46 protein-coding genes (2 of these 46 cut by a window edge) are annotated in these 57,671 nt (G+C 69.3%); 18 read left to right on the forward strand and 28 right to left on the reverse strand.

Annotation, left to right across the window (positions count from 1 at the left end; genetic code table 11):
- The 7 genes from D7X30_RS18365 to D7X30_RS18395 all read left to right on the forward strand — a co-directional run.
- Positions 1–866 carry the 3' end of a C45 family autoproteolytic acyltransferase/hydolase gene (locus D7X30_RS18365; RefSeq protein ID WP_120564246.1) on the forward strand. It extends 2,407 nt beyond the left edge of the window, so only the last 866 of its 3,273 coding nucleotides appear in the window; its start codon lies beyond the left edge, outside the window; its stop codon occupies positions 864–866.
- Positions 867–1,013: 147 nt separating this feature from the next.
- Complete coding sequence (locus D7X30_RS18370) at positions 1,014–1,634, forward strand: TetR/AcrR family transcriptional regulator (RefSeq protein ID WP_120564247.1); 621 nt, start codon at positions 1,014–1,016, stop codon at positions 1,632–1,634.
- Position 1,635: 1 nt separating this feature from the next.
- Positions 1,636–3,267 carry a DHA2 family efflux MFS transporter permease subunit gene (locus D7X30_RS18375; RefSeq protein WP_120564248.1) on the forward strand — a complete coding sequence of 544 codons (1,632 nt, stop codon included), beginning with the start codon at positions 1,636–1,638 and terminating at the stop codon, positions 3,265–3,267.
- Positions 3,268–3,270: 3 nt separating this feature from the next.
- A complete protein-coding gene (locus tag D7X30_RS18380; protein WP_120564249.1) occupies positions 3,271–4,503 on the forward strand; it encodes an HlyD family secretion protein in 1,233 nt (410 codons plus the stop codon).
- Between the two features lie 239 nt (positions 4,504–4,742).
- Positions 4,743–6,752 (forward strand): LodA/GoxA family CTQ-dependent oxidase, encoded by a 2,010-nt coding sequence (locus tag D7X30_RS18385; protein ID WP_120564250.1) that lies wholly within the window; start codon positions 4,743–4,745, stop codon positions 6,750–6,752.
- Complete coding sequence (locus tag D7X30_RS18390; RefSeq protein WP_120564251.1) at positions 6,749–7,921, forward strand: tryptophan 7-halogenase; 1,173 nt, start codon at positions 6,749–6,751, stop codon at positions 7,919–7,921. Before D7X30_RS18385 ends, D7X30_RS18390 begins: the two co-directional genes overlap by 4 nt.
- Positions 7,918–10,992, forward strand: coding sequence for a hypothetical protein (locus tag D7X30_RS18395; RefSeq protein WP_147443236.1), 3,075 nt, complete (start codon positions 7,918–7,920; stop codon positions 10,990–10,992). The genes D7X30_RS18390 and D7X30_RS18395 overlap by 4 nt, the downstream gene beginning before the upstream one ends.
- 80 nt (positions 10,993–11,072) lie before the next feature.
- Here D7X30_RS18395 and D7X30_RS18400 read toward each other — a convergent pair whose 3' ends face one another.
- From D7X30_RS18400 to D7X30_RS18410, 3 genes are all read right to left on the reverse strand, one after another.
- On the reverse strand, positions 11,073–12,110 hold the full coding sequence (locus D7X30_RS18400; RefSeq protein WP_120564253.1) for a hypothetical protein: 1,038 nt from the start codon (positions 12,108–12,110) through the stop codon (positions 11,073–11,075).
- Positions 12,111–12,306: 196 nt separating this feature from the next.
- Positions 12,307–12,789 (reverse strand): GNAT family N-acetyltransferase, encoded by a 483-nt coding sequence (locus tag D7X30_RS18405; protein ID WP_120564254.1) that lies wholly within the window; start codon positions 12,787–12,789, stop codon positions 12,307–12,309.
- A gap of 5 nt (positions 12,790–12,794) precedes the next feature.
- Positions 12,795–14,081, reverse strand: coding sequence for an MFS transporter (locus tag D7X30_RS18410; RefSeq protein WP_120564489.1), 1,287 nt, complete (start codon positions 14,079–14,081; stop codon positions 12,795–12,797).
- A gap of 192 nt (positions 14,082–14,273) precedes the next feature.
- On the opposite strand from D7X30_RS18410, the gene D7X30_RS18415 reads away from it, so the two are divergent.
- The gene (locus tag D7X30_RS18415; protein WP_120564255.1) at positions 14,274–15,839 is read left to right on the forward strand and encodes a glucan 1,4-alpha-maltotetraohydrolase domain-containing protein; all 1,566 of its coding nucleotides are present in this window, start codon (positions 14,274–14,276) and stop codon (positions 15,837–15,839) included.
- Between the two features lie 160 nt (positions 15,840–15,999).
- Here the strand turns inward: D7X30_RS18415 and D7X30_RS18420 are convergent, their stop codons facing one another.
- Both D7X30_RS18420 and D7X30_RS18425 read right to left on the reverse strand, forming a co-directional pair.
- Positions 16,000–17,844 (reverse strand): hypothetical protein, encoded by a 1,845-nt coding sequence (locus D7X30_RS18420; protein WP_233591641.1) that lies wholly within the window; start codon positions 17,842–17,844, stop codon positions 16,000–16,002.
- The gene (locus D7X30_RS18425; protein ID WP_120564256.1) at positions 17,841–18,050 is read right to left on the reverse strand and encodes a hypothetical protein; all 210 of its coding nucleotides are present in this window, start codon (positions 18,048–18,050) and stop codon (positions 17,841–17,843) included. Before D7X30_RS18425 ends, D7X30_RS18420 begins: the two co-directional genes overlap by 4 nt.
- Before the next feature lie 150 nt (positions 18,051–18,200).
- Here D7X30_RS18425 and D7X30_RS18430 point away from each other — a divergent pair, with 150 nt between their 5' ends.
- Positions 18,201–19,184, forward strand: coding sequence for a hypothetical protein (locus tag D7X30_RS18430; protein WP_120564257.1), 984 nt, complete (start codon positions 18,201–18,203; stop codon positions 19,182–19,184).
- A 98-nt stretch (positions 19,185–19,282) separates the two neighbouring features.
- Here D7X30_RS18430 and D7X30_RS18435 read toward each other — a convergent pair whose 3' ends face one another.
- The 3 genes from D7X30_RS18435 to D7X30_RS18445 are packed head-to-tail and all read right to left on the reverse strand — an operon-like array spanning position 19,283 to position 25,072.
- A complete protein-coding gene (locus D7X30_RS18435; protein WP_120564258.1) occupies positions 19,283–22,441 on the reverse strand; it encodes an efflux RND transporter permease subunit in 3,159 nt (1,052 codons plus the stop codon).
- Positions 22,442–22,469: 28 nt separating this feature from the next.
- Positions 22,470–23,612 (reverse strand): efflux RND transporter periplasmic adaptor subunit, encoded by a 1,143-nt coding sequence (locus D7X30_RS18440; RefSeq protein WP_199724405.1) that lies wholly within the window; start codon positions 23,610–23,612, stop codon positions 22,470–22,472.
- 26 nt (positions 23,613–23,638) lie between these two features.
- Complete coding sequence (locus D7X30_RS18445; protein ID WP_233591643.1) at positions 23,639–25,072, reverse strand: TolC family protein; 1,434 nt, start codon at positions 25,070–25,072, stop codon at positions 23,639–23,641.
- A 207-nt stretch (positions 25,073–25,279) separates the two neighbouring features.
- On the opposite strand from D7X30_RS18445, the gene D7X30_RS18450 reads away from it, so the two are divergent.
- Positions 25,280–25,678, forward strand: a complete 399-nt coding sequence (locus tag D7X30_RS18450; protein ID WP_233591644.1) for a MarR family winged helix-turn-helix transcriptional regulator — start codon at positions 25,280–25,282, stop codon at positions 25,676–25,678.
- A 97-nt stretch (positions 25,679–25,775) separates the two neighbouring features.
- On the opposite strand, the gene D7X30_RS18455 is transcribed toward D7X30_RS18450, so the two are convergent.
- The gene (locus D7X30_RS18455) at positions 25,776–26,069 is read right to left on the reverse strand and encodes a FruA-associating protein, FapA (protein WP_014395578.1); all 294 of its coding nucleotides are present in this window, start codon (positions 26,067–26,069) and stop codon (positions 25,776–25,778) included.
- A 251-nt stretch (positions 26,070–26,320) separates the two neighbouring features.
- Here D7X30_RS18455 and D7X30_RS18460 point away from each other — a divergent pair, with 251 nt between their 5' ends.
- Positions 26,321–27,379, forward strand: a complete 1,059-nt coding sequence (locus tag D7X30_RS18460; RefSeq protein ID WP_233591645.1) for a type IV pilus twitching motility protein PilT — start codon at positions 26,321–26,323, stop codon at positions 27,377–27,379.
- A 30-nt stretch (positions 27,380–27,409) separates the two neighbouring features.
- On the opposite strand, the gene D7X30_RS18465 is transcribed toward D7X30_RS18460, so the two are convergent.
- The 7 genes from D7X30_RS18465 to D7X30_RS18495 form a co-directional block, all read right to left on the reverse strand.
- Positions 27,410–29,041, reverse strand: a complete 1,632-nt coding sequence (locus tag D7X30_RS18465) for a fumarate hydratase (protein ID WP_120564261.1) — start codon at positions 29,039–29,041, stop codon at positions 27,410–27,412.
- Between the two features lie 42 nt (positions 29,042–29,083).
- Positions 29,084–29,653 (reverse strand): class I SAM-dependent methyltransferase, encoded by a 570-nt coding sequence (locus D7X30_RS18470; protein WP_120564262.1) that lies wholly within the window; start codon positions 29,651–29,653, stop codon positions 29,084–29,086.
- A 42-nt stretch (positions 29,654–29,695) separates the two neighbouring features.
- Positions 29,696–29,875, reverse strand: a complete 180-nt coding sequence (locus D7X30_RS18475; protein ID WP_120564263.1) for a hypothetical protein — start codon at positions 29,873–29,875, stop codon at positions 29,696–29,698.
- A gap of 184 nt (positions 29,876–30,059) precedes the next feature.
- Positions 30,060–31,346, reverse strand: coding sequence for an MFS transporter (locus D7X30_RS18480; protein WP_120564264.1), 1,287 nt, complete (start codon positions 31,344–31,346; stop codon positions 30,060–30,062).
- A gap of 72 nt (positions 31,347–31,418) precedes the next feature.
- Positions 31,419–32,525, reverse strand: a complete 1,107-nt coding sequence (locus D7X30_RS18485) for an isopenicillin N synthase family oxygenase (protein ID WP_120564265.1) — start codon at positions 32,523–32,525, stop codon at positions 31,419–31,421.
- Between the two features lie 114 nt (positions 32,526–32,639).
- Positions 32,640–33,266 carry a protease gene (locus tag D7X30_RS18490; RefSeq protein WP_120564266.1) on the reverse strand — a complete coding sequence of 209 codons (627 nt, stop codon included), beginning with the start codon at positions 33,264–33,266 and terminating at the stop codon, positions 32,640–32,642.
- 90 nt (positions 33,267–33,356) lie between these two features.
- Positions 33,357–34,442 carry a M35 family metallo-endopeptidase gene (locus tag D7X30_RS18495; protein WP_120564267.1) on the reverse strand — a complete coding sequence of 362 codons (1,086 nt, stop codon included), beginning with the start codon at positions 34,440–34,442 and terminating at the stop codon, positions 33,357–33,359.
- 235 nt (positions 34,443–34,677) lie between these two features.
- Between D7X30_RS18495 and D7X30_RS18500 the strand changes: the two genes are divergently transcribed.
- Both D7X30_RS18500 and D7X30_RS18505 read left to right on the forward strand, forming a co-directional pair.
- The gene (locus D7X30_RS18500) at positions 34,678–35,373 is read left to right on the forward strand and encodes a glutamine amidotransferase (RefSeq protein WP_120564268.1); all 696 of its coding nucleotides are present in this window, start codon (positions 34,678–34,680) and stop codon (positions 35,371–35,373) included.
- A 33-nt stretch (positions 35,374–35,406) separates the two neighbouring features.
- Positions 35,407–36,693: an AAA family ATPase gene (locus tag D7X30_RS18505; protein WP_120564269.1), complete on the forward strand. Its 1,287-nt coding sequence runs from the start codon at positions 35,407–35,409 to the stop codon at positions 36,691–36,693.
- A 3-nt stretch (positions 36,694–36,696) separates the two neighbouring features.
- Here D7X30_RS18505 and D7X30_RS18510 read toward each other — a convergent pair whose 3' ends face one another.
- From D7X30_RS18510 to D7X30_RS18520, 3 genes are all read right to left on the reverse strand, one after another.
- The gene (locus D7X30_RS18510) at positions 36,697–38,037 is read right to left on the reverse strand and encodes a hypothetical protein (protein ID WP_147443237.1); all 1,341 of its coding nucleotides are present in this window, start codon (positions 38,035–38,037) and stop codon (positions 36,697–36,699) included.
- A gap of 115 nt (positions 38,038–38,152) precedes the next feature.
- Positions 38,153–39,160: a hypothetical protein gene (locus D7X30_RS18515; protein ID WP_120564271.1), complete on the reverse strand. Its 1,008-nt coding sequence runs from the start codon at positions 39,158–39,160 to the stop codon at positions 38,153–38,155.
- 163 nt (positions 39,161–39,323) lie between these two features.
- A complete protein-coding gene (locus D7X30_RS18520) occupies positions 39,324–40,607 on the reverse strand; it encodes an OprO/OprP family phosphate-selective porin (protein WP_120564272.1) in 1,284 nt (427 codons plus the stop codon).
- A 176-nt stretch (positions 40,608–40,783) separates the two neighbouring features.
- Here D7X30_RS18520 and coaA point away from each other — a divergent pair, with 176 nt between their 5' ends.
- Both coaA and D7X30_RS18530 read left to right on the forward strand, forming a co-directional pair.
- Entirely contained in the window at positions 40,784–41,737 is a 954-nt protein-coding gene (gene coaA / locus D7X30_RS18525) for a type I pantothenate kinase (RefSeq protein ID WP_120564273.1), read from the forward strand.
- Positions 41,738–41,754: 17 nt separating this feature from the next.
- On the forward strand, positions 41,755–42,747 hold the full coding sequence (locus tag D7X30_RS18530) for a cysteine synthase A (protein ID WP_120564274.1): 993 nt from the start codon (positions 41,755–41,757) through the stop codon (positions 42,745–42,747).
- A gap of 14 nt (positions 42,748–42,761) precedes the next feature.
- Here the strand turns inward: D7X30_RS18530 and D7X30_RS18535 are convergent, their stop codons facing one another.
- Positions 42,762–44,030 carry a type I restriction enzyme HsdR N-terminal domain-containing protein gene (locus tag D7X30_RS18535; protein WP_120564275.1) on the reverse strand — a complete coding sequence of 423 codons (1,269 nt, stop codon included), beginning with the start codon at positions 44,028–44,030 and terminating at the stop codon, positions 42,762–42,764.
- 103 nt (positions 44,031–44,133) lie between these two features.
- Positions 44,134–45,153, reverse strand: a complete 1,020-nt coding sequence (locus D7X30_RS18540) for a FadR/GntR family transcriptional regulator (protein WP_120564276.1) — start codon at positions 45,151–45,153, stop codon at positions 44,134–44,136.
- A gap of 621 nt (positions 45,154–45,774) precedes the next feature.
- Between D7X30_RS18540 and D7X30_RS18545 the strand changes: the two genes are divergently transcribed.
- The gene (locus D7X30_RS18545; RefSeq protein ID WP_120564277.1) at positions 45,775–46,401 is read left to right on the forward strand and encodes an SgcJ/EcaC family oxidoreductase; all 627 of its coding nucleotides are present in this window, start codon (positions 45,775–45,777) and stop codon (positions 46,399–46,401) included.
- On the opposite strand, the gene D7X30_RS18550 is transcribed toward D7X30_RS18545, so the two are convergent.
- The 4 genes from D7X30_RS18550 to D7X30_RS18565 all read right to left on the reverse strand — a co-directional run bounded on the left by D7X30_RS18550 (position 46,364) and on the right by D7X30_RS18565 (position 51,184).
- Positions 46,364–47,674: a DUF418 domain-containing protein gene (locus D7X30_RS18550; RefSeq protein WP_120564278.1), complete on the reverse strand. Its 1,311-nt coding sequence runs from the start codon at positions 47,672–47,674 to the stop codon at positions 46,364–46,366. The genes D7X30_RS18545 and D7X30_RS18550 overlap by 38 nt on opposite strands.
- Before the next feature lie 102 nt (positions 47,675–47,776).
- Positions 47,777–49,303: a phosphatase PAP2 family protein gene (locus tag D7X30_RS18555; protein ID WP_233591646.1), complete on the reverse strand. Its 1,527-nt coding sequence runs from the start codon at positions 49,301–49,303 to the stop codon at positions 47,777–47,779.
- Positions 49,300–50,211 (reverse strand): fatty acid desaturase, encoded by a 912-nt coding sequence (locus D7X30_RS18560; RefSeq protein ID WP_120564279.1) that lies wholly within the window; start codon positions 50,209–50,211, stop codon positions 49,300–49,302. Before D7X30_RS18560 ends, D7X30_RS18555 begins: the two co-directional genes overlap by 4 nt.
- Complete coding sequence (locus D7X30_RS18565; RefSeq protein WP_120564280.1) at positions 50,198–51,184, reverse strand: Rieske 2Fe-2S domain-containing protein; 987 nt, start codon at positions 51,182–51,184, stop codon at positions 50,198–50,200. Before D7X30_RS18565 ends, D7X30_RS18560 begins: the two co-directional genes overlap by 14 nt.
- A gap of 146 nt (positions 51,185–51,330) precedes the next feature.
- Between D7X30_RS18565 and D7X30_RS18570 the strand changes: the two genes are divergently transcribed.
- The gene (locus tag D7X30_RS18570; RefSeq protein WP_120564281.1) at positions 51,331–52,518 is read left to right on the forward strand and encodes a cyclic nucleotide-binding domain-containing protein; all 1,188 of its coding nucleotides are present in this window, start codon (positions 51,331–51,333) and stop codon (positions 52,516–52,518) included.
- 197 nt (positions 52,519–52,715) lie between these two features.
- Positions 52,716–53,033 (forward strand): hypothetical protein, encoded by a 318-nt coding sequence (locus D7X30_RS18575; protein WP_120564282.1) that lies wholly within the window; start codon positions 52,716–52,718, stop codon positions 53,031–53,033.
- A 3-nt stretch (positions 53,034–53,036) separates the two neighbouring features.
- Here D7X30_RS18575 and D7X30_RS18580 read toward each other — a convergent pair whose 3' ends face one another.
- The 3 genes in view from D7X30_RS18580 to D7X30_RS18590 are tightly spaced (at most 55 nt apart) and all read right to left on the reverse strand, a layout consistent with a single transcriptional unit that may run on beyond the window.
- Positions 53,037–54,407 carry a hypothetical protein gene (locus D7X30_RS18580; RefSeq protein WP_120564283.1) on the reverse strand — a complete coding sequence of 457 codons (1,371 nt, stop codon included), beginning with the start codon at positions 54,405–54,407 and terminating at the stop codon, positions 53,037–53,039.
- Between the two features lie 55 nt (positions 54,408–54,462).
- Positions 54,463–56,667 carry an ATP-binding protein gene (locus tag D7X30_RS18585; protein WP_120564284.1) on the reverse strand — a complete coding sequence of 735 codons (2,205 nt, stop codon included), beginning with the start codon at positions 56,665–56,667 and terminating at the stop codon, positions 54,463–54,465.
- A 15-nt stretch (positions 56,668–56,682) separates the two neighbouring features.
- Positions 56,683–57,671, reverse strand: the 3' portion of a protein-coding gene (locus D7X30_RS18590; protein ID WP_120564285.1) for a hypothetical protein. The gene runs 208 nt beyond the window's last position; the window shows 989 of its 1,197 coding nt (coding positions 209–1,197); its start codon lies beyond the right edge, outside the window; its stop codon occupies positions 56,683–56,685.

Below are 57,671 nucleotides of genomic sequence, written 5' to 3' on the forward strand. Positions count from 1 at the left end.
CCGAGGCCGCGGGCCAGGACGTGGGGCCGTGGGTGAAGCAGTGGGTGGAGCGCGGGGGCCTGCCCGCGCCGCGCCTCACCTCCCGCGCCCAGAAGGCGAAGGAGGGCTACGAGGTGACGCTGAAGGTGGACCAGTCCGGCACGCCCTGGCGCTTCGCCACGCTGGTGGAGGTGCAGACGGAGAAGGGCGCCGTGCTGGAGCGCGTGGAGGTGAAGGGCTCGAGCGACACCTTCACCGTGAAGGTCGCGGATCGGCCGGTGCGCGTGGTGTTCAACGTGGGCAACGACATCCCCGTGGCCCGCGAGCGCTACCAGACCCTGGCCAACACGCTGGATGACTGGGACAAGCTCCTCTTCGTCTACGGCTCCGCGCGCCAGGTGGAGTCCATGCGCACGCTGGCGACGAACTACCGCGAGCAGCTGGCGGACGCGTCTCCGGAGCGACTGGCCCCGCTCAAGCCGGACGCCGAGGTGACGGACGCGGAGCTGGCGGACCGCGACCTCGTCGTCTTCGGTGGCCTGGAGGACAACGGGCTCATGGCGCGCCTGGCGGCGGAGAAGAAGCTGCCGGTGGAGCTGGGCCGGCGCTACTTCCGCTGGCAGGGCAAGACGTACGGCCGCGCGGATGACGGCCTGGCCCTGGCGCTGCCCAACCCCTGGAACCCGAAGCGCACGCTGTACCTCTTCGTCGCCAACAGCGGCCTGGAGCTGTGGCACATGACGCGCTCCTTCCAGCGCGGCCTCCAGAGCTGGGCCCTGTTCCGCGCGGGCGAGGTCAGCGGCAAGGGCTTCCACTCCACCGAAGGCTTCACCCAGGAGCTGTCCGTGGACCTGCCTGCGCCCAAGCTGGGCATGCTCACCCCCTGAGCCACCGTCCCTGAAAATCCAGCAGCGCCCAGGAAGGGCCGGCGGAGCGCACTCCCGCCGGCCCTTCTTGCGTTCGCCTGCTGTCTCCCTCTGGAAACCCGGTCGATTTGACTCCGGCGCGGAGAGAGTTAAATCTCCCTTCAGAAAATGAATCGAGATTCAAAGTCTGAGGCGCCCGTCAAAAAGCTGCGCTCTCGTCTGAAGGAGGCCACCGCTGACGCCATCCTGGCGGCGGCCGCGGCGGTGTTCGCTCGCGACGGCCTGCACGCGGCGAAGATGGAGTCCATCGCCGAGCAGGCAGGCGTGTCGGTGGGGACGCTCTACAACCACTTCACCGACCGCGCGGCCCTGCTGGACGCGCTGCGCGCGAAGCGCCGGCAGTTGATGCTGGACCGGCTGGACGCGGCCCTGGCTCCCGTGGCCGAGCGGCCCGCGCGCGAACAGCTGCGCGCCTTCGTGATGGCGCTGTTCGCCCACGCGGCGGAGCGCGACGCGTTCGTGCGGGTGCTGGTGCAGCTGCCGGAGGACCCGGCGCGCAAGAGCCGCATCCTGGCGGAGCTCAGCAAGCGCGTGGGGGGCATCATCGACCGGGGCATCCAGGCCGGTGAGGTCCGCGCGGAGGGCCGCGCGTTCTACCCGACCCTCCTGATGGGAATGGTGCGCGGCACATTGGACCGCCTGCGCGAGGACGACGCCGCGAACCCTCCGGCAGCCGCCTGGGCGGAGGAGATCCTCCGCGTCTTCTTGAAGGGCATCGAGGTCGACTGACATGGCGACAGCCGTCGCAACACCGGAGGTCCTGGCGCAAGTCGCGCCCAAGGCCCCCGTCAACAAGTGGCTCGTCACGCTGTCGGTGACGTTCGGCACGCTGATGGGCGCCATCGACTCGTCCATCGTGAACGTGGCGCTGCCGCAGATCCGCGGCGCTGTCGGCGCCACGGTGCAAGAGATCACCTGGGCCACCACCGGCTTCGTCATCGCCACGGTGATGGTGATGCCGCTCACGGGCTTCCTGGGCCGCATGTTCGGCCAGAAGCGCGTGTACCTGGCGTGCCTGGTGCTCTTCGTGGCGGGCTCGTTCTTGTGCGGGCTCGCGTGGAACCTGCCCACGCTGGTGCTCTTCCGCTTCCTGCAAGGGTTGGGTGCCGGCGCGTTGCAACCCACCGAACAGGCCATCCTCCGCCAGACGTTCCCGCCCAAGGAGCAGGGCACCGCGATGGCCATCTTCGGCATGGCCGTGATGGTGGGCCCGGCCATTGGCCCCACGCTGGGCGGCTACATCGTGGACAACTGGCACTGGTCCTGGATCTTCTTCATCAACGTGCCGGTGGGCATCCTGGGCTTCTTCATGGTGGCCCGCTTCGTCCAGGAGGACGAACAGCTTCGCGCCACCGCGCGCCAGGAGGCCGAGAAGCAGCGCAAGCACATGGACTGGTCTGGCATCACGCTGCTCTGCATGGGCCTGGCCTCGCTCCAGTACTTCCTGGAGGAGGGACAGGCGGATGACTGGTTCGAGTCCCCCGTCATCGTCATCTGCGCGCTGCTCTCCGCCACGTGCCTCATCGCCTTCGTCATCCGCGAGCTGACCGCGGAGGCGCCCGCGGTGAACCTGCGCCTCTTCAAGGACCCGGTGTTCGCGTCCGGCACGCTCCTGGGCGCGCTGGTGTTCGCGGTGCTCATGGCCAGCATGTTCCTCTTGCCGGTGTTCATGCAGGAGCTGTTGGGCTTCACCGCGACGCAGTCCGGCTTCTCGCTGATGCCGCGCACGCTGGTGATGATGTTGATGATGCCCATCGTCGGGCGGCTGTACGGCAAGGTGCCGGCGCGGGTGCTGGTGGGCGTGGGCATCGTGTTCGCGGGCTTTGGCGCGTACGAGATGAGCCACTTCTCGCTCGCGACGGGCTCCAACAACATCATCGCGGCCATCGCGTTGCAGGGCGTGGGCTTCAGCCTGATGTTCGTGCCGCTCAGCGCCACGGCGCTCGGCAGCATCCCGCGTGAGCGGATGGCGGACGCGACGGGCCTCAACTCCCTCTTGCGCCAGATTGGCGGGTCCGTGGGCCTGGCCATCTTCACCACGCTGCTGTCGCGCTACACCGTGCTGTCCAAGGCCTCCATCGCGGCGCACCTGAACCCGGAGCGGTGGGAGGTGGCCAGCCGCATGGCCGCCACCCAGAAGGGGCTCATGCAGCACGGCCTGGACGCCGCGGGCGCCAGCATGGCCAGCCTCCAGCTGATGGTGGGCAACGTGTCGCGGCAGGCCATGGTGCTCGCGTTCGACAAGCTCTTCGTATTGGCGGCGCTGATGTTCGTGGTGGTGCTGCCGCTCATCTACTTCCTCAAGGACCCCCCGAGCCTCGGCGGGTCCCACGAGAAACCCCACATCGACGTGGAGATTTAAGACATGGCAACGACAACGACAGCTCCCCAACTCGTCCCCGAAGCGGCGCCCGCGCCCGCCTCCGCGGCGCAGGCGAAGCGCGGCAAGCGGGGCTTCCTCATCCTCGGTGGTGTCGTGGGGGCCATCGTGCTGGCCATTGGCGGCTTCAAGATCGTCACGGCCGGACAGGAGACCACCGACGACGCGCAGGTGGAGGCGGACGTGGTGCCCCTGGCCGCGCGCGTGTCCGGCCCCGTGGTGAAGGTGGCCGTGCTGGACAACGCCACCGTGCACCAGGGCGACGTGCTCCTTCAAATCGACCCGCGTCCCTACGAGGCGCGCGTGAAGCAGGCGGAAGCCGAGCTGGAGTCCGCGCGCGCCCAGGCCGCCGCTGCGGACGCGCAGGCCACGGTGGCGGAGGCTGGCGCGAAGGGTGGCCTCTCCAGCGCGAAGGCGCTCGTGTCCACGAGCACGTCCGCGGTGAGCGGCGCCCAGGCGCAGGTGGCGGCGGCCCGCGCGGCGCTGACTCGCGCGGAGGCCCAGGCCCGCAAGGCCACGCTGGACCTGGAGCGCACCCAGAGCCTGCGTCAGCAGAACGTGGTGGCGCAGAGCGCGCTGGATGACGCGCAGACGGCCAACGAGACGGCGCAGGCCGCGCTCGAAGGTGCTCGCGCGCAGCTCTCCCTGGCGGAGGAGGGCCGGCGCACCGCGGAGAGCAAGGTTGCGGAGGCCAGGGGCCAGCTCGACGTGAGCGCTCCCATCGACGAGAAGATCGCCGCCGCCCATGCCAACGCGTCGCTGGCGCACGCGCGGGTGAAGGGCGCGGAGGCCGCGCTCGACCAGGCGAAGCTCCAACTGGAGGACACGCGCATCGTCGCCCCGGCGGACGGCCAGGTGTCCAAGCTGTCCGTGCACGCAGGCCAGTTGCTCACCCCCGGCCAGGCCGTGGCGGAGCTGGTGCCCACGACGACCTACGTGGTGGCGAACTTCAAGGAGACGCAGGTGGGCCACATGCAGCCCGGTCAGCGCGTGGAGGTGGAGCTGGACGCCTTCTCCGGTGAGAAGCTGGAGGGCAGGGTGGAGAGCCTGTCCGGTGGCACCGGCTCCCGCTTCTCCCTGCTGCCGCCCGACAACGCGTCCGGCAACTTCGTGAAGGTGGTGCAGCGCGTGCCCGTGCGCATCTCCTGGGTGCACCCGCCGCAAGGCCTGGCCCTGCGCGCCGGCCTCTCCGCCGACGTGACGGTGCACACGAAGTAGCCCCCCATCCCGAAGCCCCACACCCCGGCGCCGCGCCCCGCACAGGGACGCGGCGCTTCTTTTTTGACCCGAAGGGGGGCTGACACGTCAGGGGCAATGATTGACGCGTCACGGGCCACGTCCGGCACGGCGGAAGATGGCCTCTGTCTGTAAAAGCTCGTGGTCCCTGGAATTCCGGAGGTTGCCCGGCTGGGAGTGTGTCTTGCATCAGCTCCTCCTCCACCGCGAGGAGCAAAGGCATGAGCACGACCTACAAGATTCACCCGGCCATCGGCGTGGCCCGCGTCGGAGACAGCGAGGACTATTACCTGGGCCCCGAGGAGGCAGGAGGACTGCCGCTGGAGGTGGGGGGCGGCAGCGTGACCCGGTTTCGCGACGCCAGCATGGCGGTGCGCAGACAGGCGGCGCGCTTTCAAATCCACGCCTATGACTCGCCCGGCTCGAACGGGCGCAGGGTCCAGCCGGGTGAAGGCGGAATCAAAGACATCCGCTGGACGGTCCACCTGGCCAACAAGAAGTCCGCCTGGTACGAGTTCCGGCAGCAACAGGGCGCGGACGGCACCTACGCCGTCGACCACCCGCTGCGCAATCCGCGCACCGTGGGGGCTGATCGCAACGCGCTCATCCTCGATGCGGGGCCGCGCACCGTCGCCTGCCGGGGCAACGCGGGCTGCCCCACCACCGTGGAGTGTGAGCTGCTCGCGGCGTCGGCCCGCCCTTCGCGGCTCCTCCCCGAAGGCAGCGACATCACCACCCTGGGGAAGCTCGTCACGGATGCCCGGGGCTACCTCCACGCGGTGGGCGGCTACGGCAGGTCCGGCGTGTCGGTCCGCTACGACATCACGAGTGGACTGCTGGAGAGCTGGGCGCGGCACCACACGCTGGAAGGCGTCAAATGCCTGCACGATAAGGCGCAGGACATCCTCGTCGCGCTGAAGGCCATCGCGGACATCGGCTACGACACCCAGGAGGCGTTCGACGCCGCCGTGGACTCCGTCCTCATGGACCCCAACCTGGGGCTCTCGACCGAGCAGAAGGCCGCCGCGAAGGGGTTCATCGACATGAACGCCTACCCCCAGCCCCGGCTGGACACGTACGCCAACAACACCTTCTGGTGGGATGACATCTCCGACGGGCCCGTCACCGCGACGCTGATCATGGATGACGACTCGGAGCACGCGGTGGAGTTCCCCGCGTGGGTGGTGGTGGGGCCCCCCGGGTACGCGCCGCAGATCCTCAACGTCATCACGCTCTACGACACGCTCTTCGACACCTTCGTCACCCAGCGGGGGCTCGTCCCCGGGCTCTACCAGAACGGGCAGTTCCAGCAGGACTACGCGCCCAACTTCCAGGCGGACCTCCTTCCCATCCTGAGCCGCCCCGCCGCCTATCAGTGGGTCGCTGACGTGGGCCCGCAGGGCAATGGCAGACACGACGCCATCCAGGGCGGCAACCTGGGCCCCCGCTTCCTTCAGCGAATCCGGAACCCCGAGGACGTCAACGCGCCGACGCCGGACCTCATGCCGAAGATGGCGGGCGACAACCCCATCTCCGACGTCATCCCCCGGAAGTTCCTGAGCCTCACGCGGACCCAGTACTTCCTCCTCCAGCAATACAGCGCGGGCAAGGTCGACCACTCGCCCCCCGCGTCCCCCTCGTCGGAGGGAGCGCGGTTGGACCGCGCCGTGCTGGAGAACTGCGTGGGCGGCGCGTTCTGCCCGGGCATCGAGATGACGTGGATTGCCCGGGACGCGAACTTCTTCCAGGAGGACCCGGCCGCGGGCTTCCGCTTCAAGCACCGCGACAGGCCCAACGGCCAGCCGCTCCAGTGGAGCATCAATCCGCACGACGGGCTGGGCCTGGAGCCGGGGGATGCCAGCAAGTACATGGCGCTGCCCTGGCAGGCCGACTTCAACGAGTGCTCCAACCAGACCGTCCAGGGAACGTCGCTCTGGTGGTGGCCCGCTCAGCGGCCCTACTTCGTGAGCTACCTGGGAGACGACCAGCAATGGCACCAGGACTACTGGACGCGCCCGACGGACATCAACTTCGACACGGACGAGGACATGGTCTTCCACTGGAAGGAGCTGGGCTTCGTCCTCAAGCGGTCGGATGCCCCCGCCTCCTTGCAGGGCCCTGAGGCCGCGCCAGGAAATCCGCCCGCGCCCACGTTCATCGAGGTGGAGCGGACGTACGCGCCCGCCACGGGCCAAGAGGAACCGGCCCTCGCCAAGGTGGCCAACTCGTGAGCGAGGACTCCTGCGACGTGGCCGTCATCGGCGGCGGCCCCGCGGGCGCGGCCATGGCCGTGGCCTTGAGAAGGAAGGCGCCGTCGCTCTCCGTCACCCTGGTCGAACGAACCACCTACGACGCCCCCCGGCTGGGAGAGACCCTGCCACCGGACGTCCGCCTGGCGCTGTCACGGTTGGGGGTCTGGGATGGCTTCCTGCGCGACGGACACCTCGCCTCCCGAGGCACGTCGTCATGCTGGGGCCGGGCGGAGCCGGGCTTCCATGACACGATGATGTCCCCCTGGGGCTCCGCCTGGCATCTGGACCGGGCGCGCTTCGACGAACGGCTGAGCCTCGAAGCCTTCCGGCAAGGCGCCCGGGTGCAGCGAGCGACGACCCTGGTGGATTCGGAGTCCCTGGGGCGCAACGGCTACCGGCTCCGCCTGGCCCATGAGGCAGCAGACCCCAGCACGCTGCGGGCACGCTTCGTCGTGGACGCCACGGGCGGCAAGGCCACCTTCGCCTCGGCACGCGGCGCGCGGCGGCTCGTGAGCGACCGCTGCTTCGCCGTGTATGGCGCCTTCCAGCTTCCGGGCGACGCGGCCTTCCCCACCCACGCGCTGGTGGAGGCCTGCCCGGAGGGCTGGTGGTACTCGGCGCTGCTGCCGAGGGGGCGGGTCGTCGTCGCGCTCGTCGGCGATGGCGACTCCTTGCGCGGCTTGCGCTGGGCCACGCCCGCTTCCTGGATGAACCTGCTGAGGCAGGCGCCGGCGACCCGGGCGCGGCTGGACGTCTGTGATTTCGCCGGCGAGGCGCTCGTCGCGGTGCCCGTGCTCGTCGGACAGTTGGACCGGCCGCGGGGAGAACAGTGGCTCGCCGTGGGCGACGCGGCCTGCACCTATGATCCGCTGTCCTCCCAGGGCATCACCAAGGCGTTGGACTCCGCGCTCCTGGCCGCCGACGCGCTGGAGCGCTGCCTGCGCGGCGACGCGGACGCGCTCCAGGACTACGAGTCCACGCTGAACACGCGGTTCCAGGACCATCAACGCACCCGCGCGGCCTACTACCGCCAGGAACAGCGGTGGCCCCAGGCCCCCTTCTGGAAGAACCGGTGGGAGGCCTTGCCCGCTCCCGCCGCGCCCCCAGCGCAGCTTCTCCGCCCCCATTCCACCGAGGTGAACCCATGAAGACGAGGTATCAGCGTCATGTGATTGTCGCGGCGGGCGCCGTGCTCGCCATCGCGGCCGCGGTGGTCGTGCGGAGCTGGGAGCCGAAGCCCGCGGTCCTGGCCACGAGCGGCAGCGGAGGGGATGGTCTCGTCCCGCCTCCCTATCCCGTGTTCCCGCGAGGCAACGCCCTGCTCACGCCCCTCGCCGAGTCCAGCGACGAGGCCCAGGCCTTCCTGAAGTTCTACTCGACGCAGCTGGGCGTTCAGCTGCCCAGGATCCAGCGCGGCGACCTGGTCAAGCTGCCGCCCCGGAACCTGGACATCGCGCACAACGGGCTGAACCTCGGCAGCCAGGAGTTCAACTCCTCCCTGGTGTGCCAGTCCTGCCATGACTCGGATTGGAAGGCCCAGAAGAGCGACCTGCCGGAGATGGCGTTCTGGCAGCAGCCCACGGTCAACAGCCTCTGGCCGAGCGGCGGGGACCCCATGAACCTGACCGCCAACTGGTCCCCGTTCGGAGACTGGAGCGCCTCCATCAAGGCGCTGGCGGGCAGGGACCCTGTCTTCCTCGCCCAGGTGGAGACGACCCGTTCGCTGTCTCCGCACCAGCCCTATCAGGTGGACCAGCTCTGTCTGCGATGCCATTCCCCCCTGGCGGAGCGCCAGGCCCTGGCCAACAACGCCCCGTTCGACCACTTCACCCTCTACGCGACGCCAGAGGGAGCGCCCTACAAGAACCCGTTCCCCTCGACCCCCGAGGCGGGTTCGCAATACGCGACCTACGGCGCGCTGGCCCGGGACGGACTCTCCTGCGCCGTCTGTCATTCCATGGCACCGAAGGAGGGCCAGCCCTGGAATGGCGCCGACTACAGCTTCTTCTATGGCTCCGACGGAGACCTCTTTGGCGCCACCGTGTCGGACCGGCTGGTCAGCGCGGAGGAGAAGAAGACGCTCACGCCGCCGTCCTTCCCCTTCACCTCGTCCATGAACCTGCACCCCGGCGCCATCCTCGGGCCTGACTTCGGCCTCAACGCGAAGCCCATGGCCGCGGCGGGGGTGAGCCTGGAGACCGCGGCACATGTGGACGGACACAGCTACCTGCGCGACTCCATGGTCTGCGGCGCCTGCCACGTCGTCATCCTCCCCAAGGTCCCCACCAACTACAGGCCTGGCATGCGCATCTCCGAAGCGAGCGAAGGCTACGAGCGCCCCGCGAGCTGCGACGCCAGCCAGACGACCTTCGACGCCAACGGCAACTTCACGAAGGACCCCTGCGTCGCGCTCGCCTATGAGCAGACCACCTACTTCGAGTGGCTCAACAGCGGCTACCCCGACTCCAAGACGACGTGCCAGGGCTGCCACATGCCGCTCACCTCGCCGTCATCCCCCCACGACAACCGCGTGTACGTGGCGCAGTACAATGACGACCTGGACCCGTTCTACCAGGGCAGCCCGCCCCCGGTGGCGCGCGAGTACAACCGGCACACGCTGCTGGGCATCAACCTGTTCGTCCACGAGATGTTCCAGCAGTTCCCGGACGTGCTCGGGCTGGACTTCTACCTGTCGCCGGACTCACGCATCCCGCCCTACCTCCAATCCCCTGACATCCTGAACCGCACGCCCAACCTCGTCCCCAATCCGGGCGCCGAGGATGGCAACACGAAGGGCTGGAGCGAGCAGAGCGCCATCGCCGCCGTGCAGAAGCTCCCGGGCGAACAGGGCCGCTCCATCCACCCGAGCCACGGCCGCTACTTCTTCCAGCTCAAGGAGGGCAGCGCGACGCTGAGCATCGACCTCAGCCGCTACCAGGACGCCCTCCAGAAGGGCGGTGGCAAGACGACCCTCCTCTGGGGCGCCACCGCCTGGTGCGACCAGCTCTCGTGCGGCGAACTCGTCGTGCGCACCTTCAACGCGCAGGGAGCCCTGGCGTCCACGACCCCTCCGCTCGCGGTCGACCCGGGACAGTCGAGGTGGCAGGCGCGTCAGGCGAACATGGCCCTGGGCGCGGACACCCGGCGGCTGGAGCTGGGCTTCACCGGCCGGAGTGGCGAAGTGCTCCTCCTGGATGACCTCTTCCTCGCGCTGCGCTTCCCGGATGGCACCGTCGCACCGCTGACGGATGCCAGGCGGAACTACGTGGTCGCGCAGAACCTGCTCAACGCCGAGCAGTCCATCCTGGACCTCGCGTACAGCACGGCCCAGGGCTCCTACAATCCGCGGCTCCCCGCCGTGCAGATCTCCCTGGGGAACATGTCCACGGACAACGGCATGCTGAGCGTCCCCGTCACCCTCAGCAACAACGCGGGTCACAAGTTCCCCAGCGGCGCGGGCTTCCGCCGGGCCTTCATCCAGTTCGAGGTCCTGGACGCATCCGGCAAGGCGCTCTGGGCGTCGGGACAACCCAACGCGCAAGGCGCCATCTGCAATGGCCCCTGCAATGCCAGTGGCGACAACATCCTCACCAGCGAGTTCTCGTCCGACCCCGGCAAGCTCCAGCCGCACTACCAGACCCTCCAGCGGCAGGATCAGGTCCAGATCTACGAGACCCGCGTCATGGACGACGTGAAGAAGGTCACCAGCCTGGAGCTCCAGCAGTTCAAGGACCTGAAGGACAACCGGATCCTCCCCGCGGGCTGGAAGCCGCCGAGCCTGCGCAAGGGCAGCGAGCTTCAACTGGGCCTGGACCTCTACCAACTGGCGCAGATCACCATGCCCCTGAGCGAGGTCCAGGGAACCCAGCCTGGCATTGAGAGTGATCCGGACTACCCCAGCGACAGCCATCCCCAGGAGGCCGAGGGTGAGGACACGCTGGTGTACCAGGTTCCCTTGTCTGAGATTCCTTCGTGGGCCTCCATCCGGGTCCGGCTGAACTACCAGAGCATTCCTCCGGGCTATCTCGGCGCGCGGTTCAAGGACGCGCTCCAGGGAAACCAGCAGCCGGGGCCCGCCATGAGCCGGCTCATCTACATGAGCAGCCACCTCAACACGAAGACGTCCATGCAGAGCCAGACCTACGGCGCAATCCAGCCCACGGAGGTCATGAACAACTGGTCCATGGTCCTGGGTGAGGCCCGCGTAACGAAGCGCTGAAGCCCAGCGGCATCAACGAAACGGCCACCGGCTCTCAAGAGCCGGTGGCCGCTTTCACTTCTCCAGGCGTGCTGTGCCGCTCAGCGGAAGACGGTGGTGTGGGAGCCGAGCACGATGCCGCGCTTGCCCGCCAGCGCCTTGCTCCGCTCGGGAGTCATCCCCAGCTGCTCCGGCGTGAAGAGCCGGCCGTAGAGCCGGTGGTCGGAAGAGACGAACGGGAGGACCCGGACCGTGATGGACATCCCCGGGAGCGGGGCGTGGTTGTTGGACCAATACGAATAGTCGATGGTCGTCTTGTAGTTGGCCGGCACGAGGCAGTCGATCCCCGTGTGCCAGTTGCGGTTGCCACTCTGGTCCGGAAGCGTCTCGGGCACCGTCGTCTTCCCCAGGCTGATGAGAGGCGAAGGCCCCGGAGTCCCCGCCGAGAAGGCGACGCTCGCCCCCGCGGGGACGTTCACGCACTTGATGTCGAAGGTCACCATCGCCGAGGCAGAGCCCTGATCGAAGTTGATGCCCTTGGTGGTGTAGTCCGGCTTGTTGGCATCCACGATGGTGACGTTCCGCCAGCCGAACCCCGGGTTGTCCAGGATGAACTCCGTCAGCTGGTCCATGTTGCCCACGGCAGCGGTGGGAACAGGGTTCGGGTGCGTCGTGTTCGAGACCCGGGAGATGAGGCAGTAGTGGTCAGGGGTGGGGGCCCTCCAGACGAACGGGTTGTCCGTCACGGCGATCTTGCCGCTGTCTGCCTTGATGATGTTCTTGGTCCCGTTGTCGACGTTCTTGTCGCTGGTCTGCAACTCATTGTCCGCCCACAGGTAGGGATACAAGAGCAGACTCGCCGGAACGGCATACAGCGACACGCTTCCGGACCGGGATTCACCCGCCAGGTTCTTGGCGCGCAGGTAGATGTAGTTGTCGCCGCTCTCGATCAGGTTCTGCCCCACATCCGAGCTGTAGTTCCCGGCGAAGAACTCCGCCGGATTGAGCGTGGGGGAGATGCCCTGGGGGATGATGTCCGGCGATTGATAGGCAATCGTGTTCGTCGACTCGTTCCCGAAGTTGCGCTCACCGGTGTCACCGGTGTTCACACGGAAGAACAAATCATTGTACTGGGTCATGGGTGTCCACCTTGGCTTGGGTGAGGTTCCCCGTGAGGCTGGCTCGCAGGGGTGCGGCCCTGCGGTGCATCCTGAATGCCAAGGATGTTCGAACCCCAACTGGCTGGAACCATTCGGGCGGACCGGCGAAGCGGTGGGCCTTCCCCACGACCCTGACGTGGCAGGCACGGAGTCTGACGTGTCAGCCCGCCTGCCGTCAGAGCGTGACGGCCATCTCCACGTCCGCGCGCGAGTAGCCCGTCTCGTGGGCAATCTCCGGGCCCGTGCGCGTGGTGACGAAGCCGTGCTTGCGGTACAGGCCCAGCGCGGGCCCCAGCGCGCTGTTCGTCACCAGGACCATCCGCTTCGCGCCACGCTCACGGGCCGTGGCCAGCGCGGCCCGCATCAGCGCGTCGCCCAGGTCGCGGCCCCGCGCCTCCGGGGCCACCGCCATCTTGCACAGCTCGAACGTGTCCGCGTCCTCGCGCCTCAGCGCGCACGTGCCCAGCACCTGTCCGTCCACGAGCGCGAAGAACACCTCGCCCCCCGGCGCCACGAACATCCCATGAGGGTCCGCGAACGAGGCCTCGTCCGAGCCCTCGATGCGGAAGTCCTTTTCAATCCACTGCCGGTTGAGCCGCGCGAAGTGCTCGCGCAGCTCCGGCCGGTAGGGGACGACCTCGACGGACGCAGGGGCCATGGCGCTCACGCGGTGGCGGGGGCCGCGGCGGGCTTCTTGCGCAGGAAGAGCACGAAGATGAGCGCCACGATGCTGATGCCCACCAGCGTAATCAGCCCGTCCGCCGCGATGGTGGCGCGCGTGCCGATGCCGCGGAACTCCGACGCGTGCCCGTCCAGCGCCGTCGTGTAGCTGATGGCGAAGTTGGAGGCCGCGACGAAGAGCGAGTACTTCGTCGTCACCGCCGCGCCGTCGTTCACCATCTCCAGCACCATGCCGGCGAAGGCCGCGAAGCCCGCGCCGTTCGCGAAGCTGTACGCGAGCGAACCCCAGATGTACGTGTCCGTCGTCATGGGCCCCGCCGCCATGGCGAACGCGGCCATCGCGGTGGCTCCGCCCATCAGCGCGTACGCGAGCTTGCGGTTCATCCGGTCCGACAGCCAGCCGCCCATCAGTGAGCCCACCGCGCCGGTGACGGCCATGCCCGGACCGTTCACCATCTCCACCGTATGCTCCGGCACCTGGTACGCGCCCGCCATCGCGCTGAAGAGGTTGCTGAGCGCGCCGCAGCTCACCGGCGCCAGGCAGAGCACCAGCATGATGATCCCGTCGCGGCTGAAGGCCGTCTTCACCAGGTCCATCACGATGCTCTTCACCCGGTCCACCGCCGCCTTGAACAGCGGCCCGGTGGGCACGGCGGAGGGGTCATGCCGCTCGGTGATCCAGAAGATGCCCGCGCCGCTCGCCAGCACCAGCGTGGCCAGCACGATGCCCGCCACCTGCCGGGAGAACTGGGTCGCCAGGAAGATGGCCAGCGCGCCCATCATCGCGGTGGAGCCCACGTTGCCCGCCATCTGCCAGCCGCCCGTGCGCCCCTTGTCGGACGGCTTGGACGTCGTGGCCATCAGCCCGTTGAGCGCCGCGTGCGCCGTCGTCGCCGCCGCCTGCAACGCGGTGAGCATCAGCGTGAAGACGCCCAGGTGCTTCGCGGGCTCCGGGAACATCGCGCACGCCAGGAGCAGCAGCGCGGTGAGCAGCGTGCTCACTCCGTACCAGACGCGGCGCCACGGCCCCAGGTCGATGAGCGGCACCCACAACAGCTTCCACGCGTGCGGAGAGAACGCCGTGCCGGACAGCACGCCAATCTCCGCCAGCGGCATCCCGTCCTTCGCCAGCCAGTACGGCACCGCCGTCTGGAGGTAGCCCACCGCGGCGCCGAACTGCACCTCCAAGAGGCCGAACAGCGGGGGCCAGGCCCAGCGCGGTTCCTCGGCGGGAGCGGTGGCCGGAAGGGCGGTCTCTTGTTCAATCAAGGGCGACACCTACAGGGGAGGACAGGGGAGGGTGGGATTCTAGACACCTCTGGCGTCCTGCACAGCGCGACGCACCGCGCCGTCCGCTCGGATGCACCGGGTAGGAGGGCCCCTTCGACGGGGAGTCCTGGTCCGTGTCGGAAGCCGGGACTAGCTTGCCCGCGCTTTCCCCCACAACCCCGAGGTCCCCCGATGACGTTGAAGACCCGACTGCTGGTCGTCTCCACGGCTGGCCTGTTCGCCGCCGCGCCCGCCGTGGCCAGGCCGCTGGATGGCGCCAGCACCGACGTGATGATCCAGGGCTTCCACTGGAACTCCGCCAGCGCGGGCGGGTGGTGGAACACGGTGAAGAACAACGCGGCCGCGGTGAAGGCCGCGGGCTTCACGATGATCTGGCTGCCGCCGCCGTCCGACGCGGCGTCCACGCAGGGCTACCTGCCCCGGCAGCTCAACGTGCTCAACTCCAGCTACGGCACGGAAGCGGAGCTCACCCAGGCGCTGGCCGCGCTCAACGCGCAGGGCGTGAAGCCCATCGCGGACATCGTGGTGAACCACCGCGTGGGCACCGCCAACTGGGCGGACTTCACCAACCCCACCTGGAGCGGTTGCAGCGCGGTGGCCGCGGGGGATGAATGGACCAGCGCCTGCGGCAACGCGGACAGCGGCGAGGGCTACGCCGCGGCGCGCGACCTGGACCACTCGCAGACGAACGTGCGCGCGGACCTGAAGACGTGGATGGGCACCCGCCTGAAGGGCGTGGGCTTCGCGGGCTGGAGGTTCGACTTCGTGAAGGGCTTCGCGGGCAGCTACGTGAAGGAGTACGTCACCGCGACGGACCCGTGGTTCTGCGTGGGTGAGTTCTGGCCCACGAACTACTTCGACGCGAACAACCCCAACAACTGGAAGCAGCAGATCACCAACTGGGTGGACGCGACCACGGGCACCTGCGCCGCGTTCGACTTCGCCACCAAGGGCCTGCTCAACGACGCGCTCACCAACAACAACTACACGCGCCTGAAGGCGTCCGACGGCAAGCCCGCGGGCGGCATCGGCTGGTGGGCCAGCCGCCACGTCACCTTCGTGGACAACCACGACACCGGCCCCAGCGAGACGTGCGGCAACGGGCAGAACCACTGGCCGGTGCCGTGCACCAAGGTGATGACGGGCTACGCCTACGTGCTCACCCACCCGGGCATCCCCACCGTCTACTGGGCGCACTACTTCAACTGGGGCCTGGGCAGCTCCATCAAGACGCTGATGGACATCCGCAAGAACGCGGGCCTCACGTCTGAATCCACCGTCAGCATCCAGCGCGCGGAGAGCGGCCTGTACGCGGCCATCATCGGCGGCAAGGTGGCGGTGAAGCTGGGCAGCGGCTCCTGGACCCCCGGCACCGGCTGGACGCAGGCCGCCTCCGGCACGGACTACACCGTGTGGACCACCGGCACGCCCCCCACCGGCACCACCGCCAACGTGGAGTTCGTGTGCAACAACGGCACGACCGTGATGGGCCAGAACGTCTACGTCGCCGGCAGCGTCGCGGCGCTCGACTCGTGGAGCCCCACCACCACGAAGATTCTCAGCCCCACCGCGTACCCCACCTGGCGCGGCACCTACGCGCTGCCCGCGAATACCCCGGTGCAGTGGAAGTGCCTCAAGCGCGACGGCAGCGGCAACGTCGTCTGGCAGGGCGGTAGCAACAACACCGTCACCACCCCGGCCGCCGGCGGCAGCATCACCGTCACCGCCAGCTTCTAGGGCGCACTCCTCTTAGACCTCTTGGGCGTCGGCTCCCTGGGGGAGGAGGGCGTGCTGGCTGGCGAGCAGGGATGCGCTGCAAGGGGCTGCTCCAGCGGCACGCCCTGGCCCCTGTGCGGACGGTAGCCCCCTGGCCACTCTTGGCCTGGGGGTTCCACCGTCATGGGGAAGACATCAGCCGGAGGCCATGCTCGCGCACCAGCGTGGCCCGCGCGGCCTCGGAGACAGCCGTCTCGCGCAGGTCGAGCTCACGAAGGAGGGGAAGCCGGTGGAGCACGGGCATGCCGGCGTCCGTGACCTTCGTGCGCAGCAGGTACAACGTGAGCAGGGAGCCCGGGAGGTGAACGAGCGCCTCGTCCCCGATGCGGGTGCCGGCGAGGCTCAACCAGGAGAGCTTCTCGAAGCCCGCGAGCATCCGCGCCCCGTCGTCGTTCAGCCAGGTGCCTCCCAGGTCGAGCATGACGAGGTGGGGGAGCTTCTGGAGCGGCACCAACCCCGAGCCGCTGATGGGGGTCCCCGAGACCTGGAGTGACTCCAGCTCCCGCAACTCGGAGAGCTGGCCAAGCCCCAGGTCCGTGAGGAGCGTGCGGATGGCGCGGAGCGACTGGAGCCGGGAAAAGGTCTGAAGGGTGGCCACCCACCCGTCGTTGAAGCCGGTCCGGCTCAAATCCAGGTGCCGCAGGACCATGCGCGAGCCGAGCTGCTTCAATGCATCGGGGCCGATGCGCGTGGCACTGAGGTCGAGCCGGGAGAGCCGCTCCAGGGGCTCCAGCGACGCGAGCGACGCGTCCTCCAGCGCGAGACCCGAGAGCCCGAGGCTCTCGAGCGCCTGGTGGCCGGCCAGCGCCGGGAGGCCGCTCCCGGTGACTGCCGTGCGCGACAGCTCCAGGTCGCGCAGGTGGTGGAGGCCTCGCAGGTGGCGCAGCGCCGCGTTCCCGAACGGGGTGTCGTCGAGATGGAGAACCTCCAGCCGTGTGAGCCCGGCAAGGTGACGACCCCCTGGGCCGCGGATGCGTGTCTTGCTGAGCACCAGCACCCGTAGCACCGGCAACCGCGCCAGGTGGACGAGCCCCGCATCCGTCACCCCGGTGCTTCCCAGGTGGAGCGCGTCCAGCATGCGCAGCCCTGCGACGTGTGCCAGGCCTGAGTCCGAGACGGCCGTCCGCGCCAGGCCCAGCCAGCTCAGGGCCGGCATTCTCCTCAGGGCGCCGAGGCCGGCATTCGTGACGTGGGTGCCGCTCATGACGAGTGTGCGCAAGCGGTCCCCGGGCAGGGACGCAAGGACCGTGTCATCGGCCGTGGTGTCCGAGAGATCCAGCCACTCCAGCTCCGTCTGTGCCGCGAGCAGGCCGAGCCCCCGCGGGCTCACCGACGTGCCGCTGAGCGAGAGCCGGCGCAGCGTCGTCAGCGAGGCGAGGAGAACCAGCCCCCGGTCGGACACCGTGGTGGCATCCAGCCGCAGGATGGCCAGGTGTGGCATTCCCTGGAGAGAGGCGAGCCCCGCATCGGTTACCCGTGTCCCGTCGAGGTGCAGGGCCTTCAGCCGTGCCGCGTTCCTCAGGGCGGCGAGGTGCTCATCGCCGAACGCGGTGTCGGAGAGATGGAGCGATACGACGGAGGTGCCCTCGACGAGGAGCGCGAGCAGGGCTGGGGCGGGGGGGCCCTGCTCCCCGAAGGAGAGACCGGGGACGCGGTATTCGCGCAGCACGGCGGCCAGCGCCTGGGCCTGGTCCGGTGTCCTCACGGGCTCCAGAGGCTCGGCGTACCAGTCTCCGTCGGGAAGCGGCTGGGGGGCGGCATCACCCGCCGGCAGCAGACCCCACGGGGAGGACGTTCCGTCCGGCAGGAGCCGGTATGCCTGGAGGGAGGGACGTGGGGGGGCCACGACCGCGGGAGCCGGAGGCGCGGTCGGGCGGGGTGGGGGGATGGGGGCGGGCGATGAGGCGCAGCCCACCGCGAGCAGCAGTCCCGCCAGTCGCAGCCAACTCCAGGGGCCATTCATCATCCCAAGCGCTCCTTGTCCGTCCTCGGTACTGGCTCCAGGTACATCCCCCGCGCCCGGAACGACGCATGGAACCTCTCGAGGATATCGAAGAGGACGCGCTCGTGCGCACGCGGAGTGTCGCTCGGCATCCGGTTGACGTGCAGGTGCAAGTCGCTCGCGGCCACCGCTTCGACCACGGGCTCGAAGGGGTGGCTCCAAGACGCCAAGGCAGGAGCCCCTATCGCACGTTCCACCAGGGGCGCCTGTGTTCCATCTGTTACTTGAGTTCCAGACTTCGAGCTGTCACAGGGAGGCGTTTCACTCCCAGGGCGGGTCCCCCCGCCCTCCTTGAGAAGGTGGACGCGATGAAGTGTGGAATGGCAGTGCGAAGCGCGGTGCTGGGCATGTCCGCGGTGGGCCTGATGGGCGCCTGTGGCGGCCAGCCGGAGCAGACCCCGGCCCCCGAGGGCGGCGACACGGTGACGACGGCGACGCAGTCGCTGGTGCCGGCTCCGCCCGCTCCGTTCGACAGCTACCTGTACATCGCGGGCAACCTCTCCGTGGGCAGCGCGGTGACGGGGAACACCGGCACGTCCGCGAACTACGAGGGCTACAAGCTCACCGTCCCGGCGCACACGCAGGTGGCGCTGGAGGTGACGCACCTGGGCACCGGCATGGGCGTGGACACCGGCCTGTACGTGTACGGCCCCAAGACGCAGTACGGCTACGGCTACTGGCCGCTCTACGGGGACGACGACTCCGGCTACGGCGAGCTGAGCAAGCTTCCGCTCGCGACCTTCAATCAGGCGGGCGAGTACCTGGTGGTGGTGGGCTGGAGCAACGGCCTGGCCAAGAACTACCGCCTCCAGGCCTCCTGCGTGGGCGGCGCGTGCGTGGCGAACCCCTCTCCGGCGCCGGCCAATGCCCCGGTGACGCTGGCGGCGTTCCCCCTCGACGGAACCCTCAACGCGGTGCTCGGCGGGGCCAACGCGTACCGCGAGGACATGTACTCGTTCCTGGACCGGTATGACTTCGCGTGGCCGTACTCGACGCACGCCTCGCTGGACGCGGCGGCGGCGGCGGTGCTGGCGCGCAGCGAGTACAAGGGCTACCGCAACGACCCGTCCCCGGGCACGTACACCTACGCGGCGTTCCTGTCGCGGATGTACCTGCAGTTCCAGCCGCTGCACCAGGCCATCCTCGACACCTACGGCGAGAGCGCCGCGAACGCGCAGGTGAAGAGCTACTTCCGCGAGTTCAGCACCGGCCCCAACGGCGACAACTGGCGCACGCTCAACATCATCCTGCTGCCCGAGTCCCGCCACGTCCTCGTGTACGAGCAGACCGCCCACGAAATCTGACGCGCGCGGCAGTCCCCTGAAAACACCACCGCCCTCCTCTTCGCGAACTTCGAAGGGGAGGGCGGTCTGTTCTTGAAGCGCTGTCCTGCCGGGTCAGCTCACGGCGCGTGGGCCGGAGCGGGCTCGTGCGGCGTGGGTGTCTCCTCCTCACCGCTGGACCGCTTCGCGTCCCCACGCACCTTCTGCATGAGGACGTAGAGGCCCGGGATGAAGATGAGGTTGACGATGGTGGACACCAGCATGCCGCCGAACACCGCGGTGCCCAGCGAGTTGCGCGCCGCCGCGCCCGCGCCGGACGCCGTCATCAGCGGCACCACGCCCAGGAGGAACGCGATGGACGTCATGAGAATCGGGCGCAGGCGCACTTCCGCCGCCGTCACCACCGCGTCCAGCGCGCTCTTGCCCTGTTCGCGCAGCTGCTCCGCGAACTCCACGATGAGGATGGCGTTCTTGGAGGACAGGCCCACCAGCATCACCAGACCCACCTGGCAGAACACGTCGTTGGCGAAGCCGCGCGCCACCTGCAACCCCAGCGCGCCCATGATGGCCAGCGGCACCGACAGGATGATGACGAACGGGAGGCTGAAGGACTCGTACTGCGCCGCCAGCACCAGGAACACGAAGAGGATGCCCAGGGCGAAGATGATCATCGTCTGCCCGCCGGACTCCTTCTGCTCCAGGCTGATGCCCGTCCACTCGGAGGACATGCCCTGGGGCAGCGCCGCCTGGGCCACCTGCTCCATGGCCTCCAGCGCCTGGCCGGACGACACGCCGGGCGCGCCCTGGCCGTTGATCTCCACGGAGCGGAACAGGTTGTAGTGCTTGATGACCTGCGCGGAGACGATGGGCGTCACCTTCACCAGCGACTCCAGCGGAATCATGTCCCCGGCTTCCGTGCGCGCGTAGAACGAGTTGATGTCCTGGGGGCTGTCGCGGAACTGCTGCTCGGCCTGGACGTACACGCGGTAGGTGCGGCTGGCGTAGTTGAAGTCGTTGACGTACTGGCTGCCCATGTAGAGCTGCATCACGCCGAAGATCTGCTCGATGGGCACGCCCAGCGCCTTGGCCTTCTGGCGGTCCACCTCCACGTCCAGGATGGGCGTGTTGGCGTTGAAGGGGGTGTAGACGCCGCGCAGGCGGCCCTCCTCGTTGCCCTTCTGCACCATCTCCTGCGTGGCGTTGGCCAGGTCCTCCAGCGAGTGGTTGCCGGCGACGTCCTCCACGATGAACTGGAAGCCGCCGACACTGCCCACGCCGCGGATGGCGGGGGGCTGGAAGGGGATGACGCGCGCGCTGCCAATCTTGCCCAGCGGCCCGCGCAGCCGCTCCACCAGCGCGGCCACGGACTGGTCCTTCCCCGTGCGCTCCTCCCACGGCTTGAGGGCCGTGAAGACGGTGGCGTAGTTGGAGCCGTTGCCGCTGGGGGAGAAGCCACCGATGGCGAACATCACGTTCACCTCCGGCTGGGCCTTGAGCACCGCCTCCACCTCCTGGAGCACCTTCTCCGTCTGGCTGAGGGCCATGCCCTCCGGCCCCTGCACGGAGATGATGACGTAGCCCTGGTCCTCATCCGGGATGAAGCCCGTGGGCGCCGAGCGGAACAGCATCACCGTGGCGCCGATGCAGGCGAGGAACGCCACCAGCACGATGATCGGGTGCGCGAGCAGCTTGCGCAGCCCCTTGCCGTAGGTGTCACGCGTCCAGTCCAGCACCTGGTCCACCTTGCGGAAGAACACCCACTTGGGGCCGTGGTGGTGCTTGAGCAGCCGCGCGGACAGGGCGGGCGTGAGCGTCAGCGCGCAGAAGGTGGACAGGGCCACCGACGCGGCGATGGTGAGCGCGAACTGCCGGTAGATGGAGCCCGTGGTGCCCGGGAAGAGGGCCACCGGGATGAACACCGCCACCAGCACCACGGAGATGGCCACCACCGCGCCGGCCACCTCCTTCATGCCTTCGCGCGCCGCCTGGAACGCGTTGAGCCCACGCTCCGCCATCAGGCGCTCGATGTTCTCGATGACCACGATGGCGTCGTCCACCACGAGGCCCGTGGCCAGCGTGAGGCCGAAGAGGGTGAGCGTGTTGATGGAGAAGCCCATCATGTAGACGAACGCGAACGTGCCCACCAGCGACACCGGCAGGGTGAGCGCCGTGATGAGGACGCTGCGCCACCCGTGCAGGAACAGGAAGATGACCAGGATGACGAGCGCGATGGCTTCAATGAGGGTGTGGATCACCTCGTTGACGGAGGCGCGCACCGCCAGCGTGGTGTCCGTGCCGGTGCGGTACTCCAGGCCCGGCGGGAAGGCCTGCGACAGGCGGTCCAGCTCCTTGATGACGCCGTCGCGCACGTCCAGCGCGTTGGCGGTGGGCAGCTGGAAGATGGCCAGGCCCACGCCGGTGCGGCCGTTGAAGCGCAAGAGGGTGCCGTAGTTCTCCGCGCCCAGCTCCACGCGGCCCACGTCCTTCACCGTGACGGCGCGGCCGTCGTTGTTGCGCATGAGCACGATGTCGCCGAACTCCTCCGGCTCCACCAGGCGGCCCCGGGCGCGCACGGCGATCTGATACGGCTGCTCGTCGCTGGACGGCGGCTGGCCCACCTGGCCCGCGGCCACCTGGAGGTTCTGCTCCTGGAGCGCGCGCACCACGTCCTGCGGCGTCATGTTCCGGCGCGCCAGCTCGGATGGATCCAACCACAGGCGCATGGAGAACTTGCGCTCACCGAAGATGCGCACCTCGCCCACGCCGCGCACGCGCTTGATGGCGTCCTTGAGGTTCACGTCCGCGTAGTTGGAGAGGAACTTCGCGTCGTAGCGGTTGTCCGGGGAGGACAGACCCACCGTCAGCAGCATCTGGCTGGAGGCCTTGTTCACCACGATGCCCGTCTGGTTCACCTGGGCGGGCAGGCGGGCCGCGGCGCGGCTCACGCGGTTCTGCACGTCCACCGCCGCCACCTCGATGTTGCGCGTGGGGGCGAAGGTGACGGTGATGGTGCTGGTGCCGTCGTTGCTGCTGGTGGAGGTGATGTAGCGCATGTCCTCCACGCCGTTGAGCTCCTGCTCCAACGGGATGGTGACGGCGGACTCCACCACCTCGGCGCTGGCGCCGACGTAGGTGCTGGTGACGGTGACTTGCGGCGGCGCCAGGTCCGGGTACTGCGCGATGGGCAGCGTCGGGATGGCGATGACGCCCACCAGCGTCAGGATGATGGAGCAGACGATGGCGAAGACAGGCCTGCGGATGAAGAAGTCGACGAACACGGTGTGGCGCCTCTCTTAGACGTGCCTGCTAGCGGCTGCCGCCGGTGGTGCCGCCGCCACCCGACGCGGTGCGGGGCGGCTGGGAGGATTCGCCGGTGTTCACGGTGACCTGCTTGGGGATGACGGGCATTCCGTCGCGCAGCATGTGCAGCGACGACACCGCGACGAGGTCGCCCTGCTTCAGGCCGCCCTCGACCACGTAGGACATGTCGCCCAGCTGGCCCAGGGCCACCGGGCGGCGCTCCACCTGCGTCTTGCCGTCCTTCGTCTCCACCACCATGGCGAAGGGCTGGCCGCTCTGGCGCACCACCGCGAGCGCCGGAATCTGGAGCGCGTCCCGCGTGGAGTACACCAGCCGCGCCCGCAGCAGCTCACTGGGGCGCAGGCCCACCGTGTTGCGGAAGGCGGCCTTCACCTCCACCAGCTGCGTGCGAGGGTCCGTCTGCGGCGCCACGTAGAAGACCGTGCTGGAGAGGATGACCCTGCCCTGTTGATCCAACAGCTCCAGCTGGGTGTCCGGCTTGAGCGACCGCGCGCGGAACGACGGCACCGACACGCTGACCTCCAGCGCGTCCGCCTGGGCCACCGTCGTGAGCGTCGTGGTGGCGCTCACGAAGTCACCCACGCGCACCAGCACGTCGCCCATGGTGCCCGCGAACGGCGCGCGCACCACGTGGAACTGCAGCTGCACCTGGCGCTGGGCCACGTTCGCGCCCGCCGCGCGCGCCGCCGCCTCCGCCGCCTTCACCGCCGCCTGGGCGCGCTCCAGCTCCTGCACGCTGGCCAGTCCCTCGCGGTTGAGGGACTCGGTGCGCGCGAGCGTGCGCTTCGCCAGCTCCAGCTCCACCGCGGAGGAGCTCTGCTGGGCCTGGGCGCTGTCCAGCGCCGCGGTCTCCTGGCGCGCGTCCACTTCAATCAGCGGCGCGCCGGCCTCCACCTTCTGGCCGGGCTTCACCAGAATCTTGCGGATGTAGCCGTTCACCTGCGGCAGCACCGACACGCTCTGCCGCGACAGCAGCGAGCCCAGGTACTCCCCGGTGTCCCGCACCTCGTGCGGCGCCAGCGCCACCACCTGCACCTCTCGCGGCGGCGGTGCGGCCTTCGCCTCCGGCTTGCCCGAGCACCCGGCCACGCCAGCCACCAGCGCCGCGCCCCACACCGTCTTCGTCATCAGCGCCTTCAGGGGGCGTACCCTCGTCACCAGTCGCACCGGGCCTCCGTCAGGAACGCGTCCAGGCGGGCCTGGACGAGCTCGAATTCCCTCAAAACCAACGCGAGCTGCGCCTGGCGGAGGGCGGCTCCGCTCTGCACCAGCTCCAAGCTGCTACCTCGTCCCACCTCGAAGGCCCGGCGCGTGAGCCGGTCCGTCCGGTCCGCCAGCTCCAGGGACTCGGCGGCGGTCTTCAACAGCGCCTCGGCCACTTCCACTCCACGCCGCGCGCGAGAAACCTCCACACCCACGTTGCGGCGGGTGGCCTCCAGCGACTGGGCCGTCTGTTCTTCAATGCCCTTGCGCTCGCGCACGAGCCCTTCGCGCTGACCGCCCTCCCACAGGGGGACGGACAGCACCGCGGACACGTTCCAGGTGGCGAAGCGGCCAAAGCCGGGGTCGGTGGTGAAACCCACCAGCGTGCTGCTCAGTCCCAGGGTGGGCAGGTAGCCGGCGGAAGCCTGGCGCCGGCTCTCCCGGGCCGCGTCCACGTTGGCCCTCTGGGCCACCAGGTCCGGGCGGTTGGCCAGGTCCTGCAGCGGGGCGCACTGCTGGCGCGTCTGCTCCACCAGCCCGCCCAGGTTGAACGCCGGGTTGACGCCCACGCCGTGGTCCTCGCCCAGGGACAGGCCCAGCGACTCCCTCGTCCGGCGCAGCTGCTCGTCCCCGGCCACCAGCGCCTGCCGGGCCACCGCCACGTCCTGGCTCACGCGCACCACGTCCAGCTGCGTGCCGGCGCCCAGCTCGAAGGAGCGCTGGGTGATGGACTGGCGCTCCAGGGCCTGCCGCAGGCCCACGCGGTTGATCTCCGCGGCGCGCTCGGCGGCCACCGTGGCCACCAGCACCTGCGCCAGCCCCTGGGTGAGGCGGCGCTGCACGTCCTGGAGGTTGGCCACGGACGCGGACTCGGAGGACTTCGCGGACGACAGGCCCCGCCATGCCCCCACATCGATGATGGACTGGGTGAGGGACGCGGACACCGTGCCCAGGGGCGCGCTGGGACCCGCCACCCCGGTGCCGGTGTTGGAGCCGCCCACGAAGCCGCCGCCCGCGGCGGAGGGCACGTCCGGGTGGAGCACGTCCACGCCCACGCCCGCGGTGGCCCGCGCGTTGGGCAGCAAGAGGCCCAGGGACTGGCGCCACCGGCCCTGCGCGCGCGACACGCCGGCCTCCGCGTTGCGCAGGTCCGTGGAGCGCTGGCGCACCCGGGTGAGGGCGTCGTCCCACGTCTTCACCTGCTCCGGCGCGGGCGGGACGGGTGTGAGCATGGGGTCGTCCACCTTCGGCTGGAAGGGGACGGGGGCCGGCGCGGACGCGGCGGCGCTGGCTTCAGGCGTGGGCTGCTGCGGGGCCGGGGACGCGGACGGCGCCTGCTGCGCGGAGGCGAGGAGAAGGACGAGAAGGGCGCTGGAGGTGGCCATACTCTGGAGCGGCAGGTCTTTCCGGCAGGAGCGAGTGGTGGTACCCACCCCGGGTTCCCTGCGCGCGGTCAAGATGTAATTGACAACCGTTGTTGAATGCAATCATCTCTTACGCCCATGACCATCGCTGAGCAAGTGGCATCGACGCGACGCGCAGTGGTCCGGCTGCTCACCCAGAAAGTGGGAGAGCAAACGGATCGGCCGCTGATGCAACTGCTCGTGCTGAAGAACATCGGGATCCACGGCATCCACAGTCAGGCGCAGATCGCGGAGCGGCTGCTCATTGACGCGCCCGCGGTGAGCCGGCTGGTGGACCGGTTGGAGGAGGATGGGCTGGTGGCGCGCCGCGCGGGGGAGAACCGCCGCTGCGTGCGCCTGGAGATCACCGACGCGGGGCGCCGGGAGCTCCAGGCCCTGGAGCTCGCCGCGCAGTGGCTGGATGCCCAGGCGCGCGCGTACCTGGCGCCGCCGGAGGTCGAGGATCTGTCGCGCCTCCTGGACAAGCTGCAGACGGGGCTGTGCCAGCTGCTGGGCAACGAGCCCGCGCATCCGCCGCGCAAGGACGACCCGCCCTGCGGGCCGTCCACCTCCAACGACAACGGGTGACGACGGGAGGCGGAAGGCCGGGCGCGATGCCCGTCCCGCCGCCGCCCCGCCGCCACCCGTGCGCCACGTCCGGGGGGGAGGAGGTGGTCCGTCGTGACTACCGGTGACGCGGGATGTTGCGGGCCACGTGCAGGGCCCACGCCTCCGCCGAGTCCAGCTCCGCGCGGGCCTCGGCGTAGCGGTCCTTCGCCGCTTCACTGAGGTCGTTGGCGAAGATGGCGTCGTGCAGCTCCTTCTGGGCGCGGGTCAGCCGCAGGCTCGTCTGAAGCCACAGCCGGGCCGCCATGCGCGGCGTAATCACCACCTGGGTGGGATCCCACACCTCCAGGGCGGCGTAGTCAGCGGAAGACAGCTCTTCGTAGTGGGGGGCCTGCTCGGTTTGTGCGTTCATGCCCGGATGTTCGCCACGGATTCCGGGCAGGGCATCCGGGCCGCCCGGGCAGGAAGACGGCCACTGGTGAGCAGTCGAGGACAGTTCCTTCATCCCCCGGGGTACTCGCCTTCCTTGATTTGCGGGAAAACTTAGTACAGTGAGGCTGGGGAATGCTTCCCACATTGCAACCATGGAGCGCGCGGGTGCCCTTCTCCTAGAATCCTCCGCTCCATTCGTGAAGTGAGAGGGATTACCTGGACCTGAACACCTTGAACAAGCTGCTCACCGTTGGCGTCCAGAACGGGGCTTCGGACATCCACTTCCGTCCTGGGGATCCGCCCATCTACCGGGTGAACGGCGTGTTGCGGCCGTTGAAGATGGAAAAGCTTCAAGCGGATCACACGAAGCAGGTGGCGATGCACGTGATGAACGATCCGCTGATGAAGGCGCAGGTGGACAGTGTGCAGGAATGCGACTCGTCCTACAGCCTTCCGGGCGTGGCGCGTTTCCGGGTGAACATCTACCGGCAGCGCGGCTCGCTCGCCTGCATCCTGCGCATCATCCCGGATGAGATTCCCAGCATCGACGGGCTGGGCCTGCCGCAGGTGCTGAAGACGATCGCGGGCAACGAGCGCGGGTTGGTGCTGGTGACGGGGGCCACGGGGTCCGGCAAGAGCTCCACGCTGGCGTCGATGATCAACCACATCAACCACACGGAGAGCCTGCACATCCTCACCATCGAGGACCCCATCGAGTTCATCTACAAGAACGTGAAGTCCTCCATCTCCCAGCGGGAGATTGGCCCGGACACGGCGAACTTCGCCATCGCGCTCAGGGCGGCGCTGCGTCAGGACCCGGACGTCATCCTGGTGGGCGAGATGCGCGACACGGAGACCATCGACATCGCGCTGAAGGCTTCGGAGACGGGCCACCTGGTGCTGTCCACGGTGCACACCACGGACGCGTCGCGCACCATCAACCGCCTGGTGTCGGTGTTCCCCGCGGAGGAGCAGACCATGGTGCGCATGCGCCTGGCGGACTCGCTCAAGGCGACCGTCTCCCAGCGCCTGTTGCCCAGGGCCACCGGCAAGGGCCGCACGGTGGCGCTGGAGATCATGGTGCAGACGAAGACGGTGGAGCAGTACATCCGGGACGACCGCGCCTCGGAGCTCAAGGACGTCATCGAGAAGGGCCGCGACATGTTCGGCATGCAGTCCTTCGATCAGCACCTGACGCAGCTGTACCGCGCGGGCGACATCACGCTGGAGACGGCGCAGAGCGCGGCCTCCAACCCGGCGGACTTCCAGCGCGCGCTCGAGTTCGACTGAGAGCGCACGCCGGAAGGTGACTTCCAATGCCTACTTCTTCGCGGACGGCTTGTTGATGTTCGCGAAGAAGTCGTTGCCCTTGTCATCCACGACGATGAAGGCCGGGAAGTCGACCACGTCGATCTTCCACACGGCCTCCATGCCCAGCTCGGCGTACTCCAGCACCTCCACCTTCTTGATGCAGTCCTGCGCCAGGCGCGCGGCCGGGCCGCCGATGGAGCCCAGGTAGAAGCCGCCGTGCTTCTTGCACGCCTCCGTGACGGCGGGGGAGCGGTTGCCCTTGGCGAGCATCACGAAGCTGCCGCCCTCCGCCTGGAACTGATCCACGTACGCATCCATGCGGCCCGCGGTGGTGGGGCCGAAGGAGCCGGACGCGTAGCCCTCCGGCGTCTTCGCCGGGCCCGCGTAGTAGACCATGTGGTCCTTGAGGTACTGGGGCATGCCCTCGCCCCGGTCCAGCCGCTCCTTGATTTTCGCGTGCGCGATGTCGCGCGCCACCACCAGCGAGCCGGACAACGACAGGCGCGTCTTGATGGGGTAGCGCGACAGTTCCGCGCGCAGGTCGCTCATGGGGCGGTTCAGGTCCAGCTTCACCACGTCGCCGGACAGGTCCGTGTCCGTCGTCTCCGGCAGGTACTTCGCCGGGTCCGTCTCCAGCGCCTCCAGGAAGACGCCGTCGCGGGTAATCTTCCCCAGCGCCTGGCGGTCCGCGGAGCACGACACGGCGATGGCCACCGGGCAGGACGCGCCGTGGCGGGGCAGGCGGATGACACGCACGTCGTGGCAGAAGTACTTGCCGCCGAACTGCGCGCCAATGCCGGTGCGCTGCGTGAGCTTGAGCACCTCCTGCTCCAGCTCCACGTCGCGGAAGCCCCGGCCCAGCGCGTTGCCGGACGTAGGCAGCGTGTCCAGGTAGCGCGCGGAGGCGTACTTCGCCGTCTTGAGCGCGAACTCCGCGGACGTGCCGCCCACCACGATGGCCAGGTGGTACGGCGGGCACGCGGCGGTGCCCAGCGCGCGGATCTTCTGCTCCAGGAACGCGAGCAGGCTCTGCGGGTTGAGGACGGCCTTCGTCTCCTGGAAGAGGTAGCTCTTGTTCGCGGAGCCGCCGCCCTTGGCCATGAAGAGGAACTTGTAGGCGTCGCCGTCGGTCGCGTAGAGCTCGATCTGCGCGGGCAGGTTGTTGCCCGTGTTGACCTCCTTGTACATGTCCAGCGCCGCCATCTGCGAGTAGCGCAGGTTGGCCGTGAGGTACGTGTCGAACACGCCTCGGGAGATGGCCGCCTCGTCGCCGCCGCGGGTGAGGACGTACTGGCCCTTCTTGCCCATCACGATGGCGGTGCCGGTGTCCTGGCAGGAGGGCAGCACGCCGCCCGCGGCGATGTTCGCGTTCTTGAGCAGCTCCACCGCCACGAACTTGTCGTTGGGCGACGCCTCCGGGTCCTTGAGGATGTTCGCCAGCTGCTGCAGGTGCCCGGGCCGGAGCAGGTGCGAGATGTCCCGCATGGCCTCGCGCGTGAGCAGCGTGAGCGCCTCCGGCTCCACCTGGAGGAAGCTGCGTCCGCCCGCCTCGAACGTGGAGACGCCCTCCTTCGTGAGGAGGCGGTAGGGCGTCTCGTCCTTGCCAAGCGGCAGCATGTCCTGGAACTGGAAGTCACTCATCGCGGGCGGGTCTCTTCGAGAAGGGGTGGACGGGCGGGGACTCTACTCACGGGGCGGCGCGCGGGGCGGCACTTCGTAGAGGTAGACAGGCGTGCGGTAGAGGTCCTGGAGCCGCACGCTGCGCACGGGCGTCCAGCCGCGCAGCCCGAAGGTGTGGCTGATGATGCGAGCGCCTTCCGGAAGCTCGGCCGCGAAGCGGGGCGCCAGGCGCGTCATGAGGCCCGGGGACAGGTAGCAGACGACGCAGGTTGCGTCCTGGAGGGACGCGGCGAAGAAGTCCCCGCGTACCAGCGTGAGGTTTCCGCGGGGGAAGAGCCGCTGGCGCAGCCGGCTGAAGAGCCAGGGCAGCCAGGACAATTCATACGCGACGATGCGCGCCTGGGGGCAGTGGTCCGCCAGGTTGAAGGCCACGTCGCCCCAGCCCGAGCCCAGATCCACCACGGTGCCCCGGGTGTCCCCCGGGAGCATGGCCAGCAGCGCCCGCCGCACCCGGGGCGAACTGGGCATGGGTGGCGTGCCGGTGCGCAGCGTGGAGACGACGATGGACAGCACCCCCACGAGGAGCACCGCCCAGAGCAGCAGGAAGAAGAGGAAGGAGCCGGTCGCGCCCACGGTCAGCGCGCATCATCGCGCGGGAGCGCCCCGCGCGGGGCCCTACTTGCGAGGGTGGTTGCCGGCGTCCACGCGGACCACGCGGGGCGCGCCCGGGTCCGGCTGGGGGGTGACAGGGACAGGGACCGGCGTGGGCTGGTCAGGCTCGAAGAGGGCCCGGCCCAACACGAGGCACAGAGCCGTCCCTACACAGAGTGCCAGCACGTGGAAGTAGTACGCCATGGGACGAGGGTCCAAGCACGGACCATACCACCGGCGACCCTCCTCTGAAGGTGGGGGCCGGCGCGCCCCAGTTGTGTCCTTCCTGGCTACAAGCCCTGTCGGCAGGTGGCCGTCCAGGCAACAGCCCCCTCACCCGGTGTCAAACCTTCGCGGGCCATGGTTTTCACCCTGCGCCCGGGAGGCCTCAGACGGAGGGCGCGGACTCGGTGGGGGCCTGTTCGGGGAGGGGCGGGCGGTGGGCGGCGGACTCCAGCCGGTCCACGTCGCGCAGCTCCGGGAAGAGCCAGGCCCAGAGGCCCACGACGATGAGCGTGCCCACGGCGCCAATCACCACCGCGTGCACGGCGCCCAGGGCCTCGGCGAGCGAGCCCGCGCGGAACTCGCCCAGCTCGTTGGAGGCGCCGATGCACATCATGTTCACCGCGCCCACGCGGCCTCGCATGTCATCCGGCGTGGAGACCAGCTCCAGCGTGTGGCGCACCACCACGCTCACCATGTCCGCCGCCCCGCCAATGGCGAGCGCCACGAGCGACAGGGGCAGGGACCTGCTCAGGCCGAACACCAGCGTGGCCGCGCCGAACACCGCCACCGCGCCGAACATCTTCCACCCGGCGTGGCCGCCCAGCGGACGGAACGCGAGCAGCACCGCCACCACCGCCGCGCCCGCGGCCGGAGCGCTGCGCAGCAGGCCCAGTCCCCACGGGCCGGTCTGCAGCACGTCGCGCGCGTAGATGGGCAACAGCGCCACCGCGCCGCCCAAGAGCACCGCGAAGAGGTCCAGGGTGAGGCTGCCCAGCAGGAGCCGCTTCTGGCGCACGAAGCGCAGGCCCGCGACGAGCGTCGTCAACGAGATGGGCTCGCGCGACGCGCTGCCGGTGCGCACCTTGAGCGAGAGGATCCACACGATGGTGAGCGCGCACAGCGACGCGGACGTGATGTAGACGCCCTTGCCGCCCAGCCATCCGTACAGCAGGCCGCCCACGGCGGGGCCGGCGATGGTGGCCACCTGCCACGTGGTGGAGTTCACCGCCACCGCGCGCGTCAGCTCCTCCGGCGGCACCAGGTAGGGCGTGAGCGCGGAGCCCGCGGGCGCATAGAAGGCGCGCGCGGTGCCGAACAGCACCAGCACGCCGTAGACGAACCGCACGTCCGTGATGTGGCCCAGCGTGAAGGACAACAGCAGCAGACTGCACACCAGCATCACGCCCTGGCAGATGGCCAGGATGCGGCGGCGGTCGTAGCGGTCCGCCACCTGTCCGCCCAGCAGGCTGAAGGCGAGGAAGGGGACGAACTGGGCCAGGCCCGTGTAGCCCAGCGCGAGCGCGCTCCCGGTGAGCTCGTACACCTGCCAGCCGATGGCCACCGACTCGATCTGCGCCGCGAGCACCGCACACAGGCGGGCGACCTGGTACAGCCGGAAGTCGCGGTGACGGAAGACGGAGCTGGCGAGGACGGAGGGGGTATCGGCCATGGAGGTGGCTGCGCTGTAACGCAGCCCGTCCCCCTCCGCCAGCCACAAGGGGCGCGCGGTCCCGGGCGCGCCTTATGAGGTCGCGCGCATCCGGTTCAGCCGGTCGTAGTGGCGGTAGCCCAGCTTGTCGAGCGCGGCGGGCGGCGCGAGCCCGATGTCCACCAGCGTCTTGATGTCGTACGTGCCCGCGAGCACCGGCGGCGCGTAGTTGGCCACCGCCTCCGGCGTGCGGAAGCCGGGCAGCGGGAAGAGCACCTGGCTGGTGTGCACGTGCATGAAGTGCGCGGCGGACTGGCGCTGCCACCCCGGCACGCCCGGCGCGGTGATGACGTGCGGCGTGGCGAGGAACGTGCCGCCCGTCAGGATTTCCAGCTGCTGGCCCACCTGCGCCACGATGCAGCCCGCGGGCGCGGTGCCTCGCACCATCTGGCCATTGGGCGCGTCCGGCGTCGCGCGCGTGCGCAGGTACAGGCCGCTCTGGTCATCCGGCTTCGGCGCGGGGCGGCCTTCCGGATCGAGGAACCGGCCTCCGGGCAACAGCGTCAGCAGGTTGAAGTCGGTGTGCTCTTCACCCCAGAGGATGCCGGTGTTCACCTGGGACGGGCCCAGCGGCAGGTACTGGAGCGCGCGCGTGACGTGGGGCGCCTTCTCGCACGAGGCGGTGAAGGTGTCCTGCGGCAGGTTCAGCGCCAGGGCGGCGCCACGCAAGAGCTTGAGGCCGGCCTCGTGCAGCGCGGTGCCCATGGTGAGCAGGCCCTCCTGGAAGAAGGGCGGCGCGTCGTCCGGCCAGATGTTCTCCGGGTAGAGCTCCGGGAACTCCATGGCGGACTGCGCGTCCGTGGGCGTGGGCGCCGCGAAGTAGCACTCCTTGAAGTCCGGCTGCCCGTTGCTGGCGACGGCGACCTCCGTGTTGGGAGGCGTCCAGCCGCGCTGGTACCAGAGGTCCGCGCGGCCCAGGGGGCGCTTCTGCGCGTCCGGGCGGGCCACGAAGGCGGAGAACGCGTCGTAGAAGCGCTCCAGCGCCGGCGCGTCCACGCCGTGGTTCTTCACGAACACGAGGCCGAAGACGCCGAAGGCCTCGCGCAGGGCCGCCGCCGCGCGCTCCAGACGCGCCGGTTCACCCGACGCCAGGTCCAAGAGGTCGACCGTCGGGATGTTCATCGTGGGGGTGTCCGCCATGGTGGGCCCAGGTGTATCGCGCCCGGGCCCGGCTGAGGAGGGGGACCGTGCCTGCATGCCCCTCCTGCTTCCGGGGAAATCCTGGAAGCGCCCCCTACCGCCTCACCGCTCCCATCAGCGCGCGGCGACCGTGACGTCCACGGGGGCGCACGTCACGGGGGTGGACTGGTAGTCGCCGCCCGGCCGGGGCACATCCTCCTTGCGCGTGGCCACGTCCATCAGCGCGTCGCGGAAGGTGATGCGGTAGGTGCCCGGCTTCTTGAAGTCCCAGGCCTGCGTCACCTCCACGGTGTTCTCCACCGTGGCGCCCGGGGCGATGGCCGCGTAGCTGTCCGCGGACGGGGCGGCGCGCTTCACCATGGGGCCCTGGTACGGCACCTCCTCGCCGTCGCGGGTCACCTGGAACACGGTGCCCAGGATGCCCTCCAGCGGCGTCTGCCACGTGAGCACCCAGACGGGAGACTCCGAGCGGTTGGTGAGCTTGAAGAGGACTTCAATGGACTCGCCCACCTTTGCCTTCGGGTGGACGCTGAGGGCGCACTCCAGCTTCGGGGTCGTCACGGCGGCGGGCTCCTTCGTGGGCTCGGCGGCGGGGGGAGGCGGCGGCGCGGCGGGAGGCGGCGTCGCGGCGACGGGGGCCTGTTGTTGCGCGGGGGCTTCCGCGGGCTTCGGGGTACAGGCGGTGACACCGGCGGCGGTGAGCACCGCGAGCCATGCGAGGTTCCTTCGTCCCAGGCCCATCACGTGACGCTCCTTGAGTACGTACGGCGAAAAGAAAAGGGGCGCGAGCCCAGGTGGCCCGCGCCCCGAAGTCAACGGTCCCGCATCACCTTACGGCAGCGAGGGGGTGTTCTCCGTGAAGTATTCGTGGCTGTCCGCGTTGTTACGCGCGCGCGTGGGGTTGGACTTGGCCAGGTTCTTCGCGGCCGTCTGGCCGTAGGCCCAGTCGTCCGTGCCGGCCACGACGGTGAAGTGGCTCATCTCGTGGACCAGCGTGCCCGCGCGCGAGTCCGTGCCCGTGTTGGGGGCGCTCCAGAAGGCGCCGCACACGTAGATCTTGTACGGCGAGGCCGGGTACACGTACGCGTACGTCCCGCTGTCGTTGCAGCTGCAGTCCACGACGACCGCCGCGTTCGCGAACGCGTTCTTGATGTTGTTGAAGTGCGTCTTGATCTCGTTCCAGCCGCTGCTGGAGTACGTGCCGAACCAGGTGGTGTAGCGGCTGGTCGCGGACGGCGTGCCGCTCAGGTACGTGTACGAGTTGTTGGAGTAGGTCTTCGCGCTGTTGTACGCGTTGGTGATGGTGGTCTGCTCGGAGCTGGTGCAGGCCCCGGAGTAGGACAGGCCCTGCGCCGTCACCGTGCCCATCGCCTCGGCGCCATCGCGGCTGGTGCGGCGGCCCTCGATGAAGAGGCTGACCGAGTTGGACGACAGCGCCGCTACGCCCTCTCGCGCCTCCAGCTCGTAGCGGATGGTGTACGTGCCGGAGACGGACAGGTCATACGCGTCCGACACGACGACCGGGCCGGAGATGCTCTGGCCGGGGGCCAGGGTGATGAGGTCCTCGGCGCGGCCCTGCACGCGCTTGAAGTGCGCGCCCGTGTACTCCACCGGCTGGCCGTCGCGGGACACCGACAGGCGGCCCTCGTTGAGGCCCTCGCCCGGCGCGTCCCACTTGTAGAGGGTCACCGGCGCGGAGGAGGTGTTGGTCAGCGTCACCTCCACCGCCACGCGCTCGCTGGCGGCCATGGAGGCCCTGCCCGCGGTGACCTGCGCCGTCAGGGCGCCCTGGGCCTGCTCCGTGGCCTCGGTCGGGGTGGGCTCACCCTCCGCCGGAGGAGCGCCGCAACCGCTCAGCAGGGAGACGCCGACCACCGTGCCCATCAGCCACTTGAAACCGCGAAGGCTCTTGCTCACGAGGAACTTCCTTTCGGAAACGACGCGACGGAACACCCAAGGGGAATGCCCGGGGATACATGCTTATAGGGGAAACCGGGCCCGCAGATGATGGCACGAAATACTGTGAAATAAATGCCTGCCGACTATCCGGGTTCACGCCGCGTCGCGGCCAACCGTGGCATGGAGCGTTAGTCTTCACGCGGCAGGCATTGCCTGCGGCACCAACAAAGACACAGGGAAGGGGTGGCGGACGATGCGCGCGGTGGTGTTCGAGCACGAGGAGCACGAAGGGCCAGGCCTCCTGGGGCCGGCGCTGGAGGCGGCGGGCTTCACGCTGGTGCGGCGCTTCCGGACGGTGAAGCGCGAGGACGTGGACGCGCCGCTGGTGGTGGTGATGGGTGGGCCCATGGGCGTATACGAGGCGGACGCCCATCCGTTCCTGAATGAAGAGCTGGCGTTGCTGGGAGAGCGGCTGGCGAATGACCGCGCGTGCGTGGGCGTGTGTCTGGGTGCGCAGCTGTTGGCGGCGGCGGCGGGCGCGACGGTGTCGCCGGGGAAGAACGGCTTCGAGGTGGGCGTGGGGCCGGTGCGCTGGACGCAGGACGCGCTGAAGGACCCGGTGGTGGCGGGGGTGAAGCCGCGCACGGCGGTGGCGCACTGGCATGGGGACACGTACACGGCGGTGCCCGGCGCGACGCTGCTCGCGTCCACGGACCGGTACACGCAGCAGGCCTTCCGCCTGGGGAAGTCCTATGGCTTCCAGTTCCACCTGGAGCTGACGGCGCAGGAGCTGGGGCGCTGGCTGGAACTGGGCGAGGAGGACCTGGTGACCCGGGGCAAGGACGTGGCGGCGCTGAAGGCGCAGCTGCCCAAGCTCCAGGCGGCGGAGGCGGAGAACACGGAGCTGCTGCACCGGCTCGCGCATCAGCTGGCGAAGGGCCTACGCTGACAGCCGTCCAAGGCAAGGGGAGGGCCGGACGCCATGAAGCTGACCCGCCTGCACGTCCATCACTACCGCGGGCTCGCGCCGGACACGGTGCTGACGTTCGGCCCTGCCTTGAACGTGGTGGTGGGCGCGACGGGCAGCGGACGCACGACGCTGCTGGAGCTGGTGTCCGCGGTGCTGTGCTCGGACTTCTCCGGCCTGCTGCGGGAGTCCTTCGCGCTGGACTACGCGCTGCGCTTCGACGCGCTGACGGTGGACGTGGCCGTGCGCAACGAGCCGCCCGCGGCGCTGCCCGCCAATGCCGGGGAAGGCGGCCCGGGTGACGCATTGGCGCTGCCTCCGGCGGCGTTGGCGCACGGGCTGATGCCCTCCATCGTGGCGACGGTGCGGTGGGACGCGGCGGAGGACGCGCGGCTCGTGATGCGCGCCAGCGCCACCGGCTTCGCGTGTGAGGTCGCGGGCGCTGCGGGCTTCTCCAAGCGCATGCACTGGTCGGTGTTGGATAGGTCCGTGTGGACGCTGCTCTTCATGGCCGCGCAGTACCTGGAGCGCGGCGTGAAGGACCGGCTGAAGGACCTCTTGCGGGAGACGTTCCTCTTGGCGCCGCCGCGCTTCGACGAAGCGCTGGGCATGTTCGAGCGCATCGGCGCCATCCGCTACGCGATGGAGCAGCGCGGTGAGGAGTTGTTTCCGCTGGGGCTGATGGCGCTGCCCACGTGGATGCCCGGCTGGCTTCGCGAGCAGGTGGAGCGCGAGCCCGTGCCCCCGTCGCTGCTCCTGCGCCACGATGCGCTGCCCCAGGGCTTCCTCGCGCGCTTCGTGACGCTGGCGGGGTTTGCCTCCGGCACGCTCACGGTGGACGTGACGGAGACGACGCCGCTGTCCCAGGGCGGCCGGCTGGGCTTCAGCGGCTTCCGCTTCGCGTTCGTGCGCCCGGACGGCACGCCGGTGGCGCAGGAGCAGCTGGGGCACGGCCAGAAGCGGCTCTTGTCCTTCCTCTACTACCTGGACGTGCACGAGGCCTTCGTCATCGCGGACGAGCTGGCGGACGGCCTGCACCCGGACCTGGTGCGCGCGTGCGTGCGGGACATGGGGGAGAGGCAGGCCTTCGTCACCAGCCAGAACCCGCTGCTGCTGGAGCAGCTGGAGTTCACCCACGCGGAGCAGCTGCGCACGTCGTTGATCCGCTGCGAGGTGGGGGGAGGGGCCGGGAGCTGGCGGTGGACGCAGCCCACGCCGGAGGAGGCCGCGCGGTGGTTCGACGTGTACCGCGCGGGCACCGTGCCGCTGGGCGCGGTGCTGCGCGCCCAGGGGTTCGGGTGACGGTCAGGGCGCCGTCGACCCCTTGAAGAGGAAGTCGTCTTCGAAGCCGCGCGAGACCAGGTTCCTTCCGAGATGAAGGGTGCCGGAGAAGTAGCCAATCCCCACGAACGCGCCCTGCTTGTTCACCGCCACGTCCGTGAAATACGGGCGTCCGGTCGAGGTGTACGTGTGCCGCCACTGCTGCTGACCCTCGATGCGCTCCAGCCTCGCGGTGAAGAGCGTGTAGCCGGAGGCCGAGTCCGGCGCGGTGGAGGCGCCGCCCACGACCACGGCGTCGTCCTCGGCCATGGCGACCGCGCCAACGGCTTGCGGATATCCGCGCGCCCAGCGCTCCTCGCCGGCCCGGGTCCACGCGGCAAGGAAGCCGCCGCCCGGAACCGGGGGCGTTATCGTCTGGCCCCGGAACGTGAAGGCGCTGCTGAACTGCCCTCCCACCACCACGCGGTTGCCGTGCACGGCGATGCCCGCGGCTCCTCCCGACGCGCCCACCAGCGGCCGGGTCCACGTCACGGTGCCCGAGGGGGCCACCTTCCAGACCTCCGGGTCGGGATACCGGATGCCCGCGAAGTAGAAGGCATCCGTTTCATCCACCGCGACGCTGGCACCACTGCTCAGGTCCCACTGCTCCCTCACGGTCCACTGCGGGGTGCCGGCGGCATTGAACTTCGTGAGGAAGGCGGTCACGACGTCCGTCACCTGCGAGGAGTTGGGCCCCTGGCCGAAGTCCACCGTGCGGAAGGCGTTGCCCGTCATGGCGATGCCGTCCTGCGAGTCGGTGACCAGGTCCCGGGGAGAGATGTTGCCCGTGAAGTGCCGGACCCACTGGAACTGCCCCGTCTTGCGCAGCTTCAGCAGGAAGGCGCCAGCCGGTTGGAGTCCCCCGCCCAGGTCGATGGGCTCGTTCGAGCTCCCCGCGATGAGGACACTGCGCTCCCGGTCCACCGTGAGAGCCACCGCGTTGACGAAGTTCTGGCCGCCGGGCGGCAGCACGCCCTCGTAGGTGCGAGTCCACAGCAGCGCGCCCGCCGTCGTGTACTTCGCCACCGCGAAGCCAAAGCTGTCAGGGTTCCCGGACCCGACCGGGTCCGCGCCCAGGTCCACGCTGCCTTGATAGAGGAACAGCGCGAGGATATTGCCGTCGTGGTCGAAGGCCACCGCGTGGGCCTGGTCCAACCGGGGGGAGCCCAGGTGCTTCACCCAGACGAAGTCACCTCCCGTAAGCCCCGCCTCCTGCGTCCGGGGGGATGGCTCGGGCGCTTCCACAGGACCGCACCCTCCGAGCGTCACCGCCGCCACGACGCTCCAAAGAAGCCGCCAGCTCATCCCCCTGCGAGTCGTTCCCATGCGTCCCCCTGCTGTCCCAAAGACAGACAGGGCGAGTTAGGAACGCCCCGGACCCCGGCACACTGCCCTGGAGGGCAGGTGGGTTTTGGCCGCTGGACAGTCCGCGGGGGCGCGGTCAGCGGCCGGAGAGCAGCTCCGTGGTGAAGGAGAAGCCGCCCAGCAGGTAGGGCATGGCGTTCATGCGGTTCTCATGTTTGAGGTACCAGCCGGCCATGACCACCACGGTGGGCTTGCTCATGAGGCCGCCCGGCTTCGTGTCGAAGGCATACGCGACGAGCGGGCCCACGCGGACGTGCGAGTTGTTGGGAAGCGCTCGTCCGGGCAGCGGCTCCACCGCGCTGGTGTCTTCGTCGTAGCGGGGCCACACCGCGGAGAGCCGCGCGCCCAGCGTCCACTGTCCGGCCAGCCAGAGGAGGTCCGTGTCGTTGGCGAGCACCCAGCCTTTGCCGGGCACCAGCGTGTCCAGCGTCGGGTCGTAGAACGTGCCGCGCGTCCCGCCGTCGCGCAGCGACATGTTCCAGTACTCGATGGCCAGCTTCGAGCGCAGCGCCAGGGACTTCACCTTCGCCTGGAGCATGGGCTCCACGAAGAAGTGGTGTCCGGAGGTGCCGTAGGCGGTGTCGTTGGTCGCGCTGCGCAGGTCGTCGTCGTAGGGCTGGAAGGAGTCCGGGTACGACTGGACGCTGCCGAAGGTGCCGAAGAACTGCACGTACTCGTAGCCGGCGCGGACGTTGAAGATCGCCAGCGGCTGCAGCTCCACCACGGGCCCCAGCTTGAAGAACGCGGGGCTCAGCCTGAGGCTCGCGCCGGCGCTGGCGTACGTGTCGCGCAGGAGCAGGGAAGGGCTGTCGAAGAGGCGCTTCTGGTAGACGAGCCGGTTCTGCGACTCGAGCCCCAGCGGGTTGTAGCGGACCACGTTGAGGGTGGTGAAGTAGACGCGGCTGTCCGGCAGGGGCGGCTGCACCGGGAGCGGCACGTCCTCCGTGATGGGCGCCTGGGGCTGCTGCGCGGCCACGGGCGCGCCCAGGCCCAGGAGGGCGAGCAGCGCGGCGCGCGTGAGCGCCTTCGGCAGGGACGGGGAGCGGACAGGCGTCGGGCGCTGCGGGAACACGTTCGCGGGCATGCGTCCTCTCGGCGGAGTCCGCGGGAGCGGCCCCCGGGGAGGGCCACCCGACGCGGGCGGCGGGAGCGTCGTGCACCTGACGTGGGCGCTTCAAGACGCACCAGGACGAAGCCGGATGACACCCGGCGTCACCAAATGTTTCGCGGCTCGCGGGCGGGGGCTTTCAGAACGTGAGCTGGAAGCGGGACAGGAGGACGTTCTCGGCAGGGCGGTCGCCGCCATCTGGAGCGCCGCCCTCGTAGTTCGTGCGGTGGAAGTTCAAGGCGAAGCGCACGCGCCGGTTGAAGGCGAAGGTGGTGGCGACGCCGAAGCCCTTCGCCTCGCTCACGGAGAGCGCGGGGTTGGCGAAGCGGGGGGAGGTGGCGTCGTCCAGGTCCAGCGCGTGGTAGCGCGCCGCCACCTCCAGCGCGCCGCCCTCGAGCGTCTTCGGGTTGAAGGGCGTCGTGGGCCGGGCGCCTTCGAAGGACGCCTTCCCTCCGAACACCCACGACACCGACGTCTGCCACGCGTGATGGCGCAGCCGCGCGTGTGCGTCCGCGATTCGCACCTCTTGTGACGAGCGCACGTACTCCGCGAGGAGGCCGAAGGACCCCCAGTAGAAGTGGCCCTGGGGCGTGAGCCGCAGGTGCAGGCCGTGCGCCGTCACCGTCTCGCCGGCGTCCGCGTTGTTGAGGTAGCTGAAGATGACCTGCTGGCCCGTGCTGCGAAAGGGCGCGAGCCCGGTGTTGGTGGTGTTTCCGAACTGGAGGCCGCGCGTCACCGCGATGCCCAGTCCCAGGCCCTGGAGGAAGGACGGCTCGCGGCCCTTGAAGGGCAGGACGAAGACGCGGGCGACCAGGTCGAAGCTGTCGTCGGGGTTGGCGTCGGTGCTGGCGCCGTCGGGGTCCCCATTCACCGCCGCCAGCGAGTACTGCCACCGGCCACCTTCGCCCTCGCCGTGCAGCTCCAGGCCCTCGTCGCGGTTGGGGACCAGGTCCACCGTGAGCGAGCGTTCGATGAAGGGGTTGTCCATGTCGGACTGGAGCAACTCCAGGCCGAAGGGCGTCTTGAACCGGCCCGCGCGCAGGCGGACCCACTCCCCTGGATGGAAGTCGATGAACGCGTCCTGGATGATGGATTGCCCGACGCCGAAGTCCGGCATGAAGCGGAAGTCGATGAAGCCGAAGAGCGTCCCGTCCAGGATGGGGCGCATGCGCCGGATGAGGAACGTGTTGGTGCCGGTGCGGTCCGTGTCCTCGAAGTAGAAGCGTCCGTCGCCCTGGATCTGGCCGCGCAGCTTGAGCACGAAGGCCTTGTCCGCGGACGACAGCGTGAAGCCTTCCTCGGAGATGTGGATGACCGGCGGCTGCGCGGCCTCGGGAGGCTCGGAGGCCTGGGCGCGGGCGTGGGGCGCGGCGAGCAGCAGTCCCGTGGCGGCGAGGACGACGGGAGCGGGGAAGGTGGACACGCGCGGACCTCGGGGACGGGCTCCAGGAGGGCGGAGTGCCCCGCGTCCGTCGGGCGCGACCAGGATGCGGACGGGCACGTTGGTGGCGGGAAAGTCTTGCTGTCAAGAATCGCAGGGAAGACCTGTTGTTACCTTCACTTGCGGGATCCGGGGCGGTCTGGTTCATGCTTGGCGGCATGTCCGTGACCAAGCCCCGCGCCGCATCGATGTACGTCGACCTGGACCGCGACGCGTGGCGCGAGCTCCGGGCCTCCACGCCGCTGACGCTGACGGCGGAGGAGGTGGAGAAGCTGCGGGGGCTGGGGGACCGGCTGGACATCCAGGAGGTGGAGGACGTCTACCTGCCGCTGTCGAGGCTCCTGCACCTGCAGGTGGCGTCCGCGCAGTCGCTGTGGGCGGCGCAGCAGGCGTTCCTGGGCTATTCGGTGCGCAAGGTGCCGTTCATCATCGCCATCGCGGGCAGCGTGGCGGTGGGCAAGAGCACGACGTCGCGCATCCTCCAGGCGCTCCTGGCGCGCTGGCCGGATCATCCGCGCGTGGCGCTGGTGACGACGGACGGGTTCCTCTATCCGAACCGGGTGCTCGCCGAGCGGGGCGTCATGAACCGCAAGGGCTTTCCGGAGAGCTACGACCGGCGCGCACTGGTGCGCTTCCTGGCGGAGCTGAAGGCGGGGCGTGAGGAGGTGACGGCGCCGGTGTACTCGCACCTCGTCTACGACATCGTGCCGGAGGAGGCGCAGTCCATCCGGCAGCCGGACATCCTCATCCTGGAGGGGCTCAACGTCCTGCAGACGGGGCCGGTGGAGGGTGGGCGGCTGCCGCAGACATTCCTGTCTGACTTCTTCGACTTCTCCATCTACGTGGACGCGAGCGAGACGGACATCCGCCACTGGTACGTGGAGCGCTTCCTGCGCCTGTGGGAGACGGCGTTCCGCGACGAGCGGTCCTTCTTCCGGCGCTTCTCCGAGTTGACACGCGACCAGGCGATTGCCCGGGCCGCGTCGGTGTGGGCGGAGATCAACGGGCCGAACCTGGCGGAGAACATCGCGCCCACGCGTTCACGGGCGAGGCTCATCCTGGTGAAGGGCAACGACCACAAGGTCCGCCGCGTGCGGATGCGCAAGCTGTAGTTCGGGGGAGGACAGACATGGCGCCACGAATGGGTTCGCTCTGGGACGCGGTGGGGAACACGCCGCTGTTGCGCATTGGCTCGCTCAGCCGTCAGACGGGCTGTGACATCGTCGCCAAGGCGGAGTTCATGAACCCGGGCGGGAGCATCAAGGACCGGGCCGCGAAGGGGATGATCCAACGCGCGGAAGGGACGGGGCAGCTGAAGCCGGGTGGCACGATTGTCGAAGGCACCGCGGGCAACACCGGCATTGGCCTGGGGTTGCTGGGGCGCGAGCGCGGCTACCGCGTGGTGGTGACGATGCCGGACAACCAGGCGCGCGAAAAATACGAGTACCTGGAGGCGATGGGCGTGGAGGTGCGGCGGGTGCCGGCGGTGCCGTTCTCCAATCCCTCGCATTTCTTCCACCAGGCGCGGGTGCTGGCGGAGGAGAACGGCTGGGCGTGGATGAACCAGTTCGAGAACACGGCGAACGGCGACTTCCACTACGAGACGACGGGGCCGGAGATCTGGGAGCAGGCGGAGGGCAGGGTGGACGTGCTGGTGGCGTCGGTGGGCAGCGGCGGCACGCTGTCCGGGACGAGCCGCTACCTGAAGGAGAAGAACCCGGCCTTGCGAGTGGTGTTGGTGGATCCGCCGGGGTCGGGGCTCTACTGCCAGGTGCGCACGGGGAAGATGGAATCGGCGGGGAGCTCCATCACGGAAGGCATTGGCATCATGCGGCTGACGGAGAACTTCCGGCAGGCGCGCGTGGATGAAGCCATGCGCCTGGAGGACCAGGACATGCTGGAGATGCTCTACCACCTGGCGCGAGAGGACGCGCTGGTGGTGGGCACCTCCGCGGCCCTGAACGTGCGGGCCGCCTGGGAGGTGGCGCGCAAGCACCAGGGCCAGGGCCTGCGCATCGTCACGTTCCTGTGTGACCACGGCAGCCGCTACGCCTCCAAGGTGTTCAACCCGGAGTTCCTCACGTCGAAGGGGCTCACGGTGAAGCCGCTGCCGGCGGTGTGAGGCAGCGGGGGCCGTTACTGGCTGGCGACCACCTTGAGAGTGGGCTCCGCGGGCGCCTCCTCCTTGGCGGTGAGGGACAGCTCCAGGCTCCGGGCGACCAGGGCCTTGAGCGCCCACACCTCTGGAATCGTCTGGATGTAGACCCGACTGATACCGAACGCCGCGGGGGACGCTTCGACCTCGAACCCCGCGGCGAGCGTCTTCGCCTCCTCGACGGGGACCCAGGTGGCGATGCACTTGCGCTTGCCATTGCCGAAGAACCGCACGAACCACTTCGTGGGCTTCTTGAAGGACACGTTGAAGTAGTTCGAGGTGTCCCGGTAGAGGACGTCCTCCGCCGCGTGGCCGTTCTTGGTGCAGATGTCCCGGACGACGCCGAAGAAGGCCAGTTCCTCTTCGGTGGTCTCCACGGCGACGCGTGTCTTGTCGTCACCCGAGGCACGTGGCTCCGTGTCGAAAGGCTTCGCGCTGTCCGTCTTCACCACGTTGGGCCCGTCCTTGGCGGCGGGCGCGTCGGTGCCTTCGTTCAAGCGCTGGATGCGCTCCTTGAGCTTGTCGAGGAAGTCGTCGCCCATGACGCGGAGGAGGGTGGGCTCGATGGCTTCCTTTGCGACCTCCGCGAGGCGTTCCATCACGGCGGTCGTCCGCTTGCCCTTGTAGATGTCCTCGGTGAGCCACTTGAGGAAGCCCTCGTGCTCGCCGGGTGATTTGAGGGCGGCGGACAGCTTGTCGATCATCCCCTGGCGGTAGCGGCTGTTCTCCGCGTCGGTGATGAGGGTCGTGGCGTTGAAGGCTTCGCGGCTGAACTTGGAAAGGAACTTCGCGACCTTGGCCCAGTCCGACTTCGTGTCCTCCAGGGAGAACGTGAAGAAGGGCTCCGGGTCCATGACGTTGGGGTTCTCCAGGTCTCCGAAGAACAGGTAGTGGCACCCATCCGTGATGATGCCGAAGTGGAGCTCCGGGAGCTGGGAGAGGTAGCGGGCCAGTTGCTGGGCGCGCGACTTGAGGTCCGTGCCCAGGGGCTTGGTCTCGATGACGATGAGGGGCTTCTGTCCCGTCTGGTCGAAGATGGCGAAGTCCATGCGGTCCGGCAGCTTCTTGCCGTCGCCCTGGATGAAGTCCGCCGCGTACTCGAGGCGAACCTCCCGGGGAAGACCGGGGTCGTAGCCAAGCAGCCGGATGAAGGGGACCACCAGCGCCAGCTTGGCGGTCTCTTCGTTGGAGATGAAGGATTTGGAATCCTGATAGCGCTTGACCAGCTCCAGCAATTGATTCGCGTCCACGGTATCCCCCTGCAACCCGTCGAGCCCGGGCCGTGCCAGCAGTGAGAACAGACTGGCGACGTCCAGAACTACAATCCGTTTGGATTGTGTTTGGCCATACCTCCTATGGGGTATCCGGGGGCAAAGAAGGGATTGGAGGGCGCCCGTCACGTCCTCCCGGCGAACTCTCGTCCACGCGGAACTGTGCCCCCGGCGCATCGTCCGGCTCAACGGCTGGAGCCAGGTGGCCAAGGCCACGCTCCTCGCCGTAGGGGTGTGCCTCTTGCGTCGCGTCTTGTGCGGCTGGAGTCAGGCGACCGATGGCACCTTCCTCGATGCTGGGGGGTGTCTCCAATGCTTCGTCCTGGCCGGTGGCTGCCACGGGCGCGCCGAAGTGGACCTCCTGGGCGCATGGGGCCTCTGGGGACGCAGGTTCCTGGGGAGCAGGAGCGAAAGCATTCAGCACGCGCTCATCGCGAGCCTTCAGCAGTGCCGGCAGCTCGTTCTGAAGTGCCTGCACATCGCGCTCGTGCAGGATCGCCGTCACGCGGAAGACCCACTCGCGCAGCGCCTCTCCGCCCATGAGCGGCAGCAACTGGGCCGCGCCTCCCAGGAATGCCCGCTGCAGGGACTGAACGAGGAGCACGTGGCCGGGACGCGCCGCCACCCGCGCTGCCTGCCGCAGCAACTCGAATTCCACCTGGGCGCAGGTTGCCCCCGACTCCCAGCGCGCCGCGTCCTGCAACTGGAAGCACGTGCTCCCCAGTCGGTCCAGGTCGAGGTCCGAGGCCCTCGCGCAGCAATCAGCCAGCAGCTCCACCAGCACCTGCCGCTTGAGGCTGAAGTAGCCCTCCAGCAGCCACCGGGCGTCCGGGTTGCTCGCGTCATGCAGCGCCAGGCCCAGGTTCTCCAGCGTCAGCGACTCATCCAGCGCCACCGCGCGCGTCTTGCGTCCGGAGCGCTGCACCACCAGGCCCCTCGCCGCCAGCCGTCGCAGCGCCTCACGGATGGTGCCCCGGCATACCTCATAGCGACGCGCCAGCTTCGCTTCCGAACCAAACTGTCCGCTCGGGTGCAGCCGCCCCAGCGCGATATCGCGCTCGATTTGCGCCTCCACATAGGCCACGAGTCCTCCCCGTTCCATCCCCACTCCCCTCCTCGTCCCAGCATCGCCATCCAACCACAGGGGTCTGACATGGACGTGCGGGGCCCCTTCGTACCGCTTGCCGGCCGAGCACGCCCCCGGGCCGCATGGGGCGAAAACCTGTCCGACTGTCGGACAGGTTTTGAGGCAACCGGGCCCGGGCGGGTGCCCTCGGTCCATGGCCCTACCTTGGTATCCGCGCACGCACGACGTCGTGCCCCTGCAGGACCGGCGCGGCCTCGGGCCCCATGCGGCCGAAACCTGTCCGACAGTCGGGCAGGTTTTGAGGCAACCGGGCCCCGGCGGGCGCCTCTATCCGTGCACCATGTTGGTTGGCGTTTGAGCGCGCATGACGTTGCTCCCCTGTTGGGCCGGTGCGGTCTCTGGCTCCTGCGGCGGAGACCTGTCCGACTGTCGGACAGGTTTTGAGGCAGCCGGTCCCGGGTGGGGGCCTTCCTCCGTGGCCCCATCCTGGCTTCCGCGCATGCACGCCGCCGCGACCCTTCGCCGCGCTTCGTGAGGCACGCGTCATCACGAGGACCATTGAATCGACGGGTTTGTTAACGAACCCCAGGCGACCTGCTTAGGATGCTCGCCGTCCTCTTCCTTCATGGAGCTTCGATGGTGCGCACCCGGCTCGTAGGTCTCCTGACGTTGCTGTTCGTCGCGGTCCCCTTTGTGTCGGGGGCTCAGGATGCCGTGGCTCCGGCGGCGGTGGCTTCTGGCGATGAAGCGACGCACCAGGCGCTGCGTGCCATCAAGCAGGACATGGAGGACGCGCTCAACAAGCAGGACCTGGACCGGTTGCTGTCGCACCTGCATCCGGACGTCGTGTTCTCCACCATGAACAACGACGTTCGCGTGGGGAAGGACGCCATCCGCGCGTACTACGCGCAGATGCTGGGCGGCCCGAACAGCGTCGTGAAGAAGGTCACCGCGAAGTTCGACGTGGATGCGCTCACGCGTCTTTATGGCAACTCGGGCGTCGCGTATGGCTCGTCGCTGGACCACTACATCCTGAACGACGGCACGGACCTCGTCGTCAATGGGCGGTGGACCTGCACCCTGGTGAAGGAGGGCGACCAGTGGCTCATCGCCGCGTTCCACTACTCCACCAACGTGTTCGACAACCCCCTGCTCACCAAGGTGAAGAACGCAGCCATGGGCTTTGGCGCCCTGGTCGCGGTCGCCGCGCTCGGCGCGGGGTTCTTCATCGGACGTCGGGGCCGCCGGCCGGCGACGGCTTGAGCGCGAGCCGCATGGGCTGGCGCTGGCCGTAGGTGAGCGAGCGCCACAGCCACTCCGCCGGACCGAAGCGGAATCGCGACAGCCAGGCGCGGCTCAGGGGAATCTGGAGCGCGAACACCAGCAGGGTCAGCGCCACGCAGCGTGACGGCGGCAGCTTGCCGATGAGCCCCAAACCCCAGCCGTCATAGAGCCAGAGGCTCACCACCGTCTGCATCAGGTAGTTGGTGAGCGCCATGCACCCCACCGGCGCCAGGACACCCAGCCACCTGCGCCAGCGCTCCTTCTGGAAGAGCAGGGCGAAGGCTGCCACGTAGGCCGCGGCGAGGCCCAGGTAGCCCATCTCCTGGATCGCGGACAGGGTGAACATCCAGTGGGCTTTCGACGGGTCCAGCAACCCCGCGAGCCGCAGGTGCTGCACCACCACTCCCGCCCCATTTCCCAGCACGCCCAGCACCAGACCCCAGCCCAGCATCTTCCGGTGCCAGGCGCGGTGGCGCTCCACGTCCTGGAGCAACAGGTGCCGGCCCGCGAGCAGCCCCAGCAGGAACCGGCCCAGGATGAAGATCATCCACAGCAGCCGCTTCAGCGTGGGCAGCATGTACTGGAGGAAGTGCGCGTTCGCGGCCTGCGTCGTCCAGAGCGAGTCGCTCTGGAGTCCCAGCAGCAACTGCTCCCGCGTCTGGGCCTCCATGGCTTCCGTGGCCTTCGCGGCGTCGGCCGCCGCCTGCGCTCCGTGCAGCAGGATGGGACCGAAGTGCAGGAGCGCTGGCACCAGCAACGGCACCACCACCACCGACAGGCCCACCCACACCAGCAGCGTCCGGTCCGAACGGCTGCGGAAGAGGAGCAACGCGAAGCCCAGCAGGGCGTAGGTGGACAGCACGTCTCCCGCCCAGAGCGCCGTGAGATGCACCACCCCGATGCCCAGCAACACCAGCAGCCGCCGTGAATACACCGGGACGACGGAGGCTCCTCGTGACTCGGCCCGCGTCAGCTGGATGGAGAACCCCAGCCCGAAGAGGAAGGCGAACAGCGTGACGAACTTCTGGTTCACGAAGAAGTGGTAGAGCGCCGTGACGGCCGCCTCGATGGGCGGCGCCGCCAGTGCCTGGGCCTGCTCTCGCGGCATCAGGACCCGGCCGCTGAACCAGGCGAAGCTGTTCGACACGAAGACGCCCCACAACGCGAAGCCGCGCAGCACGTCCAGGAGCGGCAACCGTTCGGAGGCATCCACCGGACGGGCGCTGGAAACGGAAGGGACGGAGTCGGACATGCGTCCAGCAGATGCCTCCGCCCGCTTCGCGTCAACGCATGCACCACGTCATCCTCAGCGACCTCACCCCACGCGCATGGATGATGACCGCGCGTGAAGAACTCAGGAGATTTCGAGCACCGGCGCTTCGCGCAGGAAGGGCATGCGACTCGGCAGCTTCCGAGCCCAGAAGGCTTCCACCGACCTGTGGAAGAGGCGCAGCAGCGCGACACCCTGCCTGCCTTCCAGTTGGGCCAACTCCTTCGCGGAGCGGTCCAACAGCGCGCGGGCTCGCTGGTACTCACCGCGCACCCAGGCCCGTCCGGCCTGCGCCGTGAGTAGTGAGTCGAAGTCCTCGGGAACATGTCCCTGGGCGCGCACCTCCGCGGCGACGTCCGCGGGCACGTTGAAGAGACCCTGCGCCAGGTCCTCTCGCAGGTCGCGCATCACGGAGCACCAACCCAATGCCGCGAGCAGGGAAGGGGCGTCCTCTGCTCGCACCTGTGCATCCGCGACGTGCAGCATCAGGCTCACGGACTGCCGGAAGGTGTTCCCCAGTTGGGTCTGGAGCGTTGCCGCATCCCACCAGTGCCCATCGCGCACCCGCTCGCGGTCCCGGCGCATCGTGCGCACCAGCTCGAGCACCTGCTCGCGGGCCGTCGGGTCGGTCAGCTCCGTGAGCAGCACCCGGCCCAGCGACACCGCGGTGTCGTGGAACTCCGACGCGGGTCCCGGCGCTCCGGTCTCCAGCGTGCGCAGGAGCGCGTCGATGGCATCCAGCGGCTCGCCTTTGACGGGGCGGTCTCCATCCAGCACGTCATCCACCCCCTGGAGGAAGCAGAACCCCGCTCGCGCTCTTCGCGCCTTGCGCCAGCGTCCCAGGGACTGCTGATACAGCGCGAGCGCGATGAGCCCGTAACGCGGATGCCTGCGCGCGAAGCGGTACATCTCCCTCGCGCAGAGGGCTTCCACCCGCACGGCTTCGAGGAAGGCTTCCTTCCGGACCCGGGGCGCCACGACACGCCACGTGCCCCAGGCGAGCAATGCTCCCGCGACCACGTCGACCAGGTGATGCTCGTGGATGAGCAGCGTGGACGCCGCGATGGCCAGGGCCCACAGCGCGAAGGCGATGCTCGCCACCGGCCCTGAACGCTCGCGGTAGGCCAGGGCCGCAGTGCAGGCGAAGGCGACGTGGAGCGACGGCAGGTAGTTGCGCTCCAGGTTCATCGTGTCCGCGGCCTGGAAGATGGATGCCCAGACTCCGGTCACGGCACGTGGCGGCCAGGCTACCTCCACCGGCAGGACGAGGAAGCAGAGTGCTCCCAGCACCGTCTCCGCGCACAACGCCAGCGCGAAGGGGAGCATCTGTCTCCACGTCCGGAAGATGAACAGGGACAGGAGCAACAGCACATCCATGCTGACGTAGACGGCGGCCCAGCCAGGCATGAATGGGATGTGCTGCTCGATGGGCAGGTCCACGCGCAGGCCGCCGGAATAGAAGCCCGTCACCCAGCTCGCGCCGCCGTACACGGCGAGGAAGAACAGCGCGAAGCCGAATGTCATCGCGCCTGTGCGCTTCAGTTCCTCGCGCGCGGGCCAGCCGAAGAGCAGGCCCTCCGTGTACGCCTCCTTCCCATCGGACGCGCTCACTTTGGTTGCTCCGGGAACGGCCGGGGTCCCCGCCACATGGACAGCCAGATGCTCAGGAAGGACGGCCGGGGCACGCTCTCGTCCACGTAGCGGCCCAGGTAGAGCCAGGGGACCTGCGGGTATCGGTGGTGCGCCCGGTGGTAGTGGTAGTTGAGGAACACCCAGCGCACCGGCGCAGCGACCTTCAGGTCCCATGCGCCTTCGCGCACGTCCAGCGGCGACCACGCGTGGTCCGCGTACTGGAGCGAGCTCCAGTTCACCGCGAACGCCGCGTAGCAGAGGGCCCAGCCCACGAGCGTCAGCTCCAGCGCGTACGCCAGCCCTGCCTGCACCGCCATCATCCCCAGCACCTCCGCGCGGATGGCCGCCCCCGGTGCGTCCTCCAGACGCCCCAGGTACGCGTCCGCTCCGGTCTGTTCTCCGTAGCGCGTGCCCGGCCCTCGCAGCCTCCGCAGCAGGCCCGGCGCGAGCGCGAACACCAGCGCCCCCAGCGGCACGAACAGCCAGTAGACGCCGGTCAGGATGACGTACCACTGCGCATATTTGAGGAAGCGGTGGTCGCCCGGGTGCAGGTAGTCGAACTGCTCGCGCGCCGTGCGGTTGTACCGGTGATGCGTGAGGTGGAAGGCTCGCTGCAGCGTGAACGACGTGGGGAAGAACGTCGCGGCCAGCCGGCCCAGCCCATCGTTGATCCGCCGTGACGGGTGCAACACCCCGTGCGTCGCTTCGTGCAACAGCGAGAACACCGTGTTGTTCACGTAGGAGAACACCCCGGCCGCCACGAGCCGCACCCAGAGCCCTTCCGCGTGCGATGCCGTCCACAGGCACAGCGCCCCCGCGCCCATCGCCGCGACGAGCAGCACCGCGTTGAGCGCGGCGGGAATCGGCGGAGCGTCATCGGCGCGCATCGTCGCCGTCCTCGGGCAGGCCCACCGCGAAGTCGAGCAGCTGGCGCATCACCGGGTCCGCCGTCGCCGTCGCGACGTTGAAGCGCATGCCGTCCATCACGGACAGGTCCCGGCGCAGGAACGACGTGTACAGCCACCGCGACACCCCGAGCACCAGCGCCGCCGCGCCCGGAATCCGCCCCCGCCTCGCCGCGACGGCGAGCCGCACCGACGTCCCCTCCGCCACCGGCGTCAGGCTCGCGAGCAGCAGCCCCCGCGCCCGGCCCAGGTCGCTCTTCACCGAGATCAACGTCCCGCCGTGCAGCGTGAGCTCCACCCGGATACGGTTGCCCGACAGCGCCTTCATCAGCCGGTCGCTCGCGCCCGTGCCGATGACGCGCGACGTGTAGCGCAGCCGCAGGGTGTACCGGTCCGGAGTCTCCCAGGTCGGCGTGTCCCACAGTTCCCGGTGGTGCACCGTGCGCAGGTGGTCCAGGTCAAAGGAGTTCGCCGCGAGCGGCAGCCACGGACAGCCCACCGTCACCGGAGGTCCCACGTTCCAGACGTGCTCCCCACCTTCCAGGTCGGGTGGGGAAAACAGCGCCTCGGGGCCGTTGAATACGAGCACCCCGCCGAAGCGCTCCTCCACCGGCCACGCCCTTGGCCCTGGCAGGGCGGACACGTCGCTCCGGCCGGGCGCGGCTCGGCAGCGGCCGACTCCGTCGAAGCTCCACTGATGGAGCGGACAGCGCAGCAGCTCGCCCTGGACGGTGCCGTGCTTCAGGTGGGCCCCCAGGTGCGGACAGTGCGCGGACAGGGCGTGGACCCGGCCCTGCTGGCTCCGGAACACCACCACCTCCTGGCCACCCACCTGAACGCCCATCGCGTGGCCGGGGCGCAGGGCCGCGGACGGAGCCACCAGGTACCAGGAGCGCGGGCGCGAGGGCCCGGGGAGACGGTCCGGAGCCACCCCGGCCAGGACGGGAACAACCATGGCCGGACCCTACCGGACCCGGTGTCTCCAGGGCCACGGGGGGCCCCTGTGAAGACTGGCTTTACGCCCGGGTTCCTGGTTTGTCAGGCGCTGGCGGAACCGGGCGCGCCGCCCCGACGGGGTGGGCCTGGGAAGGGACGTGTGACATGGCAGGCGATTCGGCGGGCAGCAGTCGTGGCGGTTCGTTGCGGGGCAGCACGCTCCAGGTGGTGCAGTCCCTGGCGGCGCAAGGCGAGCCGGAACGCGCGGCACAGCTCTACGAGGAGCTGGGCGCGGCGCAGCGCGAGCGGCTTCGCAAGGAGGCCGCGCAGGGGTCGGTGAAGGAGCGCCACTGGCTGGTGGACGTGCTGCGCAGGGCTCGTGACTTCACGGGCGCGGCCCGGCTCCTGGACGGCAGCGGCGACGACGTGTCCGTGGCGGACCTGTACGCGCAGGGCGGTCAGCACGTGGCGGCCGCGGAGGCGTACCTGCGCGCGGGCGAGGTGGAGCGCGCCGCGGCGGCCTTCGAGCGGGGCGGGGCGCTGGAGCGCGCGCTGGAGGTCTACCGGGGCCTGGGCGCCCGCGAGTCCATGGCGCACTGCCTGGTCCGCCTGGGCCGCCCCTTCGAGGCCGCGGACCTCTACCACGAGCTGGGACAGGCCCACGCGGAGGCCGAGGCCCTGGGCGGCGTGCTCGCGGAGGATCCTCGCTACGTCGAAGCCGTGCTGCGCACCTGCAAGGTGCTGGATGCCGGCGGCTTCACGCACCGCGCGCTCGCGGTGCTGGCGGACGCGCTGAGCAGCTCCGAGCACCTGCGCGCGGATCCCGTGCTGGTGACGGAGAAGGCGCGGCTCCTGCGGCGCATGGGCCTGGATGTGGAGGCGGAGGCGCTCCTCGCGCGGCTGGCCGCGGGCGCGACCGTGCCGGAGGCCAGCGGCTATCGCTTCCTCAAGGCCATTCCCATCTTCGGTGAGCTGCCGCTGGAGGACATGAAGGACCTGTACCGGCTGGCGCGGCCCGTGACGGCCACGCCGGGCACGGTGCTGCTGGAGAAGGGCGCTCCCGGCACGGGGCTGCTCGTGCTGCTGGAGGGCACCGTGGACGTCTTCTCCGGCAATGAAGCCAACGCGCGGCACCTCAACACGCTGGGGCCGGGCTCGTTCCTGGGGGAGATTTCGCTCGTGCAGGACGGCCCCGTGTCCGCGAACGTGCGCGCGAAGACGGCGGTGCGCGCGCTGCGCATCACCCGCGAGAGCTTCCAGCACTTCCTGGCCACGCACGACGCGGCCTCGCTGCACATCTACCGGCTCTTCACGCAGAACCTCGCGGCGCGCGTGCGGGCGCTGAGCGGCTGAACACGACCGTGTCCCCAGCGGGCCCGGAGCCAGCCCACGGAGCGGTCGGAGGGGAAGCGCAGGATGCGTGAGGGCGTCATGCGAGCACTCCAGCCCCGCCCGTGAGGAAGCAAGCGAGCGCGACGAGGGGGCCTTTCACGGGACCCCGGTCCATCCCCATCCTCCTGGACAACCCCCCTGTCCGGAAGGATGTCCCGATGGCTTCAATCGACGCACTGAGGCAACAGGCCCGCGCGAACTGGCGCACGTGGTTGGCGTGGGTGGCCACGCCCATCGCCGCGCTGCCGCTCCTGGGGGTGGGCGGCCTTCGCCGGGTGGGCCTCGTGGACGAGCTGGCCGCGGGAGTCGTGGGGCTGGGCCTGGTGTCGCTGACGCTCATCGGCCTGGGGAAGCTCCCTCGGGGGCCTGTCCGCCCGGCGGGTGGGAAGGCGTGGAAGCGGGCGCCGAAGGACTTCCCCATCTCCGGCGCGATGGTGCCAGAGGAGTTCGCCGCGTCGATGGCGTCCGGCCACTGACGCTCAGGGACGGCGCTCGATGCCGATGGCGATGGAGGGGCCGGTGAGGGCCTCGCCGGAGCCGTCGGACAGCGACACGATGCCCAGGCTGGCGGAGAGCACGGTGGTGCCGGAGCCGCCGGTGCCCTTGAGGAAGCTGCGCACGCCCAGCTCGCCGAAAGCCCATCCGCTGGCCGAGCCGCCGCCCGCGCCGAAGAGCGAGAGGCTGGGCGTAAGCGGCACCTGGACCTCGCCGCGTCCGGAGCCGAAGCGGAACTGGTTGTCGCGCGAGAGGATGGCGGAGTTCCACGCGAGGTGGAACCCGTCGAGCGCGCCCAGCCGCAGCACCTGCTGGAAGGACACTCCCGCGTTGGAGTCACACACGGTCCTGGGATTGATGGGCTCGTAGGTGTTGGGGTCGTAGTCGAACTGGGTGCTGCACTCCTTCTGTCCGAACAGCGCGCCCGCGCCGATGCCGACCTCCAGGAAGTCGGTGGAGTAGGCCGCGGCGACGTACGCGGAGCCCGGCGTGTGGCGCAGGCCGGTGCCCAGGCCGAAGCCCACGGGGTCCAGCTGCGCGCTCAGCACCAGGGGCAGGTCCCCGGGCCGCCACGCGATGAACGCATCCAGGAGCAGGCCGCCCGCGCGAGCGGACCTGCCCTCGCGCGTCCTCGCGTCCAGCGCGAGGAAGGGCCGGACATGGAAGCCGTAGCGCAGGCGCGGCACCCCAGGCTCGGGGAAGAAGAGGCGCGCGGTGGCGGGGGCGTCGGTGACGACGGCGGTGTCGCCCACGCGCACGTTCTCACCGCGGCCCAGACGGGCGATGGCGGTGTGCTCGCGCGATTCGATGACCTTCAGCACCACCTCGCGGGAGTCCTGCGTGCGCACGCGGACGCGGGTGCCTTCGCCCAGGCCGGCCAGGGCGCCGCCGGAGAGTGTCACGTCGCCATCGTGCACGGCGGTGACGGTGAGCCGCGCGGAGGAGGGGGCGGTCGTGGGCGGCGGGGCCTGGGGCGGAGGCGGCGCCTGGGTGACGACGGTGAGGCCGCGCGCCGCTCCCAGCGCGGAGGCCAGCGAGTCCGGCTGGGGCTGCTCCGGCGTGGCGAGCGAGAACGCATGGGCCTCCTCGCGCTGCTCGATGGCGAGGAGCGACTGGCCCACGACGACGAGCCGCACGAAGCGCCGGCCCTCTTCGATGCGCCGCACGAGCTGGGGCGCCGCGCCATCCAGCTTGAGCACGGCGATGCCGCCCCGGCCGAGCGCGACGTAGGTCACGCCCTGATGGACGACCGAGTCGAGGACAGGGCCCAGGCCCAGTTCTTCCGCGGCACGTGAGGCCGGGGACGCGGGAGCCTGGGCGATGATGACGGAGGCGAGGAGCGCGGAGCCGAGCATGTGGCCGGCTCTATATCGCTCCTGCCTCCCAGGGTTCCTGGACTTTGGGTCAAGCCTAGTCGACGAGCAGCCGCTTCACGGGCGCGGGGTCCACGGCCACCATCAGGGGCCGGGTGAAGTGGCTGAACGACATCAGCGCCTGTCCTGGAGCGAGCCGCGACACTCGGCTCCACAGGCTCTCATCGATGCTGCCCACCGACTTCTTCAGCTGGTTGATGACGGCCCCGTCCGTGATCTTGTGGATGATGAAGTTGTTGAGCAGGGCCAGCACTTCGGAAGGCAGGTGTTGGGGCAGTTGCGTGACGAAGACGAGTCCCAGCCACCGCTTGCGGCCCCGCTTTGCAATACGAGCGACCTGTTCGAAGAGGGTCTTCATCTGCGCGATGCGGCTGGCGGACAGGAACTCGTGGGCCTCCTCGATGATGATGATGACCGGGGTGATGTCCTTGCCCTCGCGGTGGGCCTTCTCGTAGCTGGCCTCCTGCCGCTCCTGGATGCCTCGCAGGATGTCCGCGATGACCAGGTTGTTGAGCTGGGGGGATTCCGTGTCGGACAGGTCGATGACGGACACCCGCCCTGGCGAGAGCATGGTGTCGTACTTCACGCCCTCCGTGGTGCCCATGTCGAAGATGTTCAGCCTGCGCAGCCGCTGGATCTTGCTGGCCAGTGCCTTCCAGCTGATGACGTTGCGGCTGCTCTGCGCCATCACCCGCCGCATCACCTTGCCGGGGTCGTTCTTGAAGATGCTGTAGAGCGTCAGCGAGTTGGCCGGAGGCCCCTCGTCCTCCTCCAGCACCTCGATCTCCTCGGCGACCGTTCCTCGCGCTCGCGCCGCGCGGCGGGGGCGGGCCCTTCCTTCAGCTCTGCCCTCGTCGCTCATGCTGTAGAGGTAGGCGTTCACGACGTCCAGCAGGTGCTGGATGGTCATCTTCGGGTAGCCCGTGGATAGCTCGTCCACCTCCAGCGCGTCGCGCCGTTCCTCCTCCGTCACGGGATAGACCTCGAAGTCCTCCAGCAGCAGCTTCGTGACGTCGTACGCCTTGAGGAAGCGCTCCTGCTGCGCCTCCGACATGTCGAGGATCTCCGCCAGCGCGTAGGGCGACAGGCTGGAGAAGTTCAACGAGAAGGCGTGCTTGTTCTTGTGGCGCGGGTTGCGGCTCTCGCGGCCGACCAGGTGATGGATGTGCAGGTCCTTCACGCCCTCGGGCTTCTGGCCGCGGCGCTTGAGGGTCTCCACCATGGCGTGGTGGTCCGTGGGCCGGTCCACGTGCGTGTATTCGCCTTCCACGTCGAAGACGATGGTGGCGATGCCCGAACTCTGCGCGCGGTGGATGAGCGTGGCCACCGTGGTGGACTTGCCGCCGCCCGTCGTCCCGATGATGCCGGTGTGCCGGGGCAGCACGGACTTGTCGCGGGCGTTGATGCGCGCCTCCATCCGCTCGTAGCCCACCACCGAGCCAATGCTCATCTCTCCGCTGACACCCAGCACCTTCGCGCTCTCCTCCTCGTCGAGCACGAAGACGGGGCTCTGCGGCCGGGGACGGAAGCGGTGCGGCTTGAGCACGCCCGCGACCTCCTCACCGAGGATCTCCACCTCCGCGCGGCCGTGGTACTCGAAGGTGTACGTGAGCTTCTTGCCGTGGGTCACCACGCCAATGGCCATGGTGGAGTTCGCGGGAACGGCGTTCGGCTCCGCGAAGGGGCCCTGGACGACGACACCCAGGTAGGCCTTGTCGTCCTCGCGGCACTTGATGCGCACCAGCGTCTGCGACGCCAGCCGGTGCAGGTCCTCCTTCGTGGACAGGACGGTGACGAGGTTGTCGTGGCTCGCGCTGGTGTCGAAGTGGGTGAAGCCCACGGCGTTCTCCAGCTCCGGGTCGGCCTTGAGTGCCTCCGCCCGCTCCTTCGCCGCGTCGATTTCGCCCTTCGCCTTGTCCGGCAGGGGCTGCACGACTTCGTTGCGCGGCGGCTCCGCGGGCGGCGGCTGGGGAACCGGGGCCCGTGCGACCGGCGCCGGAGTGGGGGACGCCACGCTGGCGGGAGGCTTCACGGGGGCACCGGGGGCCGGAGCAGGACGCGGTCCGGTCATCTGGACGTTCGTGGGCGAGAGGCCCGGTGGGCGGGCTCCCTGCGGGGGCGCGGCGGGCCGCTGTCCATTGGGCGCCGTGGCGACGTGGCCATTCACGGGCTTGCCGTTGTGGGCCACGCCATTCTGCGCGGGATTGCGGCCGGGTACGTTGGTGTTTCCATTGTCAGACATGCTGTCGTTCCCCCATCAGCGACGTGGCTTGCGACCGTTGAAGTATTGAAGGTGGGCGTCGGCTAGCGCGTAGGCCTCCTGGACCACGCCCTCGAAGCCATCCATGCCGAAGGTGCTACGGCACGTGGACTCCGCGACGTCGAGCAGCATGGGGTAGCCCTGTTCCGGGCGCAGCATGCTGTCCGCGATGGCCACGCACGCGGCCATGTGGGCATGGTCGACGTGCGCGTAGAAGATGCGGGGTGGGGCGTTCTCCGAGGCGCGGAACAGGCCCTTCACGACCTTGTGCGAGTACGCGTTGATGAAGTCGCGCGCCAGGCCGTACTCCTCCAGGTCGTACTGCCATCCGGTCAGGATGTCCTTCCCCTCCTGCTCGAGTGACTCGAGGATGACGAACTCGCCGGCCCTGAGCGCGTGGCCCATGGTGAGAAAGCCCCGGTCATCCATCCGCGCGGAGACGAAGACGAAACGGGGATGGTCCTTCATCAGTCGTCCGAGCATCCCCAGCGACACCTTCAGCAGGCTCTTGTAGCCGGAGCCGGTGATGAGCTCACGGGCGAAGGGATTGCCCTGGCCCATGCGCCATGGGGCCTTCAGCTTCTCCACCAGGATGGCGCGCTCCGCGTAGGCGCGGATGCCTCGCCGCGCGAGCCGCGACAGGCTGTCTGGCCCGCTGCGTCCCGGATGCGAGCGGTTCTGGCGCATCTCGATATAGGACAGGGCTTCCTGGTAGGGGTCCGGCGCGTCGACCGTCACCTCGCGGCGGAACAGCCGCTGGGAGAAGGTGCCCGCGGTCCCTCCATAGCCAATGGCCGCGATGCTCAGCTGGGTGATGTCCAGGGGCAGCGTCTCGTGCGTCACCGAGAGGCCGTTGACCGCCTCCACCTGTCCGGCGAAGAGCAGGCCCGAGTGGATGTCGGCCAGCTGCTCCATGCTCAATTGGTAGAGCCCAGCACCCTCGGGCGCTCCGGGGCGTGTCTGGAGCCGGGGGAGCAACTCCTGAC

This window comes from Corallococcus sp. AB011P (assembly GCF_003611605.1).
GTDB classification, from domain to species: domain Bacteria; phylum Myxococcota; class Myxococcia; order Myxococcales; family Myxococcaceae; genus Corallococcus; species Corallococcus coralloides.

Coding starts and splice junctions, on each gene's coding strand:
- D7X30_RS18370 (WP_120564247.1), top strand. CDS start 1,014: ATGAATCGAGATTCAAAGTCTGAGGCGCCCGTCAAAAAGCTGCGCTCT.
- D7X30_RS18375 (WP_120564248.1), top strand. CDS start 1,636: ATGGCGACAGCCGTCGCAACACCGGAGGTCCTGGCGCAAGTCGCGCCC.
- D7X30_RS18380 (WP_120564249.1), top strand. CDS start 3,271: ATGGCAACGACAACGACAGCTCCCCAACTCGTCCCCGAAGCGGCGCCC.
- D7X30_RS18385 (WP_120564250.1), top strand. CDS start 4,743: ATGAGCACGACCTACAAGATTCACCCGGCCATCGGCGTGGCCCGCGTC.
- D7X30_RS18395 (WP_147443236.1), top strand. CDS start 7,918: ATGAAGACGAGGTATCAGCGTCATGTGATTGTCGCGGCGGGCGCCGTG.
- D7X30_RS18400 (WP_120564253.1), bottom strand. CDS start 12,110: ATGACCCAGTACAATGATTTGTTCTTCCGTGTGAACACCGGTGACACC.
- D7X30_RS18405 (WP_120564254.1), bottom strand. CDS start 12,789: ATGGCCCCTGCGTCCGTCGAGGTCGTCCCCTACCGGCCGGAGCTGCGC.
- D7X30_RS18415 (WP_120564255.1), top strand. CDS start 14,274: ATGACGTTGAAGACCCGACTGCTGGTCGTCTCCACGGCTGGCCTGTTC.
- D7X30_RS18420 (WP_233591641.1), bottom strand. CDS start 17,844: ATGATGAATGGCCCCTGGAGTTGGCTGCGACTGGCGGGACTGCTGCTC.
- D7X30_RS18430 (WP_120564257.1), top strand. CDS start 18,201: ATGGCAGTGCGAAGCGCGGTGCTGGGCATGTCCGCGGTGGGCCTGATG.
- D7X30_RS18440 (WP_199724405.1), bottom strand. CDS start 23,612: ATGACGAAGACGGTGTGGGGCGCGGCGCTGGTGGCTGGCGTGGCCGGG.
- D7X30_RS18445 (WP_233591643.1), bottom strand. CDS start 25,072: ATGGCCACCTCCAGCGCCCTTCTCGTCCTTCTCCTCGCCTCCGCGCAG.
- D7X30_RS18450 (WP_233591644.1), top strand. CDS start 25,280: ATGCAACTGCTCGTGCTGAAGAACATCGGGATCCACGGCATCCACAGT.
- D7X30_RS18455 (WP_014395578.1), bottom strand. CDS start 26,069: ATGAACGCACAAACCGAGCAGGCCCCCCACTACGAAGAGCTGTCTTCC.
- D7X30_RS18465 (WP_120564261.1), bottom strand. CDS start 29,041: ATGAGTGACTTCCAGTTCCAGGACATGCTGCCGCTTGGCAAGGACGAG.
- D7X30_RS18475 (WP_120564263.1), bottom strand. CDS start 29,875: ATGGCGTACTACTTCCACGTGCTGGCACTCTGTGTAGGGACGGCTCTG.
- D7X30_RS18480 (WP_120564264.1), bottom strand. CDS start 31,346: ATGGCCGATACCCCCTCCGTCCTCGCCAGCTCCGTCTTCCGTCACCGC.
- D7X30_RS18485 (WP_120564265.1), bottom strand. CDS start 32,525: ATGGCGGACACCCCCACGATGAACATCCCGACGGTCGACCTCTTGGAC.
- D7X30_RS18490 (WP_120564266.1), bottom strand. CDS start 33,266: ATGGGCCTGGGACGAAGGAACCTCGCATGGCTCGCGGTGCTCACCGCC.
- D7X30_RS18500 (WP_120564268.1), top strand. CDS start 34,678: ATGCGCGCGGTGGTGTTCGAGCACGAGGAGCACGAAGGGCCAGGCCTC.
- D7X30_RS18505 (WP_120564269.1), top strand. CDS start 35,407: ATGAAGCTGACCCGCCTGCACGTCCATCACTACCGCGGGCTCGCGCCG.
- D7X30_RS18510 (WP_147443237.1), bottom strand. CDS start 38,037: ATGGGAACGACTCGCAGGGGGATGAGCTGGCGGCTTCTTTGGAGCGTC.
- D7X30_RS18515 (WP_120564271.1), bottom strand. CDS start 39,160: ATGCCCGCGAACGTGTTCCCGCAGCGCCCGACGCCTGTCCGCTCCCCG.
- coaA (WP_120564273.1), top strand. CDS start 40,784: ATGTCCGTGACCAAGCCCCGCGCCGCATCGATGTACGTCGACCTGGAC.
- D7X30_RS18530 (WP_120564274.1), top strand. CDS start 41,755: ATGGCGCCACGAATGGGTTCGCTCTGGGACGCGGTGGGGAACACGCCG.
- D7X30_RS18540 (WP_120564276.1), bottom strand. CDS start 45,153: ATGGAACGGGGAGGACTCGTGGCCTATGTGGAGGCGCAAATCGAGCGC.
- D7X30_RS18545 (WP_120564277.1), top strand. CDS start 45,775: ATGGTGCGCACCCGGCTCGTAGGTCTCCTGACGTTGCTGTTCGTCGCG.
- D7X30_RS18550 (WP_120564278.1), bottom strand. CDS start 47,674: ATGTCCGACTCCGTCCCTTCCGTTTCCAGCGCCCGTCCGGTGGATGCC.
- D7X30_RS18560 (WP_120564279.1), bottom strand. CDS start 50,211: ATGCGCGCCGATGACGCTCCGCCGATTCCCGCCGCGCTCAACGCGGTG.
- D7X30_RS18565 (WP_120564280.1), bottom strand. CDS start 51,184: ATGGTTGTTCCCGTCCTGGCCGGGGTGGCTCCGGACCGTCTCCCCGGG.
- D7X30_RS18570 (WP_120564281.1), top strand. CDS start 51,331: ATGGCAGGCGATTCGGCGGGCAGCAGTCGTGGCGGTTCGTTGCGGGGC.
- D7X30_RS18575 (WP_120564282.1), top strand. CDS start 52,716: ATGGCTTCAATCGACGCACTGAGGCAACAGGCCCGCGCGAACTGGCGC.
- D7X30_RS18580 (WP_120564283.1), bottom strand. CDS start 54,407: ATGCTCGGCTCCGCGCTCCTCGCCTCCGTCATCATCGCCCAGGCTCCC.
- D7X30_RS18585 (WP_120564284.1), bottom strand. CDS start 56,667: ATGTCTGACAATGGAAACACCAACGTACCCGGCCGCAATCCCGCGCAG.